The 57,671-nt window shown below is 39.9% G+C and carries 62 protein-coding genes and 1 other RNA gene (1 of these 63 running past the window's edge); 17 read left to right on the forward strand and 46 right to left on the reverse strand.

From position 1 onward, the window contains the following. Positions 1–100 precede the first annotated feature (100 nt). The 4 genes from Q4550_RS00005 to Q4550_RS00020 form a co-directional block, all read right to left on the reverse strand. A complete protein-coding gene (locus tag Q4550_RS00005) occupies positions 101–1,204 on the reverse strand; it encodes an AI-2E family transporter (RefSeq protein ID WP_303529156.1) in 1,104 nt (367 codons plus the stop codon). Between the two features lie 9 nt (positions 1,205–1,213). Continuing rightward, a complete protein-coding gene (locus tag Q4550_RS00010) occupies positions 1,214–1,822 on the reverse strand; it encodes a serine/threonine-protein kinase (RefSeq protein WP_303529157.1) in 609 nt (202 codons plus the stop codon). A 227-nt stretch (positions 1,823–2,049) separates the two neighbouring features. Continuing rightward, a complete protein-coding gene (locus Q4550_RS00015) occupies positions 2,050–2,994 on the reverse strand; it encodes a nucleoside hydrolase (protein ID WP_303529159.1) in 945 nt (314 codons plus the stop codon). 137 nt (positions 2,995–3,131) lie between these two features. Beyond that, positions 3,132–4,019: a diacylglycerol/lipid kinase family protein gene (locus Q4550_RS00020; protein ID WP_303529161.1), complete on the reverse strand. Its 888-nt coding sequence runs from the start codon at positions 4,017–4,019 to the stop codon at positions 3,132–3,134. Positions 4,020–4,712: 693 nt separating this feature from the next. Here Q4550_RS00020 and Q4550_RS00025 point away from each other — a divergent pair. The 3 genes from Q4550_RS00025 to thiM all read left to right on the forward strand — a co-directional run bounded on the left by Q4550_RS00025 (position 4,713) and on the right by thiM (position 7,502). Beyond that, positions 4,713–6,359 (forward strand): ABC1 kinase family protein, encoded by a 1,647-nt coding sequence (locus tag Q4550_RS00025; RefSeq protein WP_303529163.1) that lies wholly within the window; start codon positions 4,713–4,715, stop codon positions 6,357–6,359. Next, the gene (locus tag Q4550_RS00030; protein ID WP_303529166.1) at positions 6,349–6,591 is read left to right on the forward strand and encodes a hypothetical protein; all 243 of its coding nucleotides are present in this window, start codon (positions 6,349–6,351) and stop codon (positions 6,589–6,591) included. The genes Q4550_RS00025 and Q4550_RS00030 overlap by 11 nt, the downstream gene beginning before the upstream one ends. Before the next feature lie 107 nt (positions 6,592–6,698). Continuing rightward, a complete protein-coding gene (thiM, locus tag Q4550_RS00035) occupies positions 6,699–7,502 on the forward strand; it encodes a hydroxyethylthiazole kinase (protein ID WP_303529169.1) in 804 nt (267 codons plus the stop codon). An 84-nt stretch (positions 7,503–7,586) separates the two neighbouring features. Here the strand turns inward: thiM and Q4550_RS00040 are convergent, their stop codons facing one another. From Q4550_RS00040 to Q4550_RS00050, 3 genes are all read right to left on the reverse strand, one after another. Beyond that, positions 7,587–7,793: a hypothetical protein gene (locus Q4550_RS00040; RefSeq protein ID WP_194221010.1), complete on the reverse strand. Its 207-nt coding sequence runs from the start codon at positions 7,791–7,793 to the stop codon at positions 7,587–7,589. Positions 7,794–7,975: 182 nt separating this feature from the next. Next, entirely contained in the window at positions 7,976–8,230 is a 255-nt protein-coding gene (locus tag Q4550_RS00045) for a hypothetical protein (RefSeq protein ID WP_303529174.1), read from the reverse strand. Between the two features lie 68 nt (positions 8,231–8,298). After that, complete coding sequence (locus tag Q4550_RS00050) at positions 8,299–9,150, reverse strand: MBL fold metallo-hydrolase (RefSeq protein WP_303529176.1); 852 nt, start codon at positions 9,148–9,150, stop codon at positions 8,299–8,301. Between the two features lie 169 nt (positions 9,151–9,319). Between Q4550_RS00050 and Q4550_RS00055 the strand changes: the two genes are divergently transcribed. Together Q4550_RS00055 and Q4550_RS00060 are read left to right on the forward strand one after the other, a co-directional pair. Continuing rightward, positions 9,320–9,982, forward strand: a complete 663-nt coding sequence (locus Q4550_RS00055; protein ID WP_303529179.1) for a peroxiredoxin — start codon at positions 9,320–9,322, stop codon at positions 9,980–9,982. Between the two features lie 167 nt (positions 9,983–10,149). After that, complete coding sequence (locus Q4550_RS00060) at positions 10,150–10,779, forward strand: redox-sensing transcriptional repressor Rex (protein ID WP_303529181.1); 630 nt, start codon at positions 10,150–10,152, stop codon at positions 10,777–10,779. A 47-nt stretch (positions 10,780–10,826) separates the two neighbouring features. Here the strand turns inward: Q4550_RS00060 and Q4550_RS00065 are convergent, their stop codons facing one another. Then, the gene (locus tag Q4550_RS00065) at positions 10,827–11,453 is read right to left on the reverse strand and encodes a 3'-5' exonuclease (protein ID WP_303529184.1); all 627 of its coding nucleotides are present in this window, start codon (positions 11,451–11,453) and stop codon (positions 10,827–10,829) included. A 191-nt stretch (positions 11,454–11,644) separates the two neighbouring features. Here Q4550_RS00065 and Q4550_RS00070 point away from each other — a divergent pair, with 191 nt between their 5' ends. Continuing rightward, positions 11,645–12,328 (forward strand): bacteriorhodopsin, encoded by a 684-nt coding sequence (locus tag Q4550_RS00070; protein ID WP_303529186.1) that lies wholly within the window; start codon positions 11,645–11,647, stop codon positions 12,326–12,328. Positions 12,329–12,393: 65 nt separating this feature from the next. Here the strand turns inward: Q4550_RS00070 and Q4550_RS00075 are convergent, their stop codons facing one another. From Q4550_RS00075 to Q4550_RS00115, 9 genes are all read right to left on the reverse strand, one after another. Continuing rightward, positions 12,394–13,161: a TIM barrel protein gene (locus Q4550_RS00075; RefSeq protein ID WP_303529188.1), complete on the reverse strand. Its 768-nt coding sequence runs from the start codon at positions 13,159–13,161 to the stop codon at positions 12,394–12,396. 124 nt (positions 13,162–13,285) lie between these two features. Continuing rightward, on the reverse strand, positions 13,286–13,741 hold the full coding sequence (locus Q4550_RS00080) for a hypothetical protein (RefSeq protein ID WP_303529190.1): 456 nt from the start codon (positions 13,739–13,741) through the stop codon (positions 13,286–13,288). 131 nt (positions 13,742–13,872) lie between these two features. Beyond that, a complete protein-coding gene (locus Q4550_RS00085) occupies positions 13,873–14,625 on the reverse strand; it encodes a class I SAM-dependent methyltransferase (RefSeq protein WP_303529192.1) in 753 nt (250 codons plus the stop codon). Between the two features lie 151 nt (positions 14,626–14,776). Continuing rightward, positions 14,777–15,967, reverse strand: coding sequence for a dicarboxylate/amino acid:cation symporter (locus Q4550_RS00090; protein ID WP_303529194.1), 1,191 nt, complete (start codon positions 15,965–15,967; stop codon positions 14,777–14,779). Positions 15,968–16,232: 265 nt separating this feature from the next. Continuing rightward, the gene (locus Q4550_RS00095; RefSeq protein ID WP_226612333.1) at positions 16,233–16,478 is read right to left on the reverse strand and encodes a biotin/lipoyl attachment domain-containing protein; all 246 of its coding nucleotides are present in this window, start codon (positions 16,476–16,478) and stop codon (positions 16,233–16,235) included. 400 nt (positions 16,479–16,878) lie between these two features. Next, positions 16,879–17,424 carry a phosphoglycerate mutase family protein gene (locus Q4550_RS00100; protein ID WP_303529201.1) on the reverse strand — a complete coding sequence of 182 codons (546 nt, stop codon included), beginning with the start codon at positions 17,422–17,424 and terminating at the stop codon, positions 16,879–16,881. Positions 17,425–17,449: 25 nt separating this feature from the next. Continuing rightward, positions 17,450–18,013 (reverse strand): HD domain-containing protein, encoded by a 564-nt coding sequence (locus tag Q4550_RS00105; protein ID WP_303529204.1) that lies wholly within the window; start codon positions 18,011–18,013, stop codon positions 17,450–17,452. Between the two features lie 385 nt (positions 18,014–18,398). Next, complete coding sequence (locus Q4550_RS00110) at positions 18,399–19,484, reverse strand: GerAB/ArcD/ProY family transporter (RefSeq protein ID WP_303529207.1); 1,086 nt, start codon at positions 19,482–19,484, stop codon at positions 18,399–18,401. Between the two features lie 57 nt (positions 19,485–19,541). Further along, positions 19,542–20,033 carry a CBO0543 family protein gene (locus Q4550_RS00115; protein WP_303529210.1) on the reverse strand — a complete coding sequence of 164 codons (492 nt, stop codon included), beginning with the start codon at positions 20,031–20,033 and terminating at the stop codon, positions 19,542–19,544. A 255-nt stretch (positions 20,034–20,288) separates the two neighbouring features. Between Q4550_RS00115 and Q4550_RS00120 the strand changes: the two genes are divergently transcribed. Genes Q4550_RS00120 through Q4550_RS00130 form a run of 3 tightly spaced genes read left to right on the forward strand, consistent with a single transcriptional unit; the run spans position 20,289 to position 23,331 of the window. Continuing rightward, positions 20,289–21,869, forward strand: a complete 1,581-nt coding sequence (locus Q4550_RS00120) for a spore germination protein (protein WP_303529212.1) — start codon at positions 20,289–20,291, stop codon at positions 21,867–21,869. A gap of 30 nt (positions 21,870–21,899) precedes the next feature. Next, positions 21,900–23,093: a Ger(x)C family spore germination protein gene (locus tag Q4550_RS00125; RefSeq protein ID WP_303529215.1), complete on the forward strand. Its 1,194-nt coding sequence runs from the start codon at positions 21,900–21,902 to the stop codon at positions 23,091–23,093. A 4-nt stretch (positions 23,094–23,097) separates the two neighbouring features. Continuing rightward, positions 23,098–23,331: a hypothetical protein gene (locus tag Q4550_RS00130; protein WP_303529216.1), complete on the forward strand. Its 234-nt coding sequence runs from the start codon at positions 23,098–23,100 to the stop codon at positions 23,329–23,331. 90 nt (positions 23,332–23,421) lie between these two features. On the opposite strand, the gene Q4550_RS00135 is transcribed toward Q4550_RS00130, so the two are convergent. Next, entirely contained in the window at positions 23,422–23,619 is a 198-nt protein-coding gene (locus Q4550_RS00135) for a hypothetical protein (RefSeq protein ID WP_303529217.1), read from the reverse strand. Between the two features lie 149 nt (positions 23,620–23,768). On the opposite strand from Q4550_RS00135, the gene Q4550_RS00140 reads away from it, so the two are divergent. Next, entirely contained in the window at positions 23,769–24,029 is a 261-nt protein-coding gene (locus Q4550_RS00140) for a transcriptional regulator SplA domain-containing protein (protein ID WP_194220992.1), read from the forward strand. A gap of 11 nt (positions 24,030–24,040) precedes the next feature. Beyond that, entirely contained in the window at positions 24,041–25,069 is a 1,029-nt protein-coding gene (splB, locus tag Q4550_RS00145; protein ID WP_194220991.1) for a spore photoproduct lyase, read from the forward strand. A gap of 149 nt (positions 25,070–25,218) precedes the next feature. Here splB and ssrS read toward each other — a convergent pair. From ssrS to Q4550_RS00170, 5 genes are all read right to left on the reverse strand, one after another. Next, positions 25,219–25,402: non-coding RNA, 6S RNA (ssrS, locus tag Q4550_RS00150), on the reverse strand. Between the two features lie 114 nt (positions 25,403–25,516). Beyond that, positions 25,517–26,431 carry an AEC family transporter gene (locus tag Q4550_RS24555; RefSeq protein WP_303529220.1) on the reverse strand — a complete coding sequence of 305 codons (915 nt, stop codon included), beginning with the start codon at positions 26,429–26,431 and terminating at the stop codon, positions 25,517–25,519. Between the two features lie 129 nt (positions 26,432–26,560). Beyond that, positions 26,561–26,860 (reverse strand): hypothetical protein, encoded by a 300-nt coding sequence (locus tag Q4550_RS00160; protein ID WP_303529222.1) that lies wholly within the window; start codon positions 26,858–26,860, stop codon positions 26,561–26,563. A 130-nt stretch (positions 26,861–26,990) separates the two neighbouring features. Next, positions 26,991–27,314, reverse strand: a complete 324-nt coding sequence (locus Q4550_RS00165; RefSeq protein ID WP_303529224.1) for a DUF3889 domain-containing protein — start codon at positions 27,312–27,314, stop codon at positions 26,991–26,993. Between the two features lie 84 nt (positions 27,315–27,398). After that, positions 27,399–27,863 (reverse strand): CBO0543 family protein, encoded by a 465-nt coding sequence (locus Q4550_RS00170; RefSeq protein ID WP_303529227.1) that lies wholly within the window; start codon positions 27,861–27,863, stop codon positions 27,399–27,401. A 224-nt stretch (positions 27,864–28,087) separates the two neighbouring features. On the opposite strand from Q4550_RS00170, the gene Q4550_RS00175 reads away from it, so the two are divergent. Next, positions 28,088–29,473 carry a DUF2254 domain-containing protein gene (locus Q4550_RS00175; protein WP_303529230.1) on the forward strand — a complete coding sequence of 462 codons (1,386 nt, stop codon included), beginning with the start codon at positions 28,088–28,090 and terminating at the stop codon, positions 29,471–29,473. Between the two features lie 58 nt (positions 29,474–29,531). Here the strand turns inward: Q4550_RS00175 and asnB are convergent, their stop codons facing one another. The 4 genes from asnB to Q4550_RS00195 all read right to left on the reverse strand — a co-directional run bounded on the left by asnB (position 29,532) and on the right by Q4550_RS00195 (position 33,903). Next, positions 29,532–31,439, reverse strand: a complete 1,908-nt coding sequence (asnB, locus tag Q4550_RS00180) for an asparagine synthase (glutamine-hydrolyzing) (protein WP_303529232.1) — start codon at positions 31,437–31,439, stop codon at positions 29,532–29,534. Positions 31,440–31,866: 427 nt separating this feature from the next. Beyond that, on the reverse strand, positions 31,867–32,427 hold the full coding sequence (locus tag Q4550_RS00185; protein WP_303529235.1) for a class I SAM-dependent methyltransferase: 561 nt from the start codon (positions 32,425–32,427) through the stop codon (positions 31,867–31,869). Between the two features lie 223 nt (positions 32,428–32,650). After that, complete coding sequence (locus Q4550_RS00190) at positions 32,651–33,256, reverse strand: peroxiredoxin (RefSeq protein WP_303529237.1); 606 nt, start codon at positions 33,254–33,256, stop codon at positions 32,651–32,653. A gap of 164 nt (positions 33,257–33,420) precedes the next feature. Continuing rightward, entirely contained in the window at positions 33,421–33,903 is a 483-nt protein-coding gene (locus tag Q4550_RS00195) for a DinB family protein (protein WP_303529240.1), read from the reverse strand. 380 nt (positions 33,904–34,283) lie between these two features. On the opposite strand from Q4550_RS00195, the gene Q4550_RS00200 reads away from it, so the two are divergent. Next, a complete protein-coding gene (locus Q4550_RS00200) occupies positions 34,284–34,460 on the forward strand; it encodes a hypothetical protein (RefSeq protein ID WP_194220982.1) in 177 nt (58 codons plus the stop codon). Between the two features lie 330 nt (positions 34,461–34,790). Here the strand turns inward: Q4550_RS00200 and Q4550_RS00205 are convergent, their stop codons facing one another. From Q4550_RS00205 to Q4550_RS00220, 4 genes are all read right to left on the reverse strand, one after another. Then, positions 34,791–35,021 carry a hypothetical protein gene (locus Q4550_RS00205; protein WP_303529243.1) on the reverse strand — a complete coding sequence of 77 codons (231 nt, stop codon included), beginning with the start codon at positions 35,019–35,021 and terminating at the stop codon, positions 34,791–34,793. Between the two features lie 78 nt (positions 35,022–35,099). Then, positions 35,100–36,224, reverse strand: coding sequence for a sensor histidine kinase (locus Q4550_RS00210; protein WP_303529245.1), 1,125 nt, complete (start codon positions 36,222–36,224; stop codon positions 35,100–35,102). 310 nt (positions 36,225–36,534) lie between these two features. Then, a complete protein-coding gene (locus tag Q4550_RS00215) occupies positions 36,535–37,092 on the reverse strand; it encodes a maltose acetyltransferase domain-containing protein (RefSeq protein WP_303529248.1) in 558 nt (185 codons plus the stop codon). 34 nt (positions 37,093–37,126) lie between these two features. Then, positions 37,127–38,032 carry an alpha/beta fold hydrolase gene (locus Q4550_RS00220; RefSeq protein WP_303529250.1) on the reverse strand — a complete coding sequence of 302 codons (906 nt, stop codon included), beginning with the start codon at positions 38,030–38,032 and terminating at the stop codon, positions 37,127–37,129. A gap of 263 nt (positions 38,033–38,295) precedes the next feature. Here Q4550_RS00220 and Q4550_RS00225 point away from each other — a divergent pair, with 263 nt between their 5' ends. Next, complete coding sequence (locus tag Q4550_RS00225) at positions 38,296–39,039, forward strand: MerR family transcriptional regulator (protein WP_303529252.1); 744 nt, start codon at positions 38,296–38,298, stop codon at positions 39,037–39,039. 49 nt (positions 39,040–39,088) lie between these two features. Here the strand turns inward: Q4550_RS00225 and Q4550_RS00230 are convergent, their stop codons facing one another. The 3 genes from Q4550_RS00230 to Q4550_RS00240 all read right to left on the reverse strand — a co-directional run bounded on the left by Q4550_RS00230 (position 39,089) and on the right by Q4550_RS00240 (position 41,533). Continuing rightward, positions 39,089–39,253 (reverse strand): glycine zipper domain-containing protein, encoded by a 165-nt coding sequence (locus Q4550_RS00230; RefSeq protein ID WP_303529253.1) that lies wholly within the window; start codon positions 39,251–39,253, stop codon positions 39,089–39,091. Between the two features lie 178 nt (positions 39,254–39,431). After that, a complete protein-coding gene (locus Q4550_RS00235; RefSeq protein WP_303529255.1) occupies positions 39,432–40,874 on the reverse strand; it encodes a DHA2 family efflux MFS transporter permease subunit in 1,443 nt (480 codons plus the stop codon). 38 nt (positions 40,875–40,912) lie between these two features. Then, on the reverse strand, positions 40,913–41,533 hold the full coding sequence (locus tag Q4550_RS00240; protein ID WP_303529256.1) for a TetR/AcrR family transcriptional regulator: 621 nt from the start codon (positions 41,531–41,533) through the stop codon (positions 40,913–40,915). 191 nt (positions 41,534–41,724) lie between these two features. Here Q4550_RS00240 and Q4550_RS00245 point away from each other — a divergent pair, with 191 nt between their 5' ends. Continuing rightward, a complete protein-coding gene (locus Q4550_RS00245) occupies positions 41,725–43,059 on the forward strand; it encodes a sugar porter family MFS transporter (RefSeq protein WP_303529258.1) in 1,335 nt (444 codons plus the stop codon). Between the two features lie 72 nt (positions 43,060–43,131). Here the strand turns inward: Q4550_RS00245 and Q4550_RS00250 are convergent, their stop codons facing one another. Continuing rightward, positions 43,132–43,329, reverse strand: a complete 198-nt coding sequence (locus tag Q4550_RS00250) for a helix-turn-helix domain-containing protein (protein ID WP_098442909.1) — start codon at positions 43,327–43,329, stop codon at positions 43,132–43,134. A 356-nt stretch (positions 43,330–43,685) separates the two neighbouring features. Between Q4550_RS00250 and Q4550_RS00255 the strand changes: the two genes are divergently transcribed. Next, positions 43,686–45,137, forward strand: a complete 1,452-nt coding sequence (locus Q4550_RS00255; protein WP_303529267.1) for a SulP family inorganic anion transporter — start codon at positions 43,686–43,688, stop codon at positions 45,135–45,137. Between the two features lie 39 nt (positions 45,138–45,176). Here the strand turns inward: Q4550_RS00255 and Q4550_RS00260 are convergent, their stop codons facing one another. Further along, on the reverse strand, positions 45,177–45,755 hold the full coding sequence (locus Q4550_RS00260; protein ID WP_483298545.1) for a helix-turn-helix domain-containing protein: 579 nt from the start codon (positions 45,753–45,755) through the stop codon (positions 45,177–45,179). Positions 45,756–45,869: 114 nt separating this feature from the next. On the opposite strand from Q4550_RS00260, the gene Q4550_RS00265 reads away from it, so the two are divergent. Then, positions 45,870–46,859 carry a DMT family transporter gene (locus Q4550_RS00265; protein WP_303529268.1) on the forward strand — a complete coding sequence of 330 codons (990 nt, stop codon included), beginning with the start codon at positions 45,870–45,872 and terminating at the stop codon, positions 46,857–46,859. An 86-nt stretch (positions 46,860–46,945) separates the two neighbouring features. On the opposite strand, the gene Q4550_RS00270 is transcribed toward Q4550_RS00265, so the two are convergent. The 10 genes from Q4550_RS00270 to Q4550_RS00315 form a co-directional block, all read right to left on the reverse strand. Continuing rightward, positions 46,946–47,692, reverse strand: a complete 747-nt coding sequence (locus Q4550_RS00270; protein ID WP_303529269.1) for a DUF1129 family protein — start codon at positions 47,690–47,692, stop codon at positions 46,946–46,948. 4 nt (positions 47,693–47,696) lie between these two features. Continuing rightward, on the reverse strand, positions 47,697–48,023 hold the full coding sequence (locus Q4550_RS00275) for a PadR family transcriptional regulator (RefSeq protein WP_303530448.1): 327 nt from the start codon (positions 48,021–48,023) through the stop codon (positions 47,697–47,699). A gap of 184 nt (positions 48,024–48,207) precedes the next feature. Beyond that, complete coding sequence (locus Q4550_RS00280) at positions 48,208–49,407, reverse strand: alanyl-tRNA editing protein (RefSeq protein WP_303529270.1); 1,200 nt, start codon at positions 49,405–49,407, stop codon at positions 48,208–48,210. A gap of 163 nt (positions 49,408–49,570) precedes the next feature. Beyond that, positions 49,571–49,798 carry a hypothetical protein gene (locus Q4550_RS00285; RefSeq protein WP_483298546.1) on the reverse strand — a complete coding sequence of 76 codons (228 nt, stop codon included), beginning with the start codon at positions 49,796–49,798 and terminating at the stop codon, positions 49,571–49,573. A gap of 102 nt (positions 49,799–49,900) precedes the next feature. Further along, positions 49,901–51,469: a BCCT family transporter gene (locus Q4550_RS00290; protein ID WP_303529272.1), complete on the reverse strand. Its 1,569-nt coding sequence runs from the start codon at positions 51,467–51,469 to the stop codon at positions 49,901–49,903. 135 nt (positions 51,470–51,604) lie between these two features. Beyond that, positions 51,605–52,759, reverse strand: a complete 1,155-nt coding sequence (locus Q4550_RS00295; RefSeq protein WP_303529274.1) for a Zn-dependent alcohol dehydrogenase — start codon at positions 52,757–52,759, stop codon at positions 51,605–51,607. Between the two features lie 18 nt (positions 52,760–52,777). Next, positions 52,778–54,298, reverse strand: a complete 1,521-nt coding sequence (locus tag Q4550_RS00300) for an aldehyde dehydrogenase family protein (RefSeq protein ID WP_303529276.1) — start codon at positions 54,296–54,298, stop codon at positions 52,778–52,780. A gap of 1 nt (position 54,299) precedes the next feature. Continuing rightward, a complete protein-coding gene (locus Q4550_RS00305; RefSeq protein WP_194220966.1) occupies positions 54,300–55,622 on the reverse strand; it encodes a lyase family protein in 1,323 nt (440 codons plus the stop codon). 571 nt (positions 55,623–56,193) lie between these two features. Further along, entirely contained in the window at positions 56,194–57,123 is a 930-nt protein-coding gene (locus tag Q4550_RS00310; RefSeq protein ID WP_194220965.1) for an ABC transporter substrate-binding protein, read from the reverse strand. Then, on the reverse strand, positions 57,120–57,671 hold the end of the coding sequence (locus Q4550_RS00315) for a sigma-54-dependent transcriptional regulator (RefSeq protein WP_194220964.1). The gene runs 780 nt beyond the window's last position; the window shows 552 of its 1,332 coding nt (coding positions 781–1,332); its start codon lies off the right edge, out of view — the gene reads right to left on this strand; its stop codon occupies positions 57,120–57,122. Before Q4550_RS00315 ends, Q4550_RS00310 begins: the two co-directional genes overlap by 4 nt.

Consider the following 57,671-nt stretch of genomic DNA (forward strand, 5'->3'; position numbering starts at 1 on the left):
CCCATAGAAAAATCCCCTCCATAATAGACAGCTTAGTGCGCTTTCTTTTTTCTGTCTACTATGAGGGGATCATATCATATTTGGAGTGCCTGTTCTTTTTTTATGATTTAGTCGTTACATGCTTTCCACGCTGCTGCAGTTTAATTAATCGATACGTATGCGTAAAGATTACTTTTAACACCGCATAAGTTGGAATCGCTAGAATGAGTCCCAGGAATCCAGCAAGACTGCTGGCAACCAATAACAATAAAATAATCGTTAGTGGATGGATATCAAGTTTTCGCCCCATCACAAGAGGTGATACAAGGTTACTTTCTATTTGTTGGATTACAATCACTCCAAGGACAACCCATAGAGCTGTTAGCGGTGATTGAATTAATCCTACAATCACCCCAGGCGCCGTCCCGATGATAGGACCAATAAATGGTACAACATTAAGGAAAAGGGCAATGAGCGCTAGAATTAACGCATAATCAAGATCAATAATCACATACCAAATGTAAACAAAGGTTCCAATAAAGATGCTAACAATTAGCTGGCCTTGAATAAAGCCACTTAACGCATCATCCATGTCTTCTAGTATTTTCGCCCCTTCTTTTCGATGAGCTCGAGGCACAACACTAAGTAAGGAAGGCATCAGTTTCTTTCCATCTTTCAACATAAAGAAAAGGATAAAAGGAAGAAGCACAATTCCTACAAGTACATTTGTCACCACATTTAATATGGAGAAAAGATAGTTTCCGAAAGAGGAGCTAATTTCCCCGATAGAACCCGATATACGATCCGTTAACTCCTGTATATCAATCATTTCACTTTGAAGAATTCTCGCTATGTATGGATTGCTTTGCCATTCGTTGGTCGCTTTCTGCAGATCATTGATAAGGGTCGGGGCACCTTGTACCAAACTATTAAATTGATCAACTAGAACAGGACCAATGCTCAGGACTAAACCAGTCACACCACCAGCAAGGGCAAGATAGACAATGAGAATACCAAGCGGTCTAGGAATTTTCCACTTTTCTAAGAGGGTGATAACAGGTCTAAGAATATAATAAAACACCCCTGCAGCGATGATTGGAAAAGCTAAAGTTGTTACGAGTATCACAAGCGGACGAAAAATAAATTCGATTTTACTCCCTACCCAAATCACTGTAAAAATAAGGAGGAGCCAAATAAAAAATCGAAACATTCGTGATTGCTGCATGATCGATCATCACTTCCTTTCATTCATTTTGATGAAGCCTTTACGGTAGAGACGAATGATCATCTCGATGAACCAAACGGGGTATTTCTTTGGAAAGAAGCGACGTTGGTAGTAGCGATCATAGGCCATCTTTAAGTCATCCCAGTGCGTACACTCCTTTGATTGACGGAAGCGAACAACATCGATGACGCGAACTTCTCCATTCGAGAGAAGCATCACATTTTGGAGATGTGTATCGGAAGGATTCAACCCTTTAGAACGGGCATACTGGAGCGCCACATCCACCTGCAGTAACATATTATCAGTGATGATAATCCCTCGTCTTAAGCACTCGTAGAATGTAATGCCGTCCAAGTATTCTAAAACCACATACCCCTCTCCTCCTTCATAATAAAAAGGGAAGTGGTTATTATCTTGAAGTACTTGATAAATCGAAGCTTCCTGCACAGCAAGATGAGCACAGTCAGGATAGAAAACCTTAAGAACCTTTTGTTCATCACGTATTCTAAATACGACTGCACTTCTACCTCTACCGATTAGCTTCAGCTCTTCTGGTTTTCGAAGAACCTCTGTTCCAGATATCTCAATTTGCTGAACCATTCTTCCAATGTCATTCAAATGACAACACCCTCTTCATTTCTCGCATATGTTACGCGATCTCTATCTTTACACTTATTCGCAACAGATGGCATGGTATAAGGGTGAATCGCCTGGATCGCAATAGAATCCAAGAATAATATAATAGCTTAGGTACACAAGAGGTATAATTTTTGTTTGAGAGAAATCTCGTTTTTAAGACTATCCTACACCATTTACGAAAGAACACAAGGAAATGTTTCAGATCTCTAGAAAGTTTCTCCGGTCATCCTACTCATAAATAATTGGTAGAAAGTAAAATAGTTCATCGATATTGCGACTGAATGAATAGGTCTTCCATCAAATTCCTCTTGTTCAAATGATTTCCTAAAATCACCAATACTTAGGCCCCGGGCTTCTCCCGTAATCTCTACTGCTACGCGAGTGCGGTAGAATGAGCAAATGTCCTTCTTTTCAACCCCCATTAACGTAAGCGCATCGTGAACAGGACTACCTTCAATGTCTGGAACCATTTTCTTATAAAATTCCTCATAATAGTAATCTAGAAGTGGCTTCATAAGAGGCGCCTTCCCTTTTGCATGAATATAATTAACCATTCCCGGTGTTACAATCGCATGCTCCGTCACATTTAGTGGAAATAAAAAAACATGCTCAGCATATTTCATCACTATATTTGCCGCAACTGGATCTGCATAAAAATTAGCTTCTGCACTCGGGGTCACGTTTCCTGGGACGTTAAATGCACCGCCCATTATATAAAAAGATTTAATTCCTTTCATCGTATCTGGATACAAGAGAAAAAGCGTCGCAAGAGAAGTCATCCTCCCAACGTTTACGATCACAAGGTCGTCATACTTTTCAATTAATGAAATCACTTGAAAGAAATTCTCTAAAGGGGCAGCTTCATTTGGCGGTGGCGTAATAGGACCTAATCCTTCCGGGCCATGTACATTAGGATAATAAATCGGCACCTCTCCAGTCATGGGCTTTTCTGCCCCACCCATTACAGGGATATCCGTTCGACCAACTTCTTCAAGTAAGTAGCGAACGTTACGGGTCGTTTGTTTTTTTGATACGTTTCCGTAGCAAGCTACAATACCAATAACATCCACACCTTCTGATAAATAAGCAAATAAAAGGGCGATCGTGTCATCAATTCCTACATCTCCAAAAAACAAGACCTTTTGTCCCATTTCTTCACCTCATCCCCATACTTATCATGACTAACATATTCACATCGCTGTAAATTAAGAAGCAAGTCATTGGGATAGGTGAATAATTGAAGAAAAAGCTTTTTCAAATAATAAGCACTAAAGAAGAGCAGGTTTCCCTACTCTTTTGGTACAAAAATATTTAATTCGTTATGCATCACTTCTGCTTCGAACGGAAGGTGAATACCTTCATCGCCATCGATATTTACAACAAGTTCATGACCCGATTCCACTTTTAATTTCGAGGCTGGAAAATACTCCACTTGAGCATTATTTTGCAACTTTCCACTGAAGAGATCTGGTATGATTTTAAACACTTTTGTAAGAGAAAACTCTCTTAATATAAAGACATGAAAGTAGCCATCGTTCACCTCTGCATGCTGAGCGAATGACTGTATCCCTCCAACTGAGTTTGTTAACGCGATCAGCATTAAATAAGCTTTCCCATCCCATTGCTTACCGTCGTATGTAATGTTCAAGTCGAATGGTGTTTTATCCTTTAATGCTTTTCCACCTTCAATTAAATAAGCGAGTGGACCAAATTTGGATTTTTGATCAGCCGTAACGTCATATACAGCTTCTGCAATGGCGCCAACTGCAAGTACATTCATGAAATATTGATCATTTATACGTCCAATATCAACCGGTTTCGTATGCTGTTCAGATAGAACCTCTAGCGCTTTCTTAGGTTGCATCGGTATGTCTAGTGCTCTTGCAAAGTCATTCACTGTTCCAAGGGGTACGAAACCAAAATCAGGGCGTTCTGTTTCACGCGCTAAACCATTCACCGCCTCATTGATCGTTCCATCTCCTCCCATTGCAACAACTGTATTAAAGTGATTCTCACAAGCAGCTCTTGCAAAACGAACAGCATCTCCCTCTTTTTCGGTATACTTCACCGTAACGTCTACATGGTTTTGTTCTAAAATGGCTACAGCCTCATCTTCATATTTCATCGCTTTTTCTTTCCCTGAAGATGGATTAATAATCAACATGGCTCGCTTCACAGATACGTCCTCCCTAAACCAGAAATAGTAAGTCTCTTTCGTAGATTCCCTTCTTCTTAAGCCTTGAAACAGTATGATTCAATCAAATTGGTGGACGCATACAAATCGTTCTCAAATTAGTCGTGATATAAGATTTTTTATAAAACCATATGACAAACATTTCCTCTCCCCTATAATAGAATGGGGTATTCGAACACATGTAAAGGGAAACGTCATTAAATATGCTGTTTGGAGCACGGAAAGGAACTGTTCACGTGAGGAATTATATGTATTTTGCAAGTAGTTTTATATTATTATTCTTTTTTCTACAACTTCTATCGGGGATCATTTTAACAATGTTAGTCGAATCCCCCTCCTATACAAGCTTTGGAAATTATACGAGCGCAGAGAATTCTTTTCTTGTGACGATCATCATCATAGGGATTTCAGCCGTCATAGCTTTTCTTATTCAAAAGTGGCTCAATAAGAGACGAAAGTAATGAAGATTTCACTCGTATGAGCTAGCGAACCGATTTAATAAGGTTCATTAATATGTAACATCGTTTGACGCAATAGGAAAAATAATATTCATCCCTGTCTCTTATAGAGATAGGGATATTTAATGTGCTCTTCAGCTGTAATAGTTGTTTCTAATGAACGAAAATAGGCTATGTTAAAGACTAAACGCCATTTATTCAGGAGTAGGAGTCGCATATGAAATATTATTCGCTGTATCGGATCGTCGTGATCGTTTGGATGTCGGTTAAGTTCTTCATTCAACTCCAGCATTTCAGAAGGAAAAGCAAGCATTCATGGGACCAGGAACGCTGGCAGAAGCTATTAAAGAAACAAGCGAAAGAATATAAGGAAAAAGCGATTCGTCTTGAAGGTTTACTTGTGAAGCTTGGACAGTTCCTCTCAACAAGAGCTGATATTCTTCCAAAAGTTTTTCTTGAAGAAATTGAAGATCTTGTTGACCGCGTCCCTTCTTTCTCTTGGGAGAAAGCGAGAAAGACTCTTGAAGAAGAGTGGTCATCTGATTACGAAGATGTCATTGATCACCTTTCGGAACGACCAGTTGCTTCTGCCTCTATTGGTCAGGTATACAGAGCAACGTTAAAATCAGGTGAAGATGTTGCCATCAAAATCCGTCGACCAAATATCCGTAAAATCATACGAGCTGACTTCCAAGCGCTCCGAATTGTGTTTTGGTTGATGGATACATTCACTTCTTATGGAAAACAGCTCGATCTTAGTAGACTTTATGATGAAGTTCGAAGCGTGATCGAAGATGAACTCGATTTTAAAAAAGAACTAAAAAACGGACTACACTTCCAGGAACGTTACAAAAACAGCCCGGGTTATCGCGTACCCAATTATGTATCTGAATGGTCAACGAAAAAAGTCCTTGTCATGGAGTGGATGGAAGGCGCACGGATTACGAATCTGTCTTACATTAAAGAAAAGAACATAAACCGACAGGAGCTCGCACGTAAACTTTTGAAGGGCTACCTTGATCAGCTTCTTCAAGAGGGACAGTTTCATGCCGATCCACATTCAGGAAATATTCTGATCCAAGAAGATAGCACAGTTGTTTTTATCGATTTTGGGATGGTTGGTCATATTGAAGCAAGAGATGCTCTATCGATTCGCAAGCTGATTACTGGAATCGTGCTGAATCAGTATCGTGATGTCACGGATGCCCTTGAAGAGCTTCGGTTTCTTCTTCCTAATTCAGACAAGCGGCAGATTGAGAAAGCTATCCAGACGCTTGTCACGTTATTTGTGGAACAAGATTTAACGATGATGGATGAAGATACGGCAGATCAAGTTCTGACAGAAGTTCAAACCCTTGTGAATAAACAGCCCATTCAACTACCTAGTGAATTTGCTTTTCTAGGAAGAGCGATATCAACAATTGTAGGTATCCTTTACACATTGGACCCAGAGATTGATTTAATAGAAGAAGGAAAGCCGATTGTGCAAGAATGGATCAATCGGGAAGAATCAACTGATAAGCGCTATGATCCTAAGAAAATTTTGAAACAACTTTATGCGAGAATCACTTCCATTGAAAACCCTCTTGATCGATTGTCTGAGGAGTTCAACCAACATCGGCAATGGGAGGAATCGTTAAAACAACGGGAAGTTAAAGCAAAAAGCTTACTGTGGAATAAACATTATGGATTTATCCTTTTCTGCCTCAGTCTAATCGGATTCTTTATTAGTCACGCCTTTGAAATTCAATCATTACTCCTTCCTACTATGATTACTGGAGGAATCAGTTTACTCGTCATACTTCTTGCAGGTACCTTCGAGAAGCGACTATGGAAAAAAAGGAGCAGTAAAAATGAACGATGAAAAAGTAATGAAGGAAACAAGTGAAAAGCTCGGACGCTCTGAAGTGAAAGTGGAAGGTCTTCATGATGGGTATCGGATTACAGTGAAAGGAGATGAAGAAGAGCTCAAGCAAAAACGACGCGTTGGCGGTGCCTTTATTAACCTTCTTAAACAACTTGAAAAAGCCGGCTATCGATTGCCTTTTCCATTTTCATGGATTCTGCGCTTCTGGAATCGGTATTCAAAACGATAGAAGATGAGGGAGCATTCCCCCTCTTTTTTATTTTCACTTCTTCCTCTTATTGGTACAATGAGGAAATGAAACCACTTATCATTGATTCACCAGAAAGGATGTGCGCCATGGATAAGAAACACGCAGCAGAATTAATTACAAAAGTAAGAGAGACTTCTCCTCTCGTTCACAATATAACGAATACAGTTGTTACGAACTTTACTGCAAATGGTTTACTTGCCGCAGGAGCTAGCCCTATAATGGCGTATGCACGAGAGGAAGCGGCAGATATGGCGAGAATTGCTGGAGCTGTCGTCTTAAATATTGGTACACTTACAAAGGAAACCGTTGAAGCGATGCTACTCGCAGGAAAAGCAGCAAATGAATTGAACACCCCTGTTATACTCGACCCAGTTGGAGCCGGTGCTACTCCTTATCGAACGTCAACTGCTCGCCGCATTTTAAAAGAAGTCGACGTTCAATATTTGCGAGGAAATGCCGCAGAAATTGCTAATGTTGCAGGAAAAACATGGTCAATTAAGGGCGTTGATTCTATTGAAGGGGACGGAAATCGCGAAGCTCTCGCTAGAAAAGCTGCCAAGATGTTTGGCTGTGTTGTGATTGTAACTGGTGAAATTGATACCATTTCAGACGGCAATACGTCAATAAGACTAGGAAATGGCCATCCCATTTTAACGAAAGTAACCGGCACTGGATGTCTTCTCTCTTCCCTGCTTGGAGCGTTTGCAGCCATTGAACCAGATCCTATGCTCGCAGCCTATGGCGTTCTTGCTTTCTATGGAGTGGCTAGTGAAAAAGCCGCTCATCTCGTTGGAAACAGGCCTGGAGATTTTCAGATTGAATTACTTAACCAACTCTCTCTGCTCTCATCAAAAGAAATTGAAGAAGGCATTCAACTCATACCGAACTAACAAAAAGGGGAGCGCGAATCAACATTCACGCTCCCCTTTTCGTTCAAGGAATCAACCTCTTCTACATCACAAAACATACTCCTATCAATGAGCAATAAAAAAGCAATCCTCCACGCCTTTGAATGTATAGACCACTTTTTCAAGCAACGGATGGAAGTAAACAATGAGATAATCTCCGCTTCGATCGATGACTCGTTTACCCCAATGATACACTGGATAATCCTGCATGGTGCATGATTCTGTTTCGACTTCGGAAGTGATCCAATCGATCACTTTTGCTTCCTCATCCATTACTTCCCCCTCGAGAACTTACTGATAGGTGAATGTGTACTACACTTTCTTCTCTACACCATGACGCCCATCCACCGAAAGTGCTCTATTGTTTAAGACATATCTCACTTGTTTTCTAACTATCACTTTCAAAGAACATCCCAATTCATGTAAAAACCTGAAGCAAATGCTTCAGGTTCGTACTAAAACAAGATGCCCAAGATACCGGCCAGAATGGCAAAGACGATTGCGATAATATACCAGATCACCGCAAGAACAACGATAAGCCAACCGATTCCTTTTCTACCTGTCTGAATGAAATAAATCCCAAGTACGATTGGTCCAAATATCAAACCGATAATGGCCCAAAAGAAGGAACTCTTATCTCGTTTTTTAGCATCTATAAATAAGAAAATGGCGATAACCACATTTACAATAAAGCCAAATGACATTTCCATACGCTCACCTCATTTCTAGAAAACTGTTTCCCTTTTGTCTTTCATTCTAAACTGGGCATCCATGGTGTTTACGTGAGATCAACGATTAACGTATCGAATGCAAAGGATATCTTCTTATTTTGTAGAAGGGTGTTTTCCACTTGTTTTAGATCATCAAAGCTTAATTGATCGGGTTCTTCGATATGTGTTAGAAAGACTTCCTTCACTTGAAGATTCTCAATGATTTCAAGCGTCTGACGAAACGTTGCTTCTTCTTTAAGTACAGGGTGATCAGCGCTTATTTGACGTTCCCCAGTGATCGGATGAAATTCGCAAACACCTGTAGGCAGCACCGCAACATCCAATTCTCCAAGCTCAGGTGGCTCCCAACCAAATAACTCGTCAAGCGCAATGAGAATACGTTTGCCCTCTCCCTCAAACAAAAAGGCATAAACATAGTCCTCTGAAAGGCGAAACGGTGTAATCGTTACCCCATTAAGACTCACCTTGTCTCCATCACTCAGTTCATGAAGCGATATGTACTTCTGACTATCAAAGAAAGCTAGATGCTCTGCTGTGCCTAATCTTGTCTGAAAATCGATGGCTACTTGTTCTGGAAGATAAACGTCTGTCGTTGTTCCTTTTGCAGGATGATTAATCCAATCGGCATTCATTGATTCGAGTACCCTTCTCCCCATCACATGGTCGGGGTGCCAATGGGAATAAAAGACGCCATCAATGTTTGAAATACGTGATCGATTTAACTGCATGTAACTATCTTCAGGTGTATCAATCAAAACATTGGGCCCATGAATAAACACGCTTGGACCAGATCTACTGTAAGGAAGTCCTTTTTCTCTTCCTTCCTTGCATATGTCACATTGACAGAGTGGGCGTGGGATCGCCATAGCGCCACCAGTGCCAAGAAATTCGATTTGCATCTCCTTACTCCCCTCTCATAATTTGGAATCATTTACCTCTCTCTCATTCTATCTTCTCCTTTCTATAAGAAAAAGACTAATTTTAACATTTGTCACAAAATCGACTGTTTATTTCAAAATGAGAAGGGAACACCATCCATAGATTCAAATTAAAGGAGGATGTTTTGAGATGTCAGAACAACAAACTGAAGTCACATACCAGCTTCCAAGGATCGGTTCACCTGCCCCCGATTTTACTGCAAACACAACTCACGGACAGATTTCATTAGACGATTATAAAGGTAAATGGTTTGTCCTATTTTCCCATCCTGCAGATTTCACACCTGTATGCACAACAGAGTTTGTCGCATTTCAGGAAATTTATCCTGAGTTACGTCAGCTTGACGTTGAGCTAATTGGACTCAGTGTAGATAGCGTTTCCTCTCATCTTGCTTGGGTGCGTAACATCGAGAAAAACTTTAACACTGAAATCGAATTCCCTGTGATTGCAGATCTTGATCGCAACGTTGCCACTCGATATGGCATGATTATGCCTGAAGAAAGTCAAACTGAAACAAGCCGAGCCGTTTTCGTGGTAGATGATAAACAGGTGGTTCGAGCTGTTATCTATTACCCTCTTACTACTGGGCGGAATATGAATGAAATCATGCGATTGGTTAAAGCTTTGAAAACAACCGATGATCACGGATCACCAACTCCCGCAAATTGGGAACCAGGAGATAAAGTGCTCGTTTCTCCTCCAAAGACAAAGGAAGCTATGAAGCAACGTGAAAATGAGGATGATCTCGAATGCATCGACTGGTATTTATGTAAAAAAGAACTTAATGAATAAAGCTGCTATCAAATCGGCCTGATTGGCCGATTTTTTTTGGGGATTAACTTAACTTTTTTATTGCACGTTATCCCCTCTAGTTCTTTTGGATTATTTTCCAAATTGCACTTTGCTAGATTAAGATTATAATAGAAGGGAAAGCGTATTAGTTTGACGGAGGTAATGTTATGAAAAAGGAAGAGAATAAGCTTCCAAATGCAACCATTAAGCGGCTCCCACTCTACCTCTCTTACTTAAAAAGCGTTAAGAAATCGGGACAAAAATCGATTTCATCTGTAGAGATTGGAAATGCACTTAATTATAAATCAGACCTTGTAAGGAGAGATTTTTCTAAGATAAAAGCCCCAGGTCGAAAAGGGGCTGGATATGAAGTGAAAAAGTTAGTCAACCACCTTCACCTGATCGTGAACGAGAAGACTGAACCTGAAGCTACACTAATTGGCGCAGGTCGTCTTGGGACAGCACTTCTTCACTATAACCATTTACGAAAGTCGTCTCCTAAAATCAAAATGGCGTTTGATAATAACCCAAAAATAGTAGGCAAAACGATTGCTGGTGTTCCGGTCTATCATATCGATGAAATGTATGACCGCTTAACCCCTACCGTAACCGTTGCCATTCTCGCCATTCCTGCCGCTTCAGCACAGTTAATTTCTGAAAAACTATCTGAAACAGGAATTATTGGGATAATGAATTTTTCTTCTGCCTACTTGCAACTTCCCGCCAATATCCACCTACAGCAAATTGACTTGGCGAGAGAGCTTGATACATTATCCTTCCTCATTCACTTCTTCTAAACGATTGCAGAAGTAAAATAGGTTAAAAAAACCCATCACCAAATTCGTTAGCGAATTTTTGGTGATGGGTTTTTCTTTGTCACTCGTTTTTTATTTAACTTTGCTGGTTCATACCCATTATCGAACAACACACCGTTTGCCGTACCTGTTCTCTCCACAAGTTCATTTACATCGCTTGCATTTAAAGTCTCCGCCGCTTTCAAGAAAATTAGAGCTGAAGCACGTGCATCATCCAGCGCATGGTGATGATCAAGGTCGATTCCAAGGTAATCAGAGACAACATTTAATTTATATCGAGGTAATGTCCACGTTTTTTTCGATAAATTCACCGTACAGTTATAAGCAAGCATCGGATAAGGTAGGTTATATTGATCGAGAACAGCGCGTAAGACGCTCATATCAAATTGGGCGTTATGCGCGATAAGGAATTTCCCCTCTACCAACTCACGAATTTCCTCTTTCCATAGAACGTCGAACTCAGGTGCGTCAGCTACATCCTCTTCTGTAATCCCATGAATGCTAATGTTAATGCCCGCAAAATAATTTTGTTTTGGTTTCACCAATCGATAGTACTCTCGAATAAGCTCCCCATTCTCGTATTCTACGAGACCAATGGAACAAACGCTTCCTCTTTGCGAATTAGCCGTTTCAAAATCTAGTGCAACGAAATTCATATTGTAACTCCTTTATCACTCAGTACTTCCATCTTAAAATGTTCTCTTCCATCCGTCTACCTATTTGATTCTTTCAATACAAATAGTCTTTGTATTTATTGAAAAAATTCTATAATCACTCTATTAATAATGAATAAATTCTTCTCTAAAGCCGATAATGGATATCACGTTAAGAAGATAGAGGTGAAACCATGAATTCAATTGATATTTCGTTACACATTTTTTATTTTATCGTCATGATCTCAAGCGCCATTTATTTTTATCTCCTAAGTCGAAACCCAAAAGGCGTCCCATTGTATGAATATGTTGTCGCTATTCTAATCACAGGATGGTCTGGGGTCGCTTATTTATCCATTGCTTTAGGGCAAGGGATATTAGAAAGACCGGAAAAAACGATTTACTTTGCACGCTATTTAGATTGGGTAGTCTCCACTCCTCTCTTACTACTATCACTTGCCTTAACTGCTATGTTCTACCAAAGTAAAATCAATCGTACACTCATCGCTTCTTTGATTGCAGCTGATGTTTTTATGATTTTAACTGGTCTCATTGCAGATTTTTCATCTGAATCACTAAAATATGTTTGGTACACAATGGGGCTTGTGGCTCTTGTCATCATATTAGTCATTGTATGGGGACCGCTCAAGAGAATAGCGGATGGTTCAAACGAGCAACTTGCAAAGCATTATAAGCGAGTGGCGATTTACTTAACATCTTTTTGGGTTCTTTACCCTACCGCATGGTTTTTCGGGTCATCAGGAGTTGGCGTAACTGCAGGGATCATTGATACTCTAGCCTTTATCGTTCTTCCGATATTCTCGAAAGTAGGATTTGGTCTACTCGACCTTCACGGATTACGAAAACTAAATAGGTAATACCAAAAAGAGCTACAACTCCCAGTGGAACACTGGTTTTTGTAGCTCTTTCTCATTTCTAACCACTATTCAACGTGCTCTAAAATAGTCTCTCTAAACTCTACTAAAGCTCGATCCGTTTCTATCGTATAGCCGCATTCCAATCCAATAAACCCATCAAACCCCGTCTCTTTAATAGCTTTTAAGATATTCAAATAATTTAATTCACCTGTTCCTGGCTGATTTCGCCCAGGGTTATCAGCGATATGATAATGATGAATGCGATTCCGATAGTTCGTCGCGTTTCGAATCACATTCCCCTCTGTAATTTGCTGATGATAAACGTCGAAGAGAAGCTTTACATGAGGACTATCAACTTGATCTATGATCGAAACCGCTTGATCTGAATATTGAAGGAAGTTCCCCTCGTGATCGACAAGTCCATTTAAAGGTTCTACTTCAAGCACCATACCAGACTCTTCACATAGCGCTGCACTCCGTTTAAGAGTCTCAATCATTGCTTCTTGTTGCATCTTAACAGGCGCATCGATCATAACGTTCCCCGTTTGTGTAATAATTGAAGTTGTTCCAAGTCTTTTGCATGCTTCAATTGTTTCAGTTAGTCCACTAAGAAAAAGCTCACTCATTTCGGGATTCACTAGATTGAAAGACCTTGTACATGTTGCTGTAATTCCAACCCCAATACGACTTTGTGCTTTAGCCACTTCTTTTAGATCGAGCTCTGTCCAATCATAATATTCGAGTCCATGAAAGCCGTGTTCTTTCACTTTCTCCAAATGAGTAATCACATCGTCACCAGGATAAGCACCGATACAAAGAGAATATTTCAACAATCACTCAGCTCCTAATAGTCGTTATGACGGTTTATTTACTTCTTAAACACCATTTTTCAGCCGTTTCCTATACCGATTAAGGTAATCATCTCTACTTATCTTTTTTCAAAGAGTGCTCGTTTCGCTATATGAAATATGGAAAATAATATCCGAAAGAAACAAAGATTCCAACCGTCGTAAAAAGAAGTGTTCCAACAAAAAAGGGATGACGTGACCCTCCCCTATGGATCGCAACCGCACCTGATTCAAAACCACTATGAAACTTTCCAACAGTGCGACTTGCATTTTCTTGAAACGGTCTAAAATAAGCGGGTAGCCAAATTATAGCTATAAGCAAAATACTTCCTACGAACCATGAATCGATGAAATTCCAGCCGCTCATGACCGATATGGTGGCCACTATTCCACTCTCAAACAGTAGCGTAACGACGAGAAGCAACCCATACCGGTTGAAAGTGCTGAGTTTACTTAACAAATGTTTTTCAATGAATGCAGAAATCTTACTTAACGCTCCAGCTACTGAAACAGCTACTATTAAAAAGACTATGCAAAAAATGAATTTTACAACCAGATTAATCACACCCTCTAAGAGATAGTGGCTTCTTCTTCGAAAGAAACGCTTCTCTTAAAGTACGGATCAACTTACAATAAGTTCCATATTATTCGGTGGAAAATCGATTATATCTACCGCAAAACCCAGAGCTTACTAACTTATTTGACCGCTTTAATAATCATCGTTGTTGGAAATTTCTTTGCTTTGTATAAAGAATAATATCGATCTGAAACAGTTATGTCCTCTTCAGAAATAGAAGAAGAGACATCACTTTCAATCACCTTTTTTATCTTAAACCCCGCCTGGATTAATTCATTTATGTAAGTGGACATTTTCCGTTTATGGATCGTCATTGTGACGCCTTCACCTTTGAAATCTTCAAATGTATGAAGGCCTTCATTTTGATAAGAACCGTTAAGTGTCACTGCTCCTTCTTTACTTTTCAAATGAACATATAAGGGATGATCCCAGCTAAAAACAAAGCTTCCTCCCTCTTTTAAGTAAGCGTAAATCAATGCGAAAGTTTTCCTTAGATCTGTTGTCCATCCAATCGCATAAATAGAAAATACATAATCAAAATAGTTTTTAGGAAGACCAATCTCTTCTTCCATTGGCGCACAAAAAAGATTGGGGGATAAACCTGATAACGTTTCCTCAGCCTTGTGTTTTTGTTCTTCAGATAAATCGACGCCCCACAGTTCTTCTGCTCCATTATTCGCCATATACCGTAATGAATGCCCACTACCATACCCAATCTCAAGTACTTTACTTTTCTCAAGCTGATCAAATAGCTGGAGCTCGTTCTCCGTTTGAGCAAAAGGGCCATACGCAGGTAGCGCATCTACCCCGTTAAAATGATGAGCAACTTTATTCCAACTTCCTTTGTTTTGTTCCAAAATCGTATTTTTCATATTCCTCTCCTCCTCCAACTACTTTCATTTCGAGAGGATAATAGGAGAATCCTTTTTCTCAAACTAACCTTACAGCAATGGTGGCTTATTATGAACGAACTGGATTGCGAGAGAACATAAAAAAAGGACAGGCATCTGCCTGTCCTAAATGTTACCCTGCTTTTGCAGTGTCTTTTAATGTGGCTTTCTTCGATGTTAATCGATCCACAAGGCCTGACAAAGCCCCATCACCTGTTACGTTACAAGCTGTACCAAAGCTATCTTGTGCAAGGTATAAAGCGATCATTAGTGAGATCATCGTTGAATCGAATCCAAGCATTGTTTCTAACAATCCGATCGCCGCCATAACAGCACCACCTGGTACACCAGGCGCCGCAATCATGGTAACCCCAAGCATAAGGATGAATGGAATGATCGCAGCGAATGTAGGCTCCTGTCCATTCAAAAGCATAACCGCCATCGCACACGAGACAATCGTAATCGTGCTTCCGGAAAGGTGAATAGTCGCAAGGAGCGGAACGCTGAAATCAGCAATTTTCTCTCGTACACCATTCTTTTTCGTTTGTCTTAGCGTAACTGGAATTGTAGACGCTGAAGACTGAGTACCGAGCGCTGTAAAATACGCTGGCATCATGCCTTTCAGAAGCTTAAAAGGATTACGAGATGTCGCTGCACCAGTAATGCTATATTGAATCAAAAGCATTGTCATATGAAGAAGAATAATCATGACGAACACTTTGGCAAAAACACTTAAGATTGTTTGGACTTGTCCAGCACTTGTCATGTTTGCGAAAATGCCAAGAATATGAAGCGGTAGTAATGGAATAATGACGTAGCTAATCACTTTCTCAACGATTGTTCTAAACTCAATCATAACCCCTTTTAGCATATTCCCCTTCATCGCAGCCATGCCAAGTCCAAGTGTAAACGCTAGAACGAGTGCCGTCATAACGCCCATCATAGGAGGGATCTCAACCTCGAAGAAAGGCTTTAATAACGATTCTTCAGGATTCGCCATCTCTGAAGCGGCTCCACCGGTTTCAAGGAATAAAGGATATAAATTTCGTGCAGCAAAGAAAGCTAGCAAACCAGCTAGAAACGTAGAAAGGTACGCAACTGACGTTGTAACCCCAATTAACTTCCCTGCACCCTTCCCAATTTCACCAATTCCCGGTGCAATAAATCCAATAATAATGAGAGGAATCGCGAAACCTAGAAAGTTTCCAAAAATCCCGTTGAATGTAGCAAATAATCGTACGGTCCATTCAGGGAAATAAGCTCCAATAACAATTCCAAGGGCAATGGCAATAAGAATACGTGGCAACAGTCCAATTTTCTTCATAGTGTCCTCCATACAAAAACATTTGTCCATCTCGGGTGTAATATATGTGTACTTTACTAAAAAAAGAGTCATCCTGCAAGACATATTCGTTAGAAACAAATAAGAAAGTTTGATCAACAAAGTATTATATGGATAAGTTGGATATTATTCTCATATCGGATCAAAAAAACGAAAGACGCAAGCGCTACGGTAAACCGTAACAAGCTTGCGTCAGTTTGCGCTCATTCTATGATCATCAAGCACAGTGCTCAGCTATGAGCGAGCATCAGTCGCTTCCTGTTACAAAATCATCTTCTTTCATTGAGGCAAGAATGTAACCGCCAGTTACGCGATCATTCTCCTTCACATGAAGTTCAGAAATTTCCCCGCTTACTCCAAGCGTAATTTTCTCGGTATTGCCCTGTCCGTTGCGAATGACAAACATTGGCTCCCACTCATATACTCGAGATGCATGTTTGACGAATACTTTCTCGATAACTCCCTCACATGGACAGACCACTGAACGATTCATGGTTTCTTTCCCCTTTCCAGCTTGTAATAGTTCCTGTATGGAACAGTTTGTTTTCTATACTTCCATGATATGTTTCGCATGTTTTTCTATGATGCAAAACGAATGTTTTCTTTAACCTTGCGTCCATTTTACCTGCTTTTTTCTTTTTGACAACCCCTATATTTCTTGAAAACCCTTCATAAACTAGCAGATTTAATTTAATAATTGACCAATTACATTTTGCTAAGATAGCGTCTCTTTCTTGCGAATAATTATTTGATTCATCACTTCATGTAACTAGTAATCTCATAACCTCGCAAACTATGTTAGCTACACAGTGTTTTTTGAAACACACAACATTGCTGAAAATATTTCAACATAGTAAAATCCGAGCAAAAAATAAAAAGTAAAATGATTAGTTCTAATCTTTCCAATACGTATGACAAGCCCAATTCGCTGAACTTTTATCTCCCTGTAACTTCCATCTTCGCTTCTCTAACTCCCGTCCTAAAAAGCGATTGAAAAAGCCATGCCCAACTAAAACGAGAGGCTCCTTCGCCTTTGCACATTCCTCTAAAATATCGGAGGCTAACTTGGCACGCTTTCTCGCATCCTTTCGAGTTTCTGCTTGGTTTGATAAACCAATAAACCAAAGAAACCGATAAAAGACTGTCCACATTTGAGGTTTGATCTTTAGGAAGCGTATGTTGTAAAAGGGGAGTTCCAGTTCTCGGAAGATGGGATCGCTTTGAATCGTACTTGCCTGCTGCGCTGATTCTAGAGATCTTGGTAAGTCACTCGTTAATACTAACGGTGCTTGTTGTAAAATAGCTTGAACCTGTTGAGGAGCTTCATCACATATGCCTTCTCTATTATATTGACTAACCCATTTGCGATAAGCCTCACTAGTTATCCGTTCCGAAAAATCGCAGGCGGATTTTCCATGTCGTATTAAACTTATCTTCACCTAATCCCATCCCTGCTTTATAAGATCATGCTTCCTCATTCATTTTCTTTATCGTTGCTTTATCAATTTCGTCACGTATGGATTTCATAATAGCGTGATCCTTCACATACTCTTTCCCATAAGTAAGGTTAAATTCATAGTCAAAACCAGGGGGATTCGTGCCCTGGGTATGTTGTATAATTGTCTCCATTTTATCAAGTGCTTTTACAAACTTGGCTTCTTTCGTGGAGCCTCTATTATACTCCTGACAGATTGTAAGAATGTCATGCTTTCCCTTCTCATCAAGGGATGATGTGAGACGTTGAACAGCCTCTTCTTCCTTTTGTACTTTCTGCTTTTGATCGACTTGAACCGTAGCAGAGATATCCCCATCATATGCTTCTCCAAGATCGTGAACAAGGCACATAATGAGTACTCTTTTTGTATCAAGCTCTGGAAACTGATCACTTAAAGCAAAAGCAAACATCGCTAGCCTCCAGGAATGTTCGGCAACGCTCTCTCGTCGACCGCTTCTCATGTAGGCAGTTCTTGTCGTATCCTTTAATCTTTCAAGTTCCTTAATGAACGTAATCATTTGATAAGCATCCATGAATGATACCCTCCTTCTTCCAAGATGCTGTGACATCCTTGAGTCAGTAAGTGCGAAAAATCGTGATTGTAGCATTGCTTATTGTTCTTTATATGTAACTAATCTCTCTTTCGTCCCCTTAAAAGTCGATTTTCCATTCAAAAATAGTCGAACTACTACTCTTAGATACAAGCTTTACCAACATTTTAATTATCAGTTGCTCTTGAATCCCTAACCGTTTTATTCCATTACCATAAACTTTTTCTCCATAGTAAAAAAGAGAACAGGCGATACCTAAAGGTACCACCTGCAGAGAGTATATAGGTCTTATTTCTTTTAGGACGGAGATGGTAAAAAAGCGGTAACCCTATATTAAAGCTAGCACGCTCTTCCCCAATTCGTTTTATTAAATCAACTTTCTACTTTTTGCAACTAGAATTAATAACATAGGGAAACCAATTCCATAGATCGATGCATAAAGGGTCCATGTTTTCGATACAAAATCCTGCATATAAATAATGTCAGGATAACTAATTTGCGCTAAAACCAAGCTCCCTATTCCAAGAGGAAATAACAGCAGTCGATAGTTTTGAACACGAAAGATTTGCGTTAACGTACGTGCTGAGGTGTAGAACAAAAGAACTAACTTAAAATAAATAGAAAGCATCCAAACAATCGCCACAATGACTTCAATTCGTTCGACGATCTTCCCGATGCTAATTTTCTTTGCAAGAATATACGTAGGATACGTATACCTTGCAGTGAAATCCGCTCCTAATACAAGGATTGTGGCACAAATAATTACAAACAAAACGACGCTACCCATCGCGGTTCCTTTTAAGAATGAAATGCTCAATTTATTATGTTTGTCTACGTGTCGATAGATCATTAGAAAGGCAACTAATTCGAGAAATGGCAAACCAATAAAGGGAATAGAAGCCCTAATAATTGGCTTAACACCGTTCTCCATTATCGGTTTAATCGCTTCAAATTGCATTTCAGGCATAAGTAGAATGGTAAGCAAAATGAGAAGACAGAAAACCCAAGGGAAAAAGATTTCACATGCTCTTGCAATGGTTTCTATCCCCAGGCTTGCGCCCATAATAACGATAATCATAAAGATGGTAAAAATGATATATAGCGGCGTTTCAATCAGTATTTGGGTCGTTAAAAAGTCTCCAATATTTCTAAGAACAAGAGCTGCAAGAAGAAAGAGAAAGCTAAAAAACATAAGCGATGCAATCTGACCAATCCATTTACCGAGTACTTTCTCACTCGCTTCCACAATCGTCATATCAGGGAATTTCTTCATAAAATACCCATAAAAAACGACGAGCAATGTTCCGACTCCAATTGAAACGATTGCTGAAATCCACGCATCTTGTTTTGCTACAGCAGCTAGACCCGCAGGAATAATTAAGATGGAGCTTCCAATTATGTATAAGGCAACTAACCATGAGAATTGACGCGTATTAATGATTTCCTTTGCCATCGCTCAGACTCTCCTTTTGATAGCTAGAACCTTATAGTTTTACTTCTTCCTTATCGATTATACATAATGAAAAATGACTAATAGAAGAATCGAGATGCCTATCGATAATGGAAGTGCAATCGTTTTATTACGGTGATGAAGGTGCACCATCGGAAACATCACAATAATAAATAATAATGACCATGCGAGGTTCCATCCATTGTAATAAGTAATCATCTGAGCCTCGGAAGCTATAATCTCCACGAACCAAAACCCTGTTATCCATTTTACATTGTATAGAAACCTTCTTTTATGAATTGGATAATTAGACAGATAGAGTAGCACAACTAAAGGATTAACAACGAGGTTATGTAGTAAATGAACATTAAATTTACTAAAGAAAATGTCTTTTTTAAATTCCCAAAGATGAAATTCTTCGTACGATATCGTTTCATAAATGGTCGCTGCTAACGCAATATAAAGCATACTAGGATAATATTTTTCCCAATTTCTCCAATCGCCTTTCCAAAAAACAAAAAACAGTAGCGTGATAATGAGGACAATGTTCATTGTTATTCTCCTAATTCCTAACGGTCTGTGTTTCGTATCATCATGTGTATTTTGGATAAAGATACGCTACTTACCATAGCAAAAACATTTTTACATATTTATACAAAAGTAGTATGCATCTTTCTAAGCCAATTATGCATTATAAACGAATTTCCGCTCTGATTTATAGCACTATCGATTTATCACGTTGAGGGGGATAAAAAAACAATCGATGTGTAAACCTACTTATGAAGAAAATAATGTGGGGGATTTGTGATGAAACGGATAAGGCGATTAAAGGAAACCAAAAAACGTAATGAGAAGGCATCTTCCACTGAAAGTACATTCAAAGATATTAGCCCGGATCTTCAAAAAAACATAGAGAACATAAAGAAAATGCTAGGAGAAAGTTCTGATTTAACGATTAGGGAGATTCGTTCTGGTACAGATGAGACAATGCTTATCGCTGTGATTTTCATTGATGGACTTGCAGACAAAGTAATGGTCCAAGAAAGCGTCATTGATCCATTGATGCTAGATATTCGAAAAACGGATATAGCGATGAACGTCATACAAAATGCTAGCTTTTATGAAATCCTAAAGCATTTCTCTCTTGCTGCCTGTGAATTAAAAGAGATTCATCGTTTCCCCCCCCTCTATGAGCATCTTCTTTCTGGAGATACAATCATACTTATTCAAGATGAGTCTAAAGGATTTGCGATCGGTTCAAGGAACTGGAAGGATCGCGACGTAAATGAACCGACTTCCCAAACCGTCATTAGAGGGCCGAAGGATGGTTTTACGGAAACGATACGAACAAACACCGCTTTGCTCAGACGAAAAATCAAAGATCCCTCTCTTTGGATCGAAACGAACCCCATCGGCCATAAAACCAAAACAGATGTTGCCCTCGTTTATTTAAAAGGCGTTGTTGATGAAAGTATTTTGAAAGAAGTGCGGGAACGGTTAACGAAAATTGATACTGATAGCATTTTGGAAAGTGCCTATATTGAAGAATACATTCAGGATAACACCTACACTCCTTTCCCAACGATCTTTAACTCTGAACGACCTGATACGATTGCAGCTGGCATACTAGAAGGCAGAGTGGCTATAATAGTTGACGGAACGCCATTTGTGCTTCTTGTCCCAACTTTATTTGTTCAATTCTTTCAATCGAGTGAAGATTACTATCAACGTTTTGATATAAGCGTAATGGTTCGTCTATTGCGATATATCTCCTTTTTTCTTGCTTTGTTAACACCTTCCGCATATATTGCTGTGACAACCTTTCATCAAGAGATGCTTCCTACCTCCCTCCTAATTAGCTTAGCAGCTCAGCGAGAAGGAACTCCTTTTCCGGCACTCATTGAAGCGTTATTAATGGAACTTACCTTTGAGGTGTTACGTGAAGCAGGTATTCGTATGCCACGCGCAGTCGGTTCTGCGATATCCATTGTTGGTGCACTGGTTCTTGGACAAGCTGCAGTTGAAGCTGGTATCGTCTCTTCAGCAATGGTAATCGTCGTCTCTATCACAGCTATTAGTAGCTTTGTTATGCCTTCATTTAACTTAGCCATTTCGCTTCGAGTGCTTCGCTTTCCGTTCATGTTACTTGCTGCTACATTTGGTTTATTTGGGATCATCATCGGTATAATCGCAATGGTCCTTCACTTGTGCAGTTTGCGCTCATTTGGCGTACCATATATGTCTCCTATGGCGCCCATTATCCCGAAAGACCAAAAAGATAGTATTCTACGTGCGCCGCTTTGGAAAATACGGACACGCCCTTCTTTCATTAGCAAGAACGACAAAACCAGAAATGCTACACCACCACCAAAACCAGAATCAAATTAACTATAGGATAATGAGAAGGTGATCATGGACATGATAGCTTACGTATATCGTCTTGCCACTTTGTTGACGTGTTTATTTCTGTTAACAAGCTGTTGGAGTAGTAAAGAGCTTAACGAAATAGCGATTGCTACAGCCATCGGAATCGACAAAAGCGATGAGGGTTACTTGCTGACCGTTCAAATCATTAATCCAGGAGAAATCGCTTCAGATAGTCCAACAAATCGGACGGCTACAACAACGTATCGTTCTTCTGGAGAAACGCTATTTGAAGCTTTTCGGAGATTAACCGTCCAAGCACCTCGGAAGGTTTATTTTTCTCATGTACAAATTGTGGTGTTTGGGGAAGAAGCAGCCAAAAGTGGCATTGTCCAGCCTCTTGATTTTCTTTCGAGAGACCACGAGATGAGAACGGACTTCTTTCTTGTTATCGCAAAAGACACGCTCGCTGATCAACTCCTAAATATTCTAACCCCTATGGATAAAATTTCGTCCAATAAGATCGTTTCCTCCTTTTATATGTCTGAAAGAAACTGGGCGCCAACTCATACCGTGAAATTAGACGAACTTATGTATAAACTTTCTACCGATGGTAATGAAGCCGTCCTTACTGGAATTTTTATTAAAGGTAATACTGAGCTAGGAAAAGATAGTAGAAGTCTTGAAAAAACAGAGCCCCCTACAACTGTTCAAATTGATCATATTGGTGTTTTTAAAAACGATAAATTAGTCGGCTGGTTTAATGAGGATGAAAGTAAAGGATTTAATTATTTTACGGACAATGTCACGAGTACCATTGTTAATGTTCCTTGTTCCAACAGTAGTACAGGTATTGAAGTCATTAGAACAATAACATCATTAAAAGCAAACTTAGAGAATAACACTCCTCATATTGATGCAAACGTGCGTGTAGATGGAAACATAGGCGATGTGGAATGCGACATTGATATTACCAATCCACAGACAATAAGAAAGTTTGAAGCAATGGTCGAAAAAGATATTCAATCTAAAATGGAGTCAGCTGTTTCTGCTAGTCAAGATAAATTCAACAGTGACATCTTAGGTTTTGGTGCCCTCATTCATCGCGAACATCCAGATCAATGGCGAATGTTGAAAAATCATTGGAATGAGGAATTTAAAAACGTCGAAGTGGATTACACCATCCACGCAACCATTCAACGTACCGGAAACATCACCGATTCTGTTCAAAGAAAGGATGGTGAGTAAAACGATGTGGTTTATTATCGCTGTCGGTGTAGCCTCGATTCTAGTTACCGTTATGGAAGCAGCCAAATTACGAAAGAAAAAGCAATTGAAAGATCTTTGGGTATATAGCATCCTTCTATGTATCAGTTTTACTTTCTTAGTTCTAAATAGACTTCACATCCATATCCCAACCCCGATTACGATCGTGAATTTCATACTCGAACCATTGAGCAACGTACTGTATGGATGGTTGCAATAGCGGTGCGACGCGCAGTCGGTGCGCGGTGCCTGTCACCTTGTGTCGTATATAAGCAAAGACGCCGTTGAATTCGGCGTCTTTGTAATAGCTCTAATGTCCTTCTCTTTTCCATACATAATAAGCTTCTGGATTTTCTAATTTCCTCACCCAAATGCTTTTCTTCGGAGCGACACGATCAGAAACTTTGTACCATACCCCACCTCTCATTTTTCGATATAGCTTCATACGAGCAAATACTCTGTCACTAAAACTTAGTGAAGGCAATAGTTTCATCAAGTATTTCATCATGCCTTCACGCACCTCCCTTACTTTCAAGTCAACAGAACATCGTATGCGCTCGTTTTAGACTTCATGACTAAAATAGGCGTTATTTACCAGAAAGGAAATGTCACTCTTGTGGAACAATGAGGAAGAAGAATTGGAAGGAGTGATAAAGAATGGACTTGCACGATTCCACTTACGAGTCAGGACAAGACTATCAAGCAGGTGATGTTGTCTATGTGATGTACCGAAATCCTCATACGTACAGCGTGGCTAACATTCAGGAAGCAGCCGTTGTAAACGATCCTGATGAACCTGGTAAGCTTGCCTTATTCTTATACGAAACATACTATCCACTTGATTCCGACATTGCGATCTACCATACAGAAGCGGAAGCAGAACAGGCGTATGCCACATACTTTGGATCCATAGAATAGGAGGGCTTCCATTGGTTAAACCTTTTGTACCGCAGCTCGTCTATATGGAACCACGAGCATTAGAATATCCACTCGGACGGGAGCTACACGAGAAGTTCTCTAAAATGGATATTGAAATTAGGGAAACAACATCACACAATCAAGTGCGAAACCTCCCGGGAGATAATCACTTCCAGCAATATCGAGTTGCTAAATCTACACTCGTCGTTGGGGTGAGAAAAACGTTGAAATTTGATACGTCTAAACCTTCTGCGGAATATGCGATTCCTTTCGCAACTGGTTGCATGGGGCACTGTCATTATTGCTATCTCCAAACGACAATGGGCAGCAAACCCTACATACGCACGTATGTAAATACAGATGATATTTTTGATGCTGCAGAAAAGTATATGCAAGAACGAGCACCTGAACCTACCCGGTTTGAAGCATCCTGTACATCAGACATCGTCGGGATTGATCACTTAACGCATACATTGAAGCGTGCGATTGAGTACTTTGGTAAATCTGATCATGGACGTCTTCGGTTTGTTACGAAATTTGCACATGTGGATCATCTACTAGATGCGGACCATCAGGGAAGAACAAGGTTCCGCTTCAGTATGAATGCGGATTACGTTATTAAATTTCTAGAACCCGGAACTTCGAGGCTTGATGAGCGCATCGAAGCAGCCGCTAAAGTCGCTGAAGCAGGCTACCCACTGGGCTTCATCATCGCGCCTATCTATTTGTACGATGATTGGAAACAGGGCTATCTGACTCTATTTGAGAAGTTAGAAGCCAAACTTCCCAAGAGCGCAACGAAAGACTTAACATTTGAACTCATCCAGCATCGATTCACTAAACCAGCTAAGCGCGTTATTCAAAAAAATTACCCGATGTCTAAGCTTGAAATGGAAGAAGAAGATCGTCTTTATAAATGGGGGAAATATGGTATTGGAAAGTATGTTTATCAGAAGGATCAGCAGCAGGACATGAAGGACACATTCGGAAGCTATATTGATAAGTTCTTTCCAAATGCAAAGCTCGAGTATTTCACGTAAGGACTTGGGCGGTGACAGGCACCGCCCGTTTTAACTCGAACGATGTCGAAACACCAATACTCAAAAAAGGCATGGAAGCGAAATCGCTTCCATGCCTTTTTTATGTACAGCATCATTTAATTTAAATAGAAAAAATAAGCAAATTTAAACCCAACCCCGCTTCGTCGTCACTATAAGTGTCTCAAAGCCCGCGTAAAAGCAGGTGGGTACCCGCACAGCTACCTTTAACGTCCCGCACAGAAGGCCGGCTTGTTATTAGCAACTGGATATAGAGTTCCCGGAAAACTAGCATCGGTTTGAGACAACCGTTGTTAACGTGCGTTGCAGGAAATGGGTATTGCTTATGACTATACTCTACACCTTCGTTTACTAAAAATCAATGGTTGCGATTTCCAGTTCCGTATACTTTCTCTCTTTCAATATTAGGACAAAAGAATACTAGTCCATCTAAAACAACCAGCGACTTAACGATATAACAACCGTGACTGTGATCATACTTAGAACGGTTGAAGCAAGTACAATCTGTGCAGAGAGTTCTGGTTCATTTTCATACTCCTGAGCAATAATAGCACTGTTCACAGCTGTCGGCATGGCTGATGAAATCAATAACGCTTGAGCTGTAACCCCTTCAATACCTAGTACAAAAATAATCCCCAGTGCTATGGCGGGTCCAAGCAACAGACGTAGCATTAAGCTTACATAAACAACAGATAAATTTTTCGCGAACCGAAGCTGAGCCACCTGAGCCCCTAAAGTTAACAAAGCGATCGCCACCATCGAATCACCAATGTACCCTGCAGGGATTAATACAAATTCAGGCATTTCCACATGGAGTAGATTAAATCCAACTCCAAGAACCATCGCATACAAAACAGGCATTTTAAAATACCCAAGGAGCGCATTTAATTTATTTCCTTCTACCGTCTTTAAAGAAAAGATTCCCCATGAGAACGTGAGAATGTTTTGAAACGTTAAGACAATAACTTGAATCGACATAGCAAACGGATCATGCTTAAAGACAAGATCATTTACCGGTACACCATAGTTTCCTGAATTGTAGAATAAGATGCTGTTTGTAAACGATGCGCGTACACTTCTACTATAGCCGAATAAACGACTAATTAAATAAGAAACAACATATAAAATCACAATTAACAAACTAAAAAAAGTAAGCACCGATAAAAACAACGATAGCGAAAAAGCTGTTTCATAGAGTTTTAAGAAAATAAAGCCTGGCACAATGAAATAAATATTTACTTTCGCAAGTGTGTACAAATCAAATTGAAAAATACGATGCAGTAAAACACCGATGCCAATGAGAATGAACACGGGTACAATAATTTCAATAAATACACCAATCACAAAGAGTCCCTCAATTCAATACTGCATTTTATCTACTTTTACAGTTTACATGATAGAGAGCATTTCTTCAGGACAGATGCTTATTCGAAAGAGTTCCTGAATTATTCCACACGATTGAAGTTAAGTTATTTAAGATACCTTTTCCTTAAGAGCTTCTCGAAGGATCATGTTAACGGCCTTACGTCGCTTCCATAAGAAACCTATTAGTGCACGATCATCTAAATATTTTTCCTGATCATCACAATAAGAGGCTCCTTTGCAATGCACGGAAAATGAATTACCTTGGTATTTCATGACCGTACACTGTCCTTCTTTTTCTGTATCGTCAAAAACGAAGTAATATTTTTGACCAATTTGGTCAAATTCAGCAATTTTCTCAAAATCCTTCAACAACGTCTCAACATCTGTTTTACGTTTAATAATGTTCATGGTCTTCCTCTCCTCTTCTCAATAAATAACCCTCTCTGTATTCATATATCATTCGATTTAACTCGCTAAATTCCTTTTTTCCTAAAAACACAACAAAAAGCCAGCCGATATGGCTGACTTTTCATAAGGATTATTGAAATTCTTCAATCTCATCATATTTCACATCGATTAACTGGTCCTTCTTAGGATTAACGAGAACATAGACTCTAATTTCCCTTGATTGTCCATTTTGCTTTAACGTAAATTCAAAATCGTATTGCTCACGAACATCAGATATAAAAACCTTCCCATCATAACTGTAGTCTGTAATTTGTTGATCGGGATACCTTTGACTCGTCTCTTGAATCGCTGTTTTCCCCCACTTCGCATAAGAAGGTGGTTCAGCTCCAACTTGTGCGATCGGAACAAGGAGTATGAAAGTCATCCCTAAGACGGTAATCAATTTATTTAACAAAGTACCTACCTCCATTCAGTTTACTCTGAAGATAGTATTCATTCCTTTCCTCCTAATCATGCACATACCAGTTAAATCCCTTCGCTAATTTTTAACGGGTGGCAGGAACTTGACAATCATCCGGATGAGCACTAACACAAAGATTGTACTGATGAATGTATATACCCAAGTCCAGCTTATATAGTGTATAAGGTTGGTGTATCTTTCTAAAAAGTATTCCATAATAGTAATAATAGAAGAAAACACCGCAGCCTTCACGATAAAACCCAACCACCCAGATCGATAAGTACTTTGATAATAGTAAATGCCTAATACAGGAAATAAAACATATTCATATGTAAAACTGGAATCGAAATGCGCATTAAACAAGTTCACTGGATAAGAAAGCAAATTCTCTTCAACCACAATAACACCAATAATTGATGACAAATAGGCTGTTAATAAAAAGAAGAGAAGCCATTCTTTTATTGGCGGCTTTCTAAGACTGTAAACGAACAAAAGGACACCAATACTAATTAAAATCCAAAGTATTGATTCTTCTGATATCATGATTCATCACCTTCAATTTAATCCTCTATTCTAATATTATCTCCCCTCCTCCTCTGTACTATTCAATGTTAAACAAAGGAAAAGGTTCACGATTTAACATTTCGCACCGTCATATTAAGGTATAATTAAAAAAATGAAACAAATTCCTCTTCATACGGTTTAATGACGAACCTCAAGGGTAATCCTAAAGTGTTAGTGATTGAAATTGAAGGGAGTCCCTTGCCATGATAAAAAAATTATTACCATGGCAGCTACGAAAATATTTCGAAATGTCTAAACGCATTCGAAAACATGAACTTCAGGCTACGCTCTGGTATATGCCAGGGTTATATATTTTAGGAGCCTTCGTATTTGTAGCTGTTACATTATATTTTGATTTAGTTTTTGAACTTTCAAATTATGCGCCTGAGATGTTTCGCACAACAGCTCAGCCAACCCGATTGTTAATTAGTGCCCTCATAGGCGGTATTTTAACTCTTAGCGCCTTTACACTCAACTCGTTACTCGTTGTACTTACAACGTTCAGTGGACAATTCTCACCTAGAATGCTTCTTAACTTCGTTGCCGACCGAACGACACAGCACTTCATTGGAATATTTCATGGTAGCTTTGTGTATGTTCTCGTCATTTTTTTATTTATTACGAGTAAAGAAGACGAATATTTTGTGGCCATACCTGGGACGACTGTACTCCTCGCATTTATAACCGTTGTGACGTTTATTTTCTTTATCAACCACGCTACGAGCTGGATGCAGGTACATAATATTGCTACAAACATGAAGGAAGAATCAATCTCCATTGTAAGAGAAACGCTACGAAATGATCTTGAGCAATATCGTACTACAGAACCGGGAGATTTAATGAAAAAAGAACGGGAAACCGAAACGCTTATTACCGCTCCTAAATCCGGCTATATTCAGCTCATTGATTTCAAAACGATGATCGACGAAGCTCGGAAAGATCAAGTCATTATTAAACTCCATAACAAAGTAGGAGACTATGTTTTAGAAGGTAACCGCTTCTTCTCATATTGGGGTGCTGGAGCTGAACGAGTTAACCCAGAAAAATATTGTGGCTTTATTGAATTAGGTTATAAAGAAACAGAGATTCAAGACCTAAAGATGGGGATGACCAAGCTATCAGAAATTGGTGTGAAATCACTCGGTAATGATGATCCCCAAACTTCAATCACCATTATTCATCAAATGGCGGATCTTCTTCTTGAAGTAGAACGAGACATTACCTTTACCCCTTACCTTGCGGACACTGAGGAGCAGGTAAGAGTTGTGATGGATGCTGAAGAATTCAGTTATTACCTTTATCGAGGATTTGGGTATTTAAGACACTATGCCGGTGATAACTATCCGATCATTACGGAAATCATTTCAGCACTTAGCATGGTTTCCCAATCTATTAGTAAAGATAAATTGGATGTTGTGTGGGACTTCGCAAAAAATTCAATGGATCACATCCCGAAACAATTTATCTATGATCTTGACCGAGATTATCTCCTGCAACGTCTTTATGACCTCGCTGTATTTACAGGGCATCAGGATGATTACAAACCCATCGAGGAGCGCTTAATCAAAATTGAACAAAAACACTCATAAACACATTCATTTAAAAGCACATAGAAAAGGGTGACCTCATGAGGTCACCCTTTTCTATTTAGCGATATGTTGCTACTTTGCTTACAATTTCATCTTCCTGCTGAAGCTCTTCAAAGGAATACACGCCTTCAACAAATATTTGGTGCCAGAGCATAAAGATTAGCACGGTCCAAATTTTTCTTGAGTAATCGCCTTTTTCCGCTTTATGCGCTTCTAGAAGCCTCATCACAAGTGACTTATCGATTAAGTAATCCGTTTCACTCACATGAATAAGCTGCTTTGCCCATTCATACAATTCTTGCCTGAGCCAGTGGCGAATCGGCACAGGAAAACCAAGTTTTTTTCGATCGAGAACATGGTCTGGTACAATCCCACGTGCCGCTTTACGAAGTATGGATTTAGTTGTACCATCTGCAATTTTTTCACGAACTGGAATTTCACGAGCGACTCGGAACACTTCTTTATCAAGAAACGGCACACGAAGTTCTAGAGCATTTGCCATTGTCATCTTATCCGCTTTTAAAAGAATATCTCCTCGTAACCACGTTTGAATATCAACATATTGCATTTGATTCACAGGATTGTCTTTCTTCACATTCTGATAGAAAGGTTTTGTTATCTTTTGATAATGCTCATTTTGATAATAAGTCGTTAAAAGCTTTTTCTTTTCACTTTCTTCGAACATCTTCGCATTTCCAATATACCTCTCAGAGAGCGGTGTTGATCCTCGTTCAAGAAAGCTCTTTCCACGCATTCCTTCAGGAAAAACATGTGCAACGCGATTTACCATTTTTTTCATCATCACAGGCATAGGTTTGAAAAGACGGAGCGCATCAGGCTCGCGGTATATGTTGTATCCACCAAAGAGCTCGTCTGCCCCTTCACCTGAGAGGACAACCGTTACATGCTTCCGTGCTTCTCTTGCGACAAAATAAAGCGGGACACAAGCCGGATCAGCAAGTGGATCATCCATATGCCACATGATTTTCGGTAACTTTTTCACATACTCTTTTGCAGAAATCATGTAAGAATAATTTGGAACATCCAGCTTATCAGCTGTTTCTTTCGCAACATCAACTTCTGAATAGCCGTCTCGTTCAAAGCCAACAGAAAATGTTTTAATTTGAGGATTAAATTTCTTGGCCATCGAAACGATAATGGAAGAATCGATCCCCCCAGATAAAAACGAGCCAACCGGGACATCACTTCGCATGTGAACATTCACGGAATCATAAAGAACATTCTGAATGTCCTTCACCCAATTTCGTTCTGTCGTGATCGGTTTAAATGTCGCATGGAAATAGCGTCTCATCACTATGGGCTCATCATGCTTTTTAACAAAATAGTGACCAGGCTCAAGCTTCTTTATTCCTTCCGTCATCGTTAGCGGTTCTGGTACATATTGAAAGCTTAAATAATGTTGAAGAGCAGAAGGATTCACGGCTTCGAATTCTTCTATCATTGTGATACTTTTTTTCTCAGAAGCAAAAATCAGCTCCTCATCATTCTGCATATAATAAAGGGGTTTAATTCCAAAAGGATCGCGAGCGCCTACTAATTTCTTTTCAAGCTTGTCCCAAATAAGAATCGAAAACATTCCTCTTAAGTCAGCAAACGCCTTCTCCCCTTTATGTACAAATAACGTAAGAACCACTTCTGTATCCGACTCCGTGTGAAATGTGTAACCTTCTCTCTTCAACTGTTCACGAAGTTCTACATAATTATAGACTTCACCATTGAAGACCATCCAATATCGCTTATCTTCGTAATGATAAGGCTGATGACCACTTTCAATGTCAATAATACTAAGTCTTCTAAAACCAAGAGAAATCGATTCATCTGTATAATAACCTTCGTCATCTGGTCCTCTGTGTGTAATAATTTGATTCCTTTTCACAAAATCAGAATGATCGTAATGGTCCGATTTTCCTGGCTCTGTACGTAACACTCCAACAAAACCACACATAGTTGTAGCCACACTTTCGTTTGAATTAACACTTCCATTGTAACATTATCGTAATCCAACCGTAACCTTATTGTTATAAAAGTTCGTTAGATTGACTGTATTTATGACAGTATCTGTCAATTTATTTAAAATGAATTCAATCTATTACACGATTTCAACTTGTTAAATGTTTCATCTGATTTATAAATACGGTAGCTTTCTTTATTTGAGAGGTAGTAGGAGAAGTAGGTTGTTATCAATTAGTGGAAAGAAGTCGTTCGTCTTATCTAGGAAATTAATTGGAAGTGGTCCCTTCTATTAAATCACACTCCTCTTTCAATTCGAACGCTAATCCGAAAAGAAGTCAACTTTCGACATAATTAGAGGAATTGAATGAAATCTATAAAAAAACCTCTCCCATTATGTAGCTCAGACAGAGGTTTACTTATCATTCTATTGTTGCAAAAACGAGATGAAATATACCTAAGAAATGGCTTTCCACTGCAGTCACGCGAAGACTAGAATTCTCTAAGAGTTGGACTATATTTCGATCAACATGACATCCGATTTTTTCTGATAATACTGGATCTAACTTCTTTTGTAGGTGTGAAACTATGCGATTGGAACTTATTCCGTGTTCAAACAGTAATACTTGTCCACCTGGTTTACACCACTTCGCCATTTGCTCCAATACAACGTTAGGATGAGGATACGAGCACATAGATAATGTAGAGACGACTGTATCAAAGGAATTTTCTTTAAACCCAACCACTTCTACATCTTCCTCGATGATCATACAAGGATACCGCGTTTCTTTTGCAGCCTCTCTTGCATAGCGAACCATCTCTTCACTAAAATCAACTGCTGTCAGCGAATGAATGTTAGGATATAGTGGAAAATTCGTTCCTGTTCCCACCGATAATTCCAAAACATCTCCACTCGCTTTTGCTAAAAGTTTCTTTCGGAATTTTGTATCTATAGTTGTTTTCTTTCTTCTCTTCTCATACATCTTTGCGTGCTTGTCGAATATCTTTGATTGTTTGGATGGATTAATAATGAATCCTCCTGCCTTCCTTGATTAAAAGTACGGTAGTTATTAGCGTCAGTTCTTCTTTTTTCCCATAGTCTTCCCCTAAAAGGAACTCTATTTATGATGATACCAAGAATTCATTATTTAGATAGGGTAACTGCAAAAAAAATAAACTACGGTAAACCGTAGTTCAACCGTAGTTCTATACTCTTCCTATATAAGTTGCGTTCCGATTGATCCCTTGCTGACCAGGTACCCAATTGGCTTGAATGCTTTTTCCTGTCTTCTCATTATATTGAAGTGCCTGAATTAATCTTAGAATTTCATATGCATTTCTACCTACTTCAACAGGATAAACCATTTTTGAGACGATCACACCTTTTGGGTTAATAACAATCGTTCCTCGATAGGTAGCACCCGCCTCTTCATTTAATACACGATAATCTCGACTAATTTTATGATTTCGATCACTCACAAGCAAATAATTCACTTTAGATGCAGCCGGGGAAACTTCGGTGAAAACCTTATGTGCGTAAACGCTATCTGTACTAATTCCTAAGACTACCGTATTCATCGCCTGAATCTCAGGATAAATAGCAGCGACCGCTGCTAATTCTGTCGGTCAGACAAAGGTAAAGTCGCTAGAATAGAAAAAAAGAATGACCCATTTCTCCCTGTAATCCTCTAAGCTGATTCTCTTTATTTCTTTTTGAATCGGATCAAAGGCCTCAGCACGAAATAATGGCGCCTTGTCTGTTGTTTGTGCGCAGTTTAGTCGTTGATAAGATTGCTGCTCTTCATGCTCCACGTCCCCACCTCTTTTCACAGGCAGTATATGTACAAGAGGATGTCCATTTGTCTGTTTCTTTTATTCTTCTAATCGATAACGATCATTACCGTCACTTAAAGCGTGTTGTCTCATAGAAAAAGAGACTTTCTTTTTACTAAAGAAAGTCTCTTTTATTTCAAGGTTTACCCTTTCATTGCTGCCCATTCTTCACGAGATGGTCCTACCATTCCAGGTACAGTAAGACCAGCCTGGCGCATAAGCACTGTCATTTGTCCTCGATGATGCGTCTGATGTTGGAGTAAGAGAAGAAGAATATTTCCGTAAGTTGTCTCACTACCGAAGAATGTGGTTGTTTCTGTTAACTTCTCATCATTCCACTGCTCCTGAAGAGTGCTCACGAACTCTTCAGCAGTTTCTTTATACAAAGCTGAGATTTCTTCTGCCTTAAAGGATTCACGTTCCTTCATCGGTTGAAGGTCGAGCCCAGCACTCGACATCATATAAGTAATCGCTTGTGATAAGTGAACGCCTAGCTTTTCTAGCGTAAAATGATCTGGCGCTACTTGCTGTGAAAGAGATTCATCTGTTAGATGATCCATTAGTTTAACAGTTTGAGCCGTCTCACGTTCCCATGTTCGTACAAAATCTTCAAGTGATCGAAACATCAAATAACCTCCTGAATATGTATTCATTCTTTACTTCATTCATTTTACACCTCATTCTTGAGCAAATAAAGTGAGAAAAGTCCAGAAAACAAAAATACCCCTCAAAAGAGGGGGGAGAGAATAGGCTATACATCACTCTATGCTAATACATCTCTTCATATGCTAAAACACAAAACCTTCTTTCCTCTTAGCTATGTTAGCTGTAACGGAGGATTTCGCGAAACTTGCCGATTAAGCCCGATATTTCTTGTGTTTATCGAGGCTTTTCAACCCAAAAGTGGTTTTTTAACAAAAATACAATTGATTTTTTCAGATCGTTAGGCATCCTATATGAATTATGTTATTATATAAATCAGTTTAAATGGAAAAGAGGGATTTACATGGAGGAAGAACAGGAAATCATTCTCCCTGAAATCGGAAGTCTAGTCGAAATTGATAACCGAAAAGCTAAAGTCGTTAGCTTACTAAACAATACGATTGTAGCCGAATGGGAAGAATACTCAGAAGACGAATCAAAACGAATCGTCGTAAGACACGAAGAATATAAAATGCTTTAATAAAAGAAAAGCTCCAGCGCCCGGTAGGTCCGACAAGCGCTGGAGCTAGATCAGAAAAGCGCAAGCGCTCAGGTTAGGTCCGACAAGCGCTGGAAACTAATGAAACAACACCGAAAGGACAGGGGCAGTTCAATCTTCCCCTGTCCTTTCTTATTTTATCTTCTAATCCACCATTCACTTAATAATACAAACAGCAAGACCACAACGCCCGCAAACCAGGGGAACCAGTCAGGAACGTATTCCCATCCAAACACCTTTATGCCCCCTATCATTAAAAAAAGTGAATAAAAAAGAGACTTCACTAAGCCTCTATTCCATACCGATCCATATTTATTCTAATGTATCAGCTTCTTCAGCAGACACTTTATCCAACAGCTCTGCATAAGCCATTTTAAACTTCTCATATGTTTCAGGGCCATTTGCCTGTTCATTATTTTGAAAAAGCTGCTCAAATGCATAACCTTTCGCTTCTTCCAATGAACATTCTCTCGCACTCATCACGAGCTCCATATAAGATTTAAAATACGCTTTACTCAGCGTTCCCGCGTTTTTAGTAATCATTCTTCTCACTCCTTACATCAAGATGTTGCTTGCCCACATTATAGTAGGCTTCTTGATCAGAAAGCAATTTTAAAGGGGTTACTTTATCGCATCCTTTTTCTCCACAAATGGTAAGCGAATCGCGAATGTCGTTTCTTCTTCACTAGAATGACAGTTAATTTCCCCGTGGTGATTCTGAATGATCTTTTGGCAAACATACAATCCGATGCCCGTGCCAAGTTCTTTTGTCGTATAAAAAGGTTCAAAAATGCGATCCAGGGTTTTGTCATCTATCTTTGGTCCATTATTTGTGATGCGAATGGTTAAAATTCCTTCTGCTTGTTCTCCCGTGATCCGTATTTGGCGAGGAGAGCCTTCAGCTTTAAGAGCATCTAACGAATTCATAAGGATATTCAAGAATACTTGTCGTAGTTTATCTTGCTGCCCATATACAGAAAGATTCGCTGGAAATTCATTAACAATTCGCACATCAATATCAATAATACTCGGATAAATGAAGGCAATAATGGAGTCAAACAGCCCCTTAACCTCCAGCCACTCTTCCTGTCCGCTATCAATCTCCTTTTTGGAGACATGCAAAAATTGAGCAATGCGAAAGTTTAGCTGTTGCAGCTCATGATCGATCACTTCAACATATTTCATATCGGGATACTCTCTTTGAAGAAGCTTCACAAATCCTATAATAGCTGTAAGGGGATTCCTGAACTCATGAACGAAACTAGAAGACATCTGGCCCAGGATGGAAAGCTTCTCCTGATGAGTTTCATCTATAAAAGAAATCTTTTCTTGCAATTCATTTTCCTTCAGCTTTGTATACTCGGTTACGGCATGATAAGAAAACAGATCAAATAAATCATTTATGGAGTCTAGAGTATTCTGAAGATCATTCACATTTACTTCAGAATACGTTATATGCTTCATGAGAACGCTTCTTCCAGCATTCACGTTATAAATAAAATCTCCTATGTTTACATTCGCTTCTGCTCGCTCAACGGCTACTTTGTGCGCAAGTGTCACAATGTTCTCATGAGCAATTGGCTCTTTTATATTTTGTTGAACTAAACGATACATGAGAATACCATTGGCTTCCACTTTATCGCGGTGTATGTCTGTCTTAGAAATTCGTATCTTTTGTTTCCATTTGATAAGATAGCTTTCAAGATTATGATCGAGATAGTCTAGTAGTTGCTCTCGAACAGCCATACTTGCTTCACCCCTTCCTGCCTTAGTCGGTGATTCATGGTTATATTTTCAAGTATAACAGTAAATAGAGGGAATTTTATAGATGCATTATAGAGAGATAATCTATTATTGGTAGATAAAGATCGTCAATCAATGAAAGAAAATCTCTCTTCTTCTTTCCTATAAAAGTAATTCGAACGATATAATCCCAAAGTGAATATCTCTACAACTGTCGTAAACAAGTCGTTAAAAAGGAATTCAATGCAATTAAAATTGAAGATGGTCTTGCCACTATCACATTAAATATAAAGCGCTTTACTCATGCTATTACCTATTCGATTTCTTTGATTACCCTCGCTGGATTCCCGCCAACCACGACATTCTCCGGCACATCTTTCACAACCACAGCACCTGAAGCAATAACAGCATTATTACCGATTGTGACGCCCGGATTAATAATGGCGCCTCCACCAATCCATACGTTGTCTCCAATGAAAACGGGCTTTCCATATTCTTGACCAGAATTGCGTTCCGTCGGATCTAGCGGATGTGTTGCTGCATATATATGGACTCCTGGAGCTAGCATGCAATTGTCACCAAAGCGTATTTCACAAATATCGAGAAACATGCAGTCGAAATTCGCAAAAAAGTTCTCTCCTACGTGAATGTTATAACCATAATCACACTTAAAAGTCGGTTCAATATAGAGGTTTTCTTTCGTAGAACCAAAGAACCCTTTCAATAACCGCGTTCTATCTTCTATATCTGTCTCAATTGTTTGATTGAATAACCTTGTTATTTTGCGTGCATGAAGACGATCTTTCTGCAATTGCTCATCCTCTGGTCGATAATATTCTCCCCTGATCATTTTTTCTTTTTCTGACCTCAAATAACTCGCTCCTATCTCCTCTAAGAATGGTTATTCACGATAAAACCGTTGTGTTCACATTCCAATTTTTTAAATAGAGTAACATTTCCGTCCATAAATCCTCATTCTCTGTGAGAAAATGACCTCCGTTTGGAATGAGCGTCATCTCTATTAAAGGCGCTCGTTTCGCTAGTTTACGAACTTCATTTACAGGTGATAACGTATCATTCTCGCCATGCCAGAATCTCAACGGCCCTTTAATCTCGCTAACCTCGAACCCCCAATCTTTTGATAGGAGATTCGTTTCATAGATGACTCCTTCTACACCCTGTCGATAAGCTTCCTTCGCGTGATATAATCCTGTTTCCACAAGAGCTTCTTCTTTTAAAAAGGCACGATCCCAATCAGAAAGATGACGATGATTCCCAGCTAACATAGCATCTCGATACTTATTTGGATGGCTTTCAAGCATTTTTTTTTGAGCTAAATTCGCTTTCTTAATGAGCCAAGGAAAGTACTTTGATAAAAAAAAGGCAATCCGATTCTCTTTCGCCATTTCCTTTGGGGCTCTCCCCTTTTTAAATGGCGTAGCTGAAGAAACAAGAGCTGTATTTTGGATTCGTTCAGGCAATGCATAAGCGCATGCCGCAGCGAATGGACCGCCTCCAGAAACACCCAGGACAGAGAAATGCCTTAAACCAATATGCGTAGCGAGCTCCTCTACATCAACAGCCCAATCAAGGATCGTTCTATTTTTTTGAAAAGTGGAGAGCCCATACCCCGGTCGATCAGTTGAAATTAAGTAAATCCCCATCGCTTTGGCCAGTTCATCATCTTCTAAAAACCAGATGCGTGACCCTGGTGTTCCATGAAAAAGCATGATCGGTATACCAGTAGGATCGCCATACTTCCAATAGCCAAGTTTTCTTCCATCACTTAAAACCATCGACTTCTCCTGCATAAGCCCCTCCTTATGGTTCTCCTATCGTAAAATGGATGAGAAGGTGAACATCAATAACAATTATTTTCTTTCCCTACAGTAAAACTTGCTATCTCACCTAAATAATAACATTATTAGGTGGAAATTTGATGAAATTGAAAAGAACGCTCAAACTAGAAGAAAAACAACGAAATCGAAAAGTACATAAATAAAACCTTTTTATTTCTTGACCCTTACGTTGCGTTATCCACTAAAGTTAAATTTGAAAGGAGGACACTTAGCTTATGAAACGAGTAAAAGAAGTAGCAGAATTAACTGGAATTAGCGTTCGAACTCTTCATTACTACGATGAAATCGGACTTTTAACACCAGCTACTACGGAAACTGGTTACCGTCTTTATTCAAATGAAGATCTTGAGAAGCTTCAGCAAATTCTCTTTTTTAGAGCACTTGATTTCTCGCTGAAGAAAATTAAAACCATTCTAGAAGAACCGGATTTTGATCGAATGGAAGCGCTGAGCTATCAAAAAGAAATGCTGCATGAAAAGAAACGACGATTGGATAAGATGCTCACCATGATTGATAAAACGATCCAAAACGAGAAAGGAGAAAAAACAATGACAGATCAAGAGAGGTTTGATGGATTTGATTTTAGTCAAAACCCGTATGAACAAGAGGCACGTGAGCGTTATGGAAATGAAGTTATCAATCAATCTAAACAAAAGATCAACAGCTTATCAAAGGACGAAAAAAACGAGCTCGGTCACTCGTTTAATTCCATTTATAAAAGGCTTGCTGATCTTAGAGATGGTTCGCCTGAGGCAGATGAAGCTCAGAAAGCCATTCACGATTGGTATGAATTTCTCAATGGAAATGTTGGACATCATTATACGCTTGAAGCGTTTGAAGGACTTGGTCAGATGTATGTAGACGATGAGCGTTTCACGAAGAACATTGATCAATATGGGGAAGGTCTTGCGCTTTTTATGCGAGATGCCATGAAAGTGTATGCTGATCAAAACAAATAGAAATCACCAAACTGGAGAGCTCAACTTCTTAAGAAGTTGAGCTCTTTTCTTATTCATTCTCTTTTCCTTTAGTGGAACCAAATCCGACTCCAAGTGCAATCCCAACACCAATTCCAACAGGAATATTATCCAATGCGACGCCTACCCCCGCTCCGATCGCTATTCCAATACCAATACCTAATCCCATCTTGCTCTCTCTTTTCGACTTTTTCATCACATCTACTCCTTCTTAAGAGATTGTCTACCCTTTTTACGATTGTTTATAGAAAAAGTTTCATCTGGCGTAGATGAAAAGTGATGTATTCAAAAAAACTCTTCCTATATTAGTATAGGAAGAGTTTTGTCTACTCGTAGAAAACATCTACAGAAATCTTATTTATTATCTAGGCGATTTAATTTTCAGTAGCCACTTTGTTTTTCTGAACTGAATCTTCTTTAGCAGCTTTCGGTTTTCGAATAAACAAAGCTAAAACAAGTCCAATAATAGCTGAAATACCCGCTACGATAAAGGAAACGTTAACGCCATGAACAAGACCTTCAACTCCGCGTGACGGCTGAGCCGCCTGAGACATCACGGTTACGAGTAGCGCGGTTCCAACAGCACCGGATACTTGACGCATTGTATTGTTCATAGCTGTACCGTGTGGAATGAGGTGAGCAGGAAGCTGATTTAATCCCGCCGTTGTAACTGGCATCATCACCATCGCTACCCCAAACATTCTGATCGCATTTACAATAGCTAAATAAGCAAACGTCGTTTCTGGTGTTAAATTTGTGAACATAAATGTCGTCACCGTTACGATAATCAAACCAATGATCGCAAGCCACTTTGCTCCAAATTTATCGAATATCCTACCAGTAATCGGGTTCATAAAGCCCATAATTAGCGCTCCTGGCAATAGCATTAATCCTGATTCAAACGCGGTGAATCCAAGCATATTCTGCATAAGAAGCGGCAGAACAGTTGCAGCACCGATCATGGCAATAAAAACAACCATTCCAAGCACAGTTGTTAATGTGAATAGCTTATATTGAAACACTCTAAATTGAAGCACAGGCTGCTTAAGTTTTAACTGACGTAAGATGAACCAGCACAATGTCACACTACCAATGACCATGGCGATAATCACCTGTTCACTTCCCCAACCGTTTGTACCGGCACTACTGAATCCATACAATAATCCACCGAAACCTAACGATGAAAGAACGATAGATAGAATATCTAGCTTCGGATTCGTTTGTTCTGTCACGTTTTTCAAAATCAAATACGCAATAAAGAAGTCAATAATCACGATCGGTAGGATCACATAAAACAAACTTCTCCACGGGTATTGCTCCACAAGCCATCCGGATAAAGTTGGACCGATCGCTGGCGCAAAGGAAATCACAAGCCCAAACATCCCCATCGCTGTACCCCTTTTTTCAACAGGAAAAATTAAAAAGAGGATCGTTTGCATAAGCGGAATGATAATCCCGGCACCAGAGGCCTGGATGATACGCCCTACCATCAAGAGTGGAAAGTTCGGGGCAACGGCGCAAATAGCGGTACCAACCGCAAATAGCCCCATCGCGGTTAAGAATAGTGTTCTTGTTGTGAATTTACCTATTAGAAAAGCTGTAATTGGAATCATCACGCCATTAACTAGCATGAAAATCGAGGTTAACCACTGGGCTGTACTTGCCTCCAAGTCTAGATCGACCATGATATGTGGCAATGCCGTCGCAAGCAGCGTTTGATTTAGTATCGCTGCAAATGCACCTGACAATAGCACGATTAAGAGCGGAACTTTATTAAAAGAACCGATTCCTTCTGATGATTGTTTAGTGTCGTTCATGTTCTCCCTTCTTTCTTAATGATTGTCTGTTATCTCGGTCAGGAAGGTGTTCGAAGTAGACCGGATTGAAGAAGTCTAAGCTCAGTCTGGTATTTTGCCATCGCATCTGGAATGGATAAGTTATTAGAGATACTGTGAATCAAATTATGAAACGTAACGGCTGTTAAAATCTGCATAATATGAAACACCTCTTTCCTACTTGAAACATTTAAGTTTTCATGATCCACAAGGTCATAAATGTCATCATAACGATGGTTTGTGACATCCTCGGTTAAATACTGCGAGAACGTATTCTCAATCTTATAGTTCATATTAAGCAGTACATTTCGAATAAAATCTCTCTGACCAGTATCCTCTGAATGCTCCAACGTAGACCTAAAAATCTCACTAATCGCTTTGAAGAGATCTCCTTCAAACTTCTTTAGATTGTCAATTAAATGTTCATGACGTTCTCTTGCATGTTCATTTAATAAATAAAAGAAAGCATCTTCTTTATCCTCAAAATATTGATAAAAGCTCCCTCTTGGTATACCTGCGGTTTTCAAGATATTTGAAATCGATGCATCATAGAGCGATACTCTAGAAAACTCTTTTTTTGCTGCATCAATTAGTATTTGCTTTTTCTCTTCTTTTAAATTAAAAAAGGTTGCTTTTGGCACAATGAATCACCTACCACTAAAATTATGACACTATGTCATATCGCCAAACCTACTATATGTGACACAGTGTCACATGTCAAGAAAAGAGACCTCCCGACATGAGCACACTCTTAAAAATAAGAATGTTTGCTTTCAAAAAAAGAGTGGAAACTATTTTTTAGGAATAATGTTATACAAAGGTGGTTACTGTGATGAACAGAAACATTAGCAAAGGATGGATTTTTTTCTTCGGGGCTCTCGGAGGCTTACTGTACGGATATGACACAGGAGTTATTTCCGGTGCCTTATTATTTATTGAACAAGATATTCCCCTATCCGATTTTCTACAAGGGGTTGTCGTTAGCTCATTATTAGGCGGTGCTATTGTAGGTGCCGGAATGAGTGGGTATGTATCTGATAGGTTTGGACGAAGGCGCGTCGTTTTTGCAATCGCACTCATTTACATGATTGGATCACTCGTCTTAGCTCTTTCTCCTAACGCAGTCGTTCTCATTATAGGCCGCATCATTCTTGGACTTGCTGTTGGTGGTTCAACAGCGATTGTACCTGTCTACTTATCAGAAATGGCGCCAACAAGGTCAAGGGGCGCACTAGCTTCGCTTAATCAGTTAATGATCACGATTGGAATTGTGCTCGCTTACCTCATTAACTATGCATTTGCACCAATTGAGGGATGGCGCTGGATGCTTGGTCTTGCTTCCGTTCCAGCGCTCGTATTAATGATCGGTGTTCTCTTTATGCCCGAAAGTCCTCGCTGGCTCATTAAGCGCAACCGTGAAGATGAGGCTAGAAAAGTGATGGCATTAACTCGAGAACAAAGTGAAATAGATGAAGAAATGAAGCAAATGAAAAAAATTGAGGAAACTGAGGAAAGCACGTGGGATGTACTTAAATCCAAATGGATACGTCCAATGCTTCTTGTCGGAAGCGGTATTGCCATCTTCCAACAGCTTATTGGCATTAATGCGGTGATCTACTACGCACCAACCATTTTCACAAAAGCTGGTCTTGGAGATTCAGCTTCTATTCTCGGAACGCTTGGAATAGGAATCATGAATGTGTTGATGACACTTGTAGCCATCGCTACGATTGATAAGCTAGGTCGAAAAAAACTGTTGCTACTAGGAAATATCGGGATGTCGTTAAGCTTAATTATTCTTGCAACGATTCTCTTTACAGCAGAACTTACAACGACAATCGCCTGGCTAACCGTCTTCTTTCTTGGGCTCTTTATCATCTTTTTCTCCGCCACATGGGGACCGGTTGTTTGGGTTATGCTACCAGAACTTTTCCCAAATAAAGCTCGAGGGGCTGCGACAGGATTTACAACACTTCTGCTATCAGCATCGAATTTAGTTGTTTCCTTATTCTTTCCTGTTCTACTCTCAGCGCTCGGAACAGCATGGGTATTCGTAATCTTTGCCATCATCGGTGTCTTTGCCTTCTTCTTTGTCATGAAATATGTACCAGAAACAAAAGGAAGAAGTCTTGAGGAGATTGAAAATGACCTCCGAGGAAAAGCATAAACTTAATACAAGCAAAGAAAACCCGTTAATCCACATTGGATCAGCGGGTTTTCTTTATTAGCAACGTCTCCGTTATATCCGCTCACCATTCTTAAGCTTTTTAATTAATTCAGTAAGATCAGATTTTTGAATACGCCAGTGACTACCAATCTTAAACGCCGGGATTTTGCCATCCTGAACTAATTTATATGTGGTCATCTCACTAATTTGAAAATATTTCGCCACTTGAGAGATCGTCATAATATCATGATGCTCATTATCCTGACTCATGTTATCGCTCCTTATCAATCTATCACCCTATTCTAACAAAGTTCTTCCGCTTATGGACCCAAACTCTATTAATACGATAACTCATTATAACAGGTTATATCAAATTAGGTTAAATTAGATTAAAAGATGAATGAATCATCTGGTTTTAGTGTGCTACTAATAAATTATCAAAATTAAATGCATGCGAATTAAAGAGTAAATAAGAGTAAATCAAAGTTTTTACCGCATGATTTTCGCTTACATTCTTATTTCCATTTTCATAGATTCTATGCTAAACTTCATCTTGTTGTAAACGGACCCGACTTCTATGAGAGTTAGGAGTCATCACAATACTAGATTTAGAAAGAGGTGCAACATTGAACTTATCTTCTATTAAACAAGATTGGTTTGGCAATGTGAAAAACGATACCCTCGCCGGAATCGTTGTCGCACTTGCCTTAATACCAGAAGCGATTGCCTTTTCCATTATCGCAGGCGTAGATCCGATGGTTGGACTATACGCGAGCTTTTGTATCGCCGTAGTGATTTCATTTGTTGGCGGTAGACCAGGAATGATTTCTGCAGCAACAGGAGCCATGGCGCTTCTAATGGTGACACTTGTAGCGGATCATGGACTACAATATTTACTTGCAGCAACCATCTTAACAGGTGTTATTCAATTCTTCCTTGGCGTGTTTAAGCTTGCTCGCTTTATGAAGTTTGTGCCTCGCTCCGTTATGATTGGATTTGTGAACTCACTTGCGATTCTTATTTTCACGTCTCAACTGCCGCATTTCGTTGGTGAATCATGGCCAATGTACTTGATGGTAGCAGGTGCTCTCGCGATTATTTATATCGTCCCACGTTTCACGAAAGCTGTTCCATCACCACTCATTGCGATCGTTGTGATTACAATTGTTGCGATTACAACTAGTAGCGGCGTTCGAACGGTTGGTGATATGGGTGAATTAACACAAGCACTACCATTATTCTTAATTCCTAGTATTCCATTGAACTTTGAAACATTAGCAATTATTTTCCCATATTCAATGGCTCTAGCGGTTGTTGGTTTACTTGAGACATTCTTAACAGCACAAATCGTTGATGATTTAACAGATACAGACAGCAATAAGAACAAAGAAGCAAAAGGCCAGGGGATGGCGAACGTTGTAGCTGGATTTTTCGGAGGAATGGCTGGTTGTGCGATGATTGGACAATCTGTTATTAACGTGAAATCAGGTGGACGTGGACGCTTATCCACTTTCGTTGCCGGCGTTTTCTTAATGATTCTGATCTTAGTATTAAACGATTTACTCGTTAAAATACCTATGGCAGCTCTAGTTGGCGTTATGATTATGGTATCCATTGGAACATTCGATTGGTCATCCATTAAAAATCTTCATAAAATGCCACGATCTGACGCAGCCGTGATGGTCGTCACCGTCATTACTGTTGTTACAACGCATGATTTATCAAAGGGTGTTCTTGCCGGTGTTATTCTAAGTGCTTTATTCTTCGCTTCTAAGATTTCAAAAGTACGCGTCGAAGAAAAGATCGACGAATATGCGGAGAAAAAGATCTACCACATTCATGGTCAGCTGTTCTTTGCTTCTGTTACTGACTTTGTGAATAGCTTTAATTATAAAGAAGAAGGTATTAAAACAGCCGAGATTGATTTATCAGATGCTCACGTTTGGGATGACTCAGGCGTTGGTGCCGTTGATAAAGTCATCATGAAATTCAGACAAAACGAGATCGATGTGAAAGTGACTGGTGTTAACCAGGAAAGTTCACAGCTTATCGACCGGTTAGCGGTTTATAATAAATAAGCGCAAGAAAAGCCACAGATGCTGTGGCTTTTTTCTATGTTATGCGTTCGTATAGATCATGACGAAATGCAAGACGGCACCTTCACTGTTTGGATTCAAGTAACCATGCTTTTGGTCCGCTCTAAACTTAATCGAATCATACGTATTTAATTCATACGTTTGTTCCTGAACTTGTACAGTTGCCCTTCCTTCCATTACCGTTACATATTCAATGACCCCCTCTTGATGAGCATCTGCGTAATACTCCCCCATAGGTTCTAAAAAGGCACGGTGCGTTTCTAGAGAGCCATAGCCACTATCTGTAAACATGGGTTCTAACGTTAAAGCCTCATTCGAACTCAATACTTTATTGCCCACATTTTTCCTTGAAATAACGACTTCTTCCTTTTCTGCTAGTAGACTTGAAATCGGGATGGAAAGACCATTCGCTATTTTCCATATTACTGTTAAAGAAGGATTCGCCTCTCCTCTTTCAATCTTACCTAATGTAAGCTTACTCACGTCTGTTAACGTTGCTAATTCCTGCAAGCTTATCTCACGTTTTTTCCGAATGGCTCTTAACGTCATACCAACCTGTTGAGCAAGCTTTTCTGCATCTGTTATCTTTTTTTCATCCACGAATAGATCCTCTCCATTATCTTTCTCTTGTACATTTCTACCACATCCTATAGTATATTATAATATACATAAAACATAATATACTATACTTAACAAAGGGTGTGTTTAAGTAATATGAGGGAAATTGCGATCGGTATTCTCGCCTCAATGTTTTTTGCAGTTACATTTATTTTGAATCGTTCAATGGAGTTAGCCGGAGGAAGCTGGATGTGGAGCTCCTCCCTCCGCTTCCTTTTCATGATTCCTTTTCTTCTATTAATTGTACTCGTTAGACGGAATATGAAACAAGTTTTTATTGAAATGCGAAGGAACCCTTTTCAATGGCTACTCTGGAGTTTTGTTGGATTCGTTTTATTTTATGCCCCTTTAACCTATGCTGCCGCTTATGGCGCGGGGTGGCTAGTGGCAGGAACGTGGCAAATGACGATCGTAGGTGGAATTATCGTTGCTCCTCTTTTTTACTCAACCGTTCAAACGTCAAATGGACCGATAAAAAAACGACACCGCATTCAAACAAAAGCTCTCCTTATTTCCATCGTGATTCTTGCTGGTGTCATGTTAATTCAGTGGCAAAAAGCAAATGAAATGAGTGTAAACGAAGTAATGATTGGCATTCTTCCTGTCCTTTTTGCAGCAATTGCTTATCCACTCGGAAACCGAAAGATGATGGAGCTTTGTGATGGACGACTCGATACCTTTCAACGTGTGTTAGGCATGACGCTTGGGAGCACTCCGTTCTGGATCATCTTAAGTTTTATTGCCTGGAATAAGGTTGGCCTTCCTTCAGGAGAACAGCTCACTCAATCGCTGATCGTTGCTGTCAGTTCAGGCGTTATTGCCACAACACTATTTTTTATCGCAACAGACCGCGTGAGACTTCACCAGGGAAAGCTTGCCTCTGTTGAAGCGACTCAGTCAACTCAGGTATTGTTTGTGATTGCTGGAGAGGGACTGCTTCTATCGAGTCCACTTCCTACTTACATCGCATGGGGCGGCATTGCTCTCATTATTGTCGGCATTGTTCTTCATAGCTTTAATGTTAAAAAGCTGAACGAATCCAGCACTCCCGATCATCGACATGTAAATCAACAAAAAACGGTATAGAAAAGCTTCCTACTAAAATATACTGACCAGTCAATTCTTATGATTGGTCAGTTTATGAAGTGTCATGTATCCTCTCTCTTCAAATTCTAACCCTTTATGATCGTCTTAGGTAATTGCTTCCGAAAACTCATCATCACGATAAGCCCAACGACGCTAATAACATAGGCGCCCATCTCCCATGCGAAACTTTCCAAATGAAGCAAACTAAACAGCAGTTGAGCTCCAAAAAGAATCAGCATTAAAACAAGACTCGATAACAAACCAATAAGAGAATTGAAGTTAGCAATTAGACCAATTATAATGATACCGCCTACAGTTAAAGCAACTGGTTGACTGAGAAACAACACGTCTCTGCCAAATTCTATGTGAAGAATCGTAACACCTACTGTAAAGAGCATCGGAACCATAACGATCGCATAAACAATCAGAAAACTCTTTACACCTGTATGGAAAGAACTCATCCTAAGGGCACCTATAAGAGCAACTAACCATACGATCGTTGAAATAGGATAACCGATGATTTCAATTAGTGAAAATGATGTATTCCCATCTATAAACTGTGATACTAAAAAGATACCAAAAACTCCTGCAATCATACGCGCAATTAATTTCCGATTATCATGTGGCGACTGATCCATCGAATCAATCAGTTCGTTTGCGTAAGCTTTCGGAGACTTACCGAAAATATCCCTGGCTGTCTTCCCATCTTTCTCACCTTCTACCAGATGATCTTCTGCTTCCATTAAGAAGCTATCGATTTCCTCTTCATCTACTCCTTTCGTAATTAGATAAATACGCATATCTAGAATAAATTTCTCGTTTTCTTTCGTCATCTCCTCATTCACTCTCCTTATTTAAAATCTGATTAACCGTTGTACTTAAATGATTCCACCTTTTCTGAAAATCTCCTAATTCTTCTTCCCCCTTTTTCGTTAATGAGTAGTATTTTCGCTTTGGTCCTGCTGTTGATTTCTTTAATGTTGACTGTATGAGCTGATCTTTCTGTAAACGGATAAGGATCGGGTAAATCGTCCCTTCACTAAATGCTTCGAAGCCATAATCATCAAGCTTTGAGGCAAGCTCATATCCGTATACTTCCCCTTCACTAATAATGGATAAAATACAGCCATCAATGATTCCTTTTAACATTTGAGTTGTATGCATATGCTTCACCAATCTTTCCAATCTATAACTCTTGTTATACAAGAGTTATAGAAATCATTCAGCTACCTTGTAAAGCAAAGTATATATGAAGTATATGCTAAGCTATCTTGTATGACAAGAGTTATATTCATATTTTTACCAAAATAGAAAAAACGCCCCAGCAATGCTTAGGGGCGCTCGTTTTTTAATGTAGCGTTACTTTCACAAGTTCAATTAAAACCTCTTCTGCAGAACGAACCGGTTCTCCCCCGCCCTGCGCAAAGTCTTTCTTTCCTCCACCTTTTCCATTAATGAATGGAAGAACTTCTTTTAAACTAAAGTTCATATCATAAGATAAAGCTTCTCCTCTTCCACAAACAATTTGCAGCTTATCTTCTCCCTCACTTATGAAAAAGACGATCACATGTGGATCTTCTTTCAGCACCATCTTCGCCAGTTTTTGCAGTTCTTTCATTCCATGCTGTTTGGAAATCATCTGCACGACTTTTTGGTCTTGAATGGTATCAGCACCATGAAGTAATTCCTTTGCTTCATAGGTACGTAGTTTTTCATTTAGCTCTTCAATCGTTTTTTCATATTCTTTCGACTGAAGAAGTACTCGTTCTGCCGCTTCTACTAAATCTGATTGAGGAACGCTTAGAGCGTTCGTGAGCCCAAGCATGATTCCCTGTTTCTTCCGAAGTTCATCAGTTACTCGCTCGCCACAAACAAAATGGACACGCGTTTGTTTTTTTTGCTTTTCTATTTTCAAAATAGATATCGCCTGTACCTGGCCTGTCGAAGAAGGATGTGTCCCTCCGCATCCGCTATAGTCAACGTTTGGAATCATCACAAGACGGATGTCTTCCGAGACGGCTAGCTGCTTTCGAAGGGTATAGTTCGCCAGCTCCTCTTCGCTTACCCACTTCGTTTCAATCGGCAAGTTCCGCTGAACAACGTTATTCGCAAATTTTTCAGCTGTTTTAACTTCTTCATCATCTAGTGTAGCAACGTTAAGATCGATCGTACAGACTTCCTGACCTAGATGAAAGCTCACCGTACTATATCCAAGTTGGTCTTCAAAAGCTGCCGAAAGAATGTGCTGTCCTGCATGCTGCTGCATGTGATCAAACCTGCGTGCCCAGTTAATATCCCCGTGAACATGTTCTGTCGCCGGAAGCTTGCCGTCAACATAGTGGTGGATTTCTCCTTCTACCTCTTCTACATCAAGAACCTGTACACCATTAAGCGTTCCACCATCATACGGCTGTCCCCCACCAGTTGGATAAAAAGCCGTTTGATCTAGAATAACGTAAGAGCGATTCGCTTCATCTGTGAACTGCTCCCACTTTTCAGCAGTAAATGTCTTAATGTATGGGTCTTCATAAAATAGCTTTGTCGTCATTGCATTTCACTTCTTTCTGTACTAGTAAATAAGTTACTATTGTTTAGCTTATCATTTATTAAATTGAAAGCCGCTGTATCAATCTCCTCATTAAAGAAGTTATTTGAAATAGAGCGGCATGAATTAGGATTTCGTGGAAATATCGAATTTGAGTTAAAACCGTTTACCGCATCAGTTTTTGAAGTCCAGCATTCCGTTCTTGGCGCACTTCCTCGGAAGCGAGATCATATTTCTTCAATAGGTGAAACAGTTCGTTCAATGTTTCCTGTGTAATCGTTTGTTGTAAGAAGCGATATGTATCCTGCACAAGTTCATCTGGCATATAAGGTGACTGGTTCTCAAGCTTTGTCATAACGTCTCCGTACGAGTGATCGATTGTACATTTCCCCACTTACCTTCACTCCTCTCTTCATATATTACTAGTTTAGCACGATTCATTCACGCGGTAATCCATTCAAGTAAAAAAGAACAGACGGTTGTCTGTTCCTTACGTTTATACAGCTCTATCTTTCGGGTTTTGTTCTTCTATACCTCCAACTTCTTCTGACTCATCAAACTTCTCGAATTTCTTAGGATTACGAATGATTTTCATAAGAGAACCGAGAACGAATAGGGATAAGAATAGGGCCGGAACACCACCGAGATTGGCTAACATCTTAATTCCATCAATATTCGCGTAGCTGATCATGATCCATGCAACTAGCGTTACTGTTATCCCCCAAACAACTTTTATGAGCACACTTGGTTCAGGACTACTAGGTGTGATCCCTGTTGAAGAAATACCACCCATGGCTGCAAGGTTTGAATCAGCTGCAGTCACAAAGGATATAAAGACGATAAACACATAAATCGGAATCACAATTGCTGCAAGCGGTAGAGCATCAAATACCGCATAGAGCGCTGCCTCTGCACCTGATGTATTCATGATGTTAGCAAGTCCAGCGCCTGTCATCTCCATGTTGATTGCTGTTCCACTAAAGATTGTCATCCAGACTCCCCCGAAAAATGCCGGTAAAACAAAATTGACGATAATCATGTGTTTCACTTTGTAGCCAAATGAAATTCTTCCAAGGAATAAAGCCGTAATCGCTGCCCAAGAGAACCAGCTTGCCCAGTAGAACGTCGTCCACGATTGTGGCCAAGGATCTCCAGCAGATGCACCCGTGAAGAGACTTTTGTTAAAGAAGTTCGTAAAATAATTCCCCGCTGATTCCGTTCCTAAATTTAATAAGTAAGAAGTCGGCCCCACGATAAACATAAAGATGATAATCCCTATAAAAAGTCTCATATTGATATTGGAAAGAACACGAATCCCTTTCATTAAACCTGTAGACGCTGAAATAATAAACGTCACCATTAACGCAATGGCAATCGTAGCCCATAAGGTTGGCGAGCTCGCAATTCCACTAATGTAGTTAACGCCACCGCCAAGGTTCAATAAACTCGTACCCATCGAAGCTGCCATGCCAAGAGCAAGTGTATACAGGCAAAGAGCATCAATTACATTCGCCCATTTGCCCGAAATGCGATTACCGAAGAGGGGAGCTAACGTTGAACTTAAGCTAAAAGGCTTTTTCATATTGTAATATGCAAAAGCAAAGACGATCGCTGGTAAACAGTAAATCGCATAAGGTGTAATCGACCAATGCAAATACATTGTAGAAAGAGAAAAAATGGCTGCTTCTGGACTATTAGGATCAATGCCAAGCGATTGTGGAGGTGCCGATACATGGTATAGTGGCTCAACAATTCCCCAGAACGTCAGACCTGCCGCAATCGTAGTCGTTAAGGTAATCGCAAACCACGTCATTGGCTTCAACATCGGCTTCGCTTTGTCTCCGCCAATGCGGATGTTTCCTAGTGGTGAGAAGTATACAGCAACACAGGCTACGACCATTAATAACCCTGCGATGCTAAATAGCCAGCCAAGATTGGCAATCACCCAATTGTTCATACCAGTTGCCGTCGTAATAAAGGCCTCTTTATTTGTAAAACTAACAATAGCAGCTACAAGTAATAGAAGAAACGGTGGCCAGAAAACTGGATGCTTAAAACTTTTCATAACATAAACCCCTCCCATGAGATTATTCAATTAACCGTTACCGCAAGTAAAACTGTTGTTTCTTGACTGCATCCACCTTTTTTTGATATTTCTCTTTGGACTAGTCCGCATTGTAACCGCACGGCCTTTTACACCTTAAATAAATTCTGTATAACGTTCACCATTGATCACCGGTTCTCTTTGAAAATCAATCACAGATCGACCTACATTCACGCAGTTGCAATCATGAAATGAGTCAAAGGCCTGGTTGATTTCATCCAAGGAAACGCGATTAATCACAAGTTCATCAAGCATAAACTTACCATCGAGGTAAAGCTCAGCAATTTTAGGAAAATCACGATATGGCTGGGTATCTCCGTAGAAGCTTCCTTTGATCACTTTTCCAACTCGGTGAAAACCACCCGCAGGCAGACTAAGTGACATTTCAGGATGAAAGGCACCAACAACTACAATCGTTCCACCTTTACGAGTTGCATTCCAGGCGTTAGCGGTAGCAGCTGTATGTCCTGAGCAGTCGATCGCATAATGAACACCAAATCCGTTCGTTATCGCACGAATCATTTCAGGTGCATCCCCCTCGCTCACGTTCACAGTATGTGTAGCCCCGAATTGCTTCGCGATTTCAAGGTTCGCTGGCTTCATATCACAGGCAATGATTTTCGAAGCACCGGCGATTCTCGCACCTTGAATCGCATTCACTCCTACACCTCCGATGCCAAACACAGCAACGGTTGAACCCGGAGTTACTTTAGCGGCATTGACCGCTGCACCATATCCAGTGGCAACGCCACATCCAATCAGCGATGCTTGAGCCAGCGGCATCGCATCTGGTAATTTCACACAAGACATATCAGGAACGACGGCATATTCAGCAAATGTCGAAAGAAGAGAATTATGAAAAAGCGGAAGACCATCCTTACTAAGTCGAGAAGTTCCATCGAGAAGCGTACCGTTAAACATTGGGCCAAAGGCTGACTCACAAAGATGAATAGCACCAGTGACACAAAACTCACACGTCCCGCAGTAGGGAACCCAGCTTAGTGCTACTTTGTCACCAGGTTTAACCGTCTTGACGTTAGGACCTACCTCAACAACTGTACCAGCGCCTTCATGACCGAGAATGGTTGGGAACGGGGTCGATGGATCTTGTACGGCGTTGAGGTCACTATGACAAACCCCAGTCGCCGCAATTTTTACAAGGACTTCATTTGCTTTCGGTGAAGCTAACTCCACTTCTTGAATTTCAAGTGGTGCACCTAGACCCGTCATTACAGCCGCTTTCATTTTCATACTCTTTCCTCCGCTCTTTTAGTAAGCAACCCAGATTGCTTTTGTTTTTGTATACGATTGAAGCGAGTGCACGGCATATTCTTTGCCCCAACCACTTTGTTTCCAGCCTCCAAATGGACTAGCAAAGTCGTAGCAGCCATATTTGTTTACGAATACCATACCAGCTTCAAGCTTTTTCGCTACGCGATGCGCACGAGAGACATCATTCGTCCATAGACCAGCAGCAAGACCATAAATCGTATCATTCGCCATTCGAATAACCTCTTCTTCCGAATCGAATGGCAGGATGCAAAGGACAGGTCCAAATATCTCTTCCTGTGCAATCGTCATACCGTTTGTCACGTCAGCGAAAATAGTTGGCTTAATATAAAATCCATTCGCTTTCTCACCCTCAATATCACGCTCTCCTCCGGCGACAAGCCGTGCGCCTTCTTGTTTTCCACTTTCAATGTAATGAAGAATACTGTTCATATGAGCCTCTGAAACCTGTGGTCCCTGATCACTTTCAGGATCAAATGGATCACCACACTTGTATACGCTTGCATATTCACCGATTTTTTCAACTACCTCATCATAAACTGGGCGCTCCACAAAAAGTCGTGTTGGTGCAGAACACTTCTCGCCTTTATGGGTAAACAACCCATAGAATGAACCTTCAATCGCCCCTTCAAGATTTGGTGCGTCTGCAAAAATAATATTTGGTGACTTGCCTCCTAGCTCTAGTGTGACTGGCTTCAAGTTGGAATCCGCTGAATCATGAACGAGCTTTTTCCCAACTTCCGTGCTTCCTGTAAAGGAAATTTTATCAACGTCCAAATGCGTGCTAATGTAAGATCCAATCGAGCCTTTACCAAGAATTAAATTTAGAACGCCTGGCGGTAATAGCTTCGCTTCATGAATGATTTCAACAAGACGAATTGCTGAGTAAGATGTCGTACTAGAAGGCTTCAAAACAACCGTATTCCCCATCGCAAGCGCTGGCGATAGCTTCCATACGGCCATACCAATTGGAAAATTAAATGGAACAATTTGACCACAAACGCCGATAGGATCTCGCGTTGTATAGCTTAAGAAATTTCCTTCCACCGGATTGTTTTCTCCATAATACTTATCCGTCCATCCCGCGTAATATTGGAAGAGATCTGATGCTTCTTGAACATCATCGTTATAAGCTTCCGTATAAAGCTTTCCATTATCTAGAGACTCAAGCGTTGCTAACTCATCCTGGTGTTCAATAATAAGAGCACTAATCTCGCGTAGAATCCTTGCTCTTTCTTTTCGCGTTGTTTCTTTCCATGTGCCATGATCGAACGCCTCTCTAGCTGCCGAAACTGCTTGATCGACATCTTCTTTTTTGGCGCTATGGATTGAACCAGTTCGTTTTCCAGTCGCAGGATTAATGGATTCAATCGTTTCTCCGCTACTGCTTTCCACCCACCGTCCATTTATATAAAGCTTTTTTGGTTTCTCAAGCCAATGACTCGCCCACTCTAACTTTGGCTGCTTAATGCCTTCAAACTTCTTTTGAATGTTTTTCATATTAATATCCCCCATTTGCTTGTAGTTGAAGTAACCCATCTTTACCATCTGTTTTCATTGCGTTTGAGACAGCTTCATAACCAAAGCGTTCTTTTAAATCAACAACTAGCGGAATTGTGGTGTTTGCATAATCTCTGCACGTTGCTTCATTCACTCTTATTCCTTTTACACAACGTTCTTCGAAAACTGGCAGCACATTTGTCAACATTTGGATCGCATCTATTATCGCCATCCCGGCTACGCCTTCGAACACGTTAAGATCAAGCTCTCCATGTTCTAGTGCTGCCTGGACAGTACGATCACACCCAAGTACCTTGAAACAACATTGAATGAGCGTTTCAGGTATTACTGGATTTACTTTCCCAGGGAAGAACGATGAGCCCGCCTGTACTGCCGGTAGCGATAGTTCTCCAAAACCTGTTTCAGGACCAGAAGCGCGAATGCGTAGATCTTTTCCGAATTTAATCAAACCACTAGCTAGCTGCCTCAGCTCGTTTGATACATCTCCAAGGTCATCAAGATGCTGAGCTGCATCAAATAAATTGTCACGGTACATGACGTTCCGACTCGTCGTTTCCCTTAAATAATGCAAAATGTTTTTCCGGTATCCCTCAGACGCTCCAATCCCAGAACCGATAACCGTTCCTCCTAGATTAATGCGGTCCATTTGTTCTGTAGCTTTTTGTAGTGACTCCATGCGGCGATCAAGCAACGCCTCAACACCTGACATCGAATCTCCGAGCGGTACCCTCATTCCATCCTGTAAACAGGTGCGCGAAATGGTCATTACATCCGACCATTCATTCGCTTTTTCTCTTATGCTTTGTTGCAACGATTTCACAACAGCAAGGAGCTTCTCCAGTTGCCTTGCAATCGTAAGACGAATCGCCGTATGACAAACGTCCGAAGTGGATTGGGAAGCGTTCACATGATCATTGGGTTGCACTTCTTCGTAGCTACCAATCTCGTATCCAAGAATTTGATTCGCTCGATTCGATACAACTTCATTCACGTTCATGTTCGATCCAATACCACCTCCTCCGTGATATGGATCAACTGGAAAATGTTCTACGTGCTTTCCGCTAATAAGCTCATCACATGCCGTAACAATGGCATCCTGAATTCGCTTCGGTAGCACTCCCGCCTCACCATTTGCAAGCGTAGCAGCCTTTTTCACAATGCTTAGTGCCTTCACATAATCGGGATAATCTGTAAGCTTTTTTTCTGAAAAGCTTAGATTTGCAGTACTCCTAACTGTCTGGATCCCATAGAGAGCCTCGCTTGGAATCTTGACAGTGCCAAACTCATCTTGCTCATATCTCATCTGAAAACCCTCTTTCACGAATAGGCGGTTTGAACTACCCGAGACTGACTGAATGCGATAGAAACAAATATTGATTATGCTAAATCAATTAAAGCGTTTTCATTTCACTATACGTTAAGGACCTTCACACTCACGCGAACAATATGTTTAAAAGTACATTAAATCCTCCTTGAATCTAACTTGAATTTCTCACTGTTATATAATGCAAGGATTGTGCCAACTTTTAAATCCTTATAACAGTGCGAATTGTTCCCCACAATTACTAAAAGTGTAGAAAAATTCTACACTTTTACTGTAGAAAATTCCTACAGTGTCGCATTTTCACACAAAAAAAGCACTGTTCCATTGAACAGCGCCTTACTTCTTCTTTGTGAATTTCGCTAATAGCAGCGCAATAATAATACAGGCGATGCCAAGCAACACAATATTATTTGATATAAAGTCCAGAGTCACTCAACTACCTTTCTATCATAATCAACATCTAACAACAGCTTACCACAAAGTAAGCCTTCCATCAGAGAAGGAAAATGCTGTCTTTTGATGATAAAAGAGCCACTGGAAGCTCTACCCTCTATTCCACTCTTAACAACCCTTGGTCTTGTAGAAAAGCCTTCGCGACTTTTCCTACATCCTGGTGCAAAACGTCCACTCGATAGTTTAGACCAATCATTTCTTCGTTTGTAATGGAAGCAGAAAGCTTCTCAAGTGGCTCTTGAATCTCTGGATATTGCTCTATCATTTTCCGCTGTACTACTGGAGCAGCATCATATGGTGGAAACGCCTTGCGATTATCTTCTAATACAATGAGGTGATAGTCTTTAATGCGACTATCCGTAATCATTCCAACAGCTACCTGTACTCGAGACTCTTTTACAGCGAGGCTCAGCAATTCTGAATCAACCGCAAGGAGCTGATCTTTGTTCACCGAAAATTGATACACGTCTTCTAAATGACTGAGACCGTCTTCTCTTATTAAATATTCGTCATTTGTCGCCATTTTTAATGATGGATGTTCCTGATTGCTCATATACGTGACAAGATCACTCACCGAATCAAGTTGATGCTGCTTAGCAAAGGACTCTTTCATGATGAGCCCCCAAGAACTATTAAAATCACTTTTCTCTAACCAAATAATATCGTTTTTTTCATCTTCTTTTTTAACAGATTCATAAGCTTTGAGTGAATCATAACCTGGTCCACTTTTATGATAAATCGTTTTAGCGGTGTTCGTGTACTCCCAATACAAATCAATCACTTTGTTTTCAAATGCATCACGAATGGAAGGACTATCAAGAAAGCGCATTTCATCAATATCAAATCCTTCTTCCATCAAAAGAAGGGCAGTCATTTTCATTAAAAGGTATTGTTCAGTAAATGCTTTGGATCCAAGTTTAATAGTCAGATGAGCGCTCTCTGTGGCATCTTTCTGCTTTATTTCTTCTTTTGACTGACAAGAAATAAGGAAAGTAAGGCATCCAATGATTAGAAGAAACCTTCTCATAGACTGATGCCGATTTTTTTCATTTTGTAAATTAACGTATGCCTGGCAATCCCAAGGCGGTCTGCTGCTTTCGTCTGGTTGCCATTTGTTTCTCCAAGCGCTTGTCGAATCATCTTTTCCTCTATATCTTCTAGCACCTCGGAAAGACTTCCACTGAAGTCCTGTGATCCTACAGGTTCATCTTTTGGTATCGACATAAGAGATGCATGCGCAAGATCTTCTGGCATAATTGTTCCTTCTCGTTTTACGATATGAATGCGTTCAAGCATATTGAGTAGCTCGCGAATGTTACCTGGCCACGTATGACGGAGGAGAAGGTTGATGCATTCCTCTGCTATATAAATTTGTTTCTTATACTTTCGATTTAATTTCTTCATTTGTGATTGAATGAAAAGGGGGATATCTTCCATCCTTTCACGTAGGGGAGGGATCTCAATTTCGATTAAATTTAGACGATAGTAAAGATCCTCACGAAACATACCTTCCGCAACGGATTTTTTTAAATCCTTATTCGTTGCTGTAATGATTCGTACATCTACTGTGCGATA

Source organism: Anaerobacillus sp. 1_MG-2023 (genome assembly GCF_030547345.1).
In the GTDB taxonomy this organism is placed as follows: domain Bacteria; phylum Bacillota; class Bacilli; order Bacillales; family Guptibacillaceae; genus Guptibacillus; species Guptibacillus hwajinpoensis_B.

What these genes read in the sequence shown, in the direction of transcription:
- Q4550_RS00005 (WP_303529156.1), bottom strand. Translation starts at nt 1,204, where the DNA reads ATGCAGCAATCACGAATGTTTCGATTTTTTATTTGGCTCCTCCTTATT.
- Q4550_RS00015 (WP_303529159.1), bottom strand. Translation starts at nt 2,994, where the DNA reads ATGGGACAAAAGGTCTTGTTTTTTGGAGATGTAGGAATTGATGACACG.
- Q4550_RS00025 (WP_303529163.1), top strand. Translation starts at nt 4,713, where the DNA reads ATGAAATATTATTCGCTGTATCGGATCGTCGTGATCGTTTGGATGTCG.
- Q4550_RS00030 (WP_303529166.1), top strand. Translation starts at nt 6,349, where the DNA reads ATGAACGATGAAAAAGTAATGAAGGAAACAAGTGAAAAGCTCGGACGC.
- thiM (WP_303529169.1), top strand. Translation starts at nt 6,699, where the DNA reads ATGGATAAGAAACACGCAGCAGAATTAATTACAAAAGTAAGAGAGACT.
- Q4550_RS00040 (WP_194221010.1), bottom strand. Translation starts at nt 7,793, where the DNA reads ATGGATGAGGAAGCAAAAGTGATCGATTGGATCACTTCCGAAGTCGAA.
- Q4550_RS00045 (WP_303529174.1), bottom strand. Translation starts at nt 8,230, where the DNA reads ATGGAAATGTCATTTGGCTTTATTGTAAATGTGGTTATCGCCATTTTC.
- Q4550_RS00050 (WP_303529176.1), bottom strand. Translation starts at nt 9,150, where the DNA reads ATGCAAATCGAATTTCTTGGCACTGGTGGCGCTATGGCGATCCCACGC.
- Q4550_RS00055 (WP_303529179.1), top strand. Translation starts at nt 9,320, where the DNA reads ATGTCAGAACAACAAACTGAAGTCACATACCAGCTTCCAAGGATCGGT.
- Q4550_RS00060 (WP_303529181.1), top strand. Translation starts at nt 10,150, where the DNA reads ATGAAAAAGGAAGAGAATAAGCTTCCAAATGCAACCATTAAGCGGCTC.
- Q4550_RS00065 (WP_303529184.1), bottom strand. Translation starts at nt 11,453, where the DNA reads ATGAATTTCGTTGCACTAGATTTTGAAACGGCTAATTCGCAAAGAGGA.
- Q4550_RS00070 (WP_303529186.1), top strand. Translation starts at nt 11,645, where the DNA reads ATGAATTCAATTGATATTTCGTTACACATTTTTTATTTTATCGTCATG.
- Q4550_RS00085 (WP_303529192.1), bottom strand. Translation starts at nt 14,625, where the DNA reads ATGAAAAATACGATTTTGGAACAAAACAAAGGAAGTTGGAATAAAGTT.
- Q4550_RS00090 (WP_303529194.1), bottom strand. Translation starts at nt 15,967, where the DNA reads ATGAAGAAAATTGGACTGTTGCCACGTATTCTTATTGCCATTGCCCTT.
- Q4550_RS00095 (WP_226612333.1), bottom strand. Translation starts at nt 16,478, where the DNA reads ATGAATCGTTCAGTGGTCTGTCCATGTGAGGGAGTTATCGAGAAAGTA.
- Q4550_RS00105 (WP_303529204.1), bottom strand. Translation starts at nt 18,013, where the DNA reads ATGGATGCTTATCAAATGATTACGTTCATTAAGGAACTTGAAAGATTA.
- Q4550_RS00110 (WP_303529207.1), bottom strand. Translation starts at nt 19,484, where the DNA reads ATGGCAAAGGAAATCATTAATACGCGTCAATTCTCATGGTTAGTTGCC.
- Q4550_RS00115 (WP_303529210.1), bottom strand. Translation starts at nt 20,033, where the DNA reads ATGAACATTGTCCTCATTATCACGCTACTGTTTTTTGTTTTTTGGAAA.
- Q4550_RS00120 (WP_303529212.1), top strand. Translation starts at nt 20,289, where the DNA reads ATGAAACGGATAAGGCGATTAAAGGAAACCAAAAAACGTAATGAGAAG.
- Q4550_RS00125 (WP_303529215.1), top strand. Translation starts at nt 21,900, where the DNA reads ATGATAGCTTACGTATATCGTCTTGCCACTTTGTTGACGTGTTTATTT.
- Q4550_RS00130 (WP_303529216.1), top strand. Translation starts at nt 23,098, where the DNA reads ATGTGGTTTATTATCGCTGTCGGTGTAGCCTCGATTCTAGTTACCGTT.
- Q4550_RS00135 (WP_303529217.1), bottom strand. Translation starts at nt 23,619, where the DNA reads ATGATGAAATACTTGATGAAACTATTGCCTTCACTAAGTTTTAGTGAC.
- Q4550_RS00140 (WP_194220992.1), top strand. Translation starts at nt 23,769, where the DNA reads ATGGACTTGCACGATTCCACTTACGAGTCAGGACAAGACTATCAAGCA.
- Q4550_RS00160 (WP_303529222.1), bottom strand. Translation starts at nt 26,860, where the DNA reads ATGAACATTATTAAACGTAAAACAGATGTTGAGACGTTGTTGAAGGAT.
- Q4550_RS00170 (WP_303529227.1), bottom strand. Translation starts at nt 27,863, where the DNA reads ATGATATCAGAAGAATCAATACTTTGGATTTTAATTAGTATTGGTGTC.
- Q4550_RS00175 (WP_303529230.1), top strand. Translation starts at nt 28,088, where the DNA reads ATGATAAAAAAATTATTACCATGGCAGCTACGAAAATATTTCGAAATG.
- asnB (WP_303529232.1), bottom strand. Translation starts at nt 31,439, where the DNA reads ATGTGTGGTTTTGTTGGAGTGTTACGTACAGAGCCAGGAAAATCGGAC.
- Q4550_RS00185 (WP_303529235.1), bottom strand. Translation starts at nt 32,427, where the DNA reads ATGTATGAGAAGAGAAGAAAGAAAACAACTATAGATACAAAATTCCGA.
- Q4550_RS00195 (WP_303529240.1), bottom strand. Translation starts at nt 33,903, where the DNA reads ATGTTTCGATCACTTGAAGATTTTGTACGAACATGGGAACGTGAGACG.
- Q4550_RS00200 (WP_194220982.1), top strand. Translation starts at nt 34,284, where the DNA reads ATGGAGGAAGAACAGGAAATCATTCTCCCTGAAATCGGAAGTCTAGTC.
- Q4550_RS00205 (WP_303529243.1), bottom strand. Translation starts at nt 35,021, where the DNA reads ATGATTACTAAAAACGCGGGAACGCTGAGTAAAGCGTATTTTAAATCT.
- Q4550_RS00210 (WP_303529245.1), bottom strand. Translation starts at nt 36,224, where the DNA reads ATGGCTGTTCGAGAGCAACTACTAGACTATCTCGATCATAATCTTGAA.
- Q4550_RS00220 (WP_303529250.1), bottom strand. Translation starts at nt 38,032, where the DNA reads ATGCAGGAGAAGTCGATGGTTTTAAGTGATGGAAGAAAACTTGGCTAT.
- Q4550_RS00225 (WP_303529252.1), top strand. Translation starts at nt 38,296, where the DNA reads ATGAAACGAGTAAAAGAAGTAGCAGAATTAACTGGAATTAGCGTTCGA.
- Q4550_RS00230 (WP_303529253.1), bottom strand. Translation starts at nt 39,253, where the DNA reads ATGAAAAAGTCGAAAAGAGAGAGCAAGATGGGATTAGGTATTGGTATT.
- Q4550_RS00235 (WP_303529255.1), bottom strand. Translation starts at nt 40,874, where the DNA reads ATGAACGACACTAAACAATCATCAGAAGGAATCGGTTCTTTTAATAAA.
- Q4550_RS00245 (WP_303529258.1), top strand. Translation starts at nt 41,725, where the DNA reads ATGAACAGAAACATTAGCAAAGGATGGATTTTTTTCTTCGGGGCTCTC.
- Q4550_RS00250 (WP_098442909.1), bottom strand. Translation starts at nt 43,329, where the DNA reads ATGAGTCAGGATAATGAGCATCATGATATTATGACGATCTCTCAAGTG.
- Q4550_RS00265 (WP_303529268.1), top strand. Translation starts at nt 45,870, where the DNA reads ATGAGGGAAATTGCGATCGGTATTCTCGCCTCAATGTTTTTTGCAGTT.
- Q4550_RS00270 (WP_303529269.1), bottom strand. Translation starts at nt 47,692, where the DNA reads ATGACGAAAGAAAACGAGAAATTTATTCTAGATATGCGTATTTATCTA.
- Q4550_RS00275 (WP_303530448.1), bottom strand. Translation starts at nt 48,023, where the DNA reads ATGCATACAACTCAAATGTTAAAAGGAATCATTGATGGCTGTATTTTA.
- Q4550_RS00280 (WP_303529270.1), bottom strand. Translation starts at nt 49,407, where the DNA reads ATGACGACAAAGCTATTTTATGAAGACCCATACATTAAGACATTTACT.
- Q4550_RS00290 (WP_303529272.1), bottom strand. Translation starts at nt 51,469, where the DNA reads ATGAAAAGTTTTAAGCATCCAGTTTTCTGGCCACCGTTTCTTCTATTA.
- Q4550_RS00295 (WP_303529274.1), bottom strand. Translation starts at nt 52,759, where the DNA reads ATGAAAATGAAAGCGGCTGTAATGACGGGTCTAGGTGCACCACTTGAA.
- Q4550_RS00300 (WP_303529276.1), bottom strand. Translation starts at nt 54,298, where the DNA reads ATGAAAAACATTCAAAAGAAGTTTGAAGGCATTAAGCAGCCAAAGTTA.
- Q4550_RS00305 (WP_194220966.1), bottom strand. Translation starts at nt 55,622, where the DNA reads ATGAGATATGAGCAAGATGAGTTTGGCACTGTCAAGATTCCAAGCGAG.
- Q4550_RS00310 (WP_194220965.1), bottom strand. Translation starts at nt 57,123, where the DNA reads ATGAGAAGGTTTCTTCTAATCATTGGATGCCTTACTTTCCTTATTTCT.